Genomic DNA, 56328 nt, shown 5'->3' with positions numbered 1-56328 from the left:
GTGCCACTTCCTCTGCCACGATCTGCCGGCGCACCTGCTGTCACTGCTGCGGCCCCATCACCATCATCCCCTTGGCACGCTCGATGACGCTGGTGCCCTGCCTCGCCTGCAGCCCGATTGGCTGGTGTTCGATCACTACCAGATTGACCAGCGGCTCGAAACCCAGCTGGCCGCCCACTGCCGCCGTGTGCTGGTGATCGATGATCTGGCCGATCGACCGCACCACTGCCAGCTGCTGCTGGATCAGGGCCCCTTGCGCCGCGCCGCCGATTACCAGCCGCTCACCCCTGCCGATTGCCGGCTGCTGCTGGGCACCGACTATGCCCTGCTGCGCCCCGCCTATCGCCAGCTGGCACGTCAACATACAGACCGGTGGCAAAGGGGGCTTATCTGCTTTGGCGGCGCCGACCCGGCCGGCGCCTGCCTCATCACCCTCAACAGCCTGGCTAGGCTGCCCTGGGCCCGCACCATCCGCTGGACCCTGGTGGCGGGCGGCGCCAATCCCTTCTGGCCCGAGCTGGAGCAGAGAGTGGCCGAGCTGGCCGACCTTGACCTGGTGCTGCTGCGCCAGAGCGACCAGATGGCCGACCTGATGAGCCGGCACGACTTGGCCATCGGCGCCGCCGGCGGCATGACCTGGGAGCGGGCCTGTCTCGGCCTGCCGACCCTGGCGGTGCCCATCGTCGACAACCAGCAGTTCAACGACCAGGTGATCGCCCGCTTTCAGCTGGCCGAGCGGCTGACCCTGAGCGAACTGGCCGAGCCTGAGCGGCTGCTGCAGGCTCTGCAACGGCTTGAACAACAGTCAGACGACTACCGCCACCGTGGCCAGCAGCTGGTGGACGGGTTGGGGCTGGATCGGCTCACCGCCCGGTTGCTGCAACAATCGGATTATCAGCTGTTACCAGATGGCCGGCAGTGGCGCTTCCTTTGCGATAACCAGCCGCTGCTCACCCTGACGCTGAACGGCCGGCGGCTGACATGGCAGGCCACCCGGCCACTTCAGCCCACGGAGTGGCAAGAGCTGGCACATCGATTGCAGACAATTTTCTCCCAATTTCCCCTCTATCTTGCCGAGCCACCGCAGATAGCGCCCCCTGCCCCCTGGCAGCCGGCGCCGCAAGGCTGGCAACTTGGCACAGGAGTCTGAACACAGATGCAGATCGCCCATCAATCCATCGGCCCGGCGCAGGCTCCCTACGTGATCGCCGAGCTGTCGGCCAACCACAACGGCAACCTGGATCGCGCACTGGCCATCATGACCGCCGCCAAGGAGGCCGGGGCCAGTGCGGTCAAGCTACAAACCTACCGGCCCGACACCATCACCCTCAACAGCGACCGGCCCGAGTTCCAGATCCATGGCGGCTTGTGGGATGGCCACAACCTGTACGATCTCTACCAGTGGGCGCACACCCCCTGGGAGTGGCATCAGGCCCTGTTTGCCAAGGGGCGCGAGCTGGGGCTGACGGTCTTCAGCAGCCCGTTCGACTTCAGCGCGGTGGATCTGCTGGAATCCCTCGACTGCCCGGCCTACAAGATCGCCTCCTTCGAGCTGGTGGATCTTCCCCTCATCCGCTACGCCGCCCAGACCGGCAAGCCGCTCATCATGTCCACCGGCATGGCGAACGAGGCCGAGATCGCCGCCGCGGTCGAGATGGCGCTCAAGCACGGCAACGGCCAGCTGGCCCTGCTGCACTGCGTCAGCGGCTATCCGGCGCCGGCAGCCGAATACAACCTGCGCACCATCCCCATGTTGCGCCAGCGCTTCGGGGTCGAGGTGGGGCTCTCCGATCACACCCTGGGATCGGCCACGGCCATCGCCGCCACCGCGCTCGGGGCCACCCTCATCGAGAAGCACTTCACCCTGGCCCGCGCCGATGGCGGGCCGGATTGCGCCTTCTCCATGGAACCAGCCGAACTCACCGAGCTGGTAGCCTCGGTCAATACCGCCCATGCCGCCCTCGGGGTAGCCGATTACCAGCTAACCGCCAGTGAACAGGGCAACCGCGCGTTTCGCCGCTCCCTCTATCTGGTCAAGGAGATGGCCGCTGGCGAGGAGCTCACCGCAGCGCACATCAAATCGGTGCGCCCCGCCCTCGGCCTGCCCCCCGCCGATTACGATCGGCTCATCGGCAAGCGGGTCAACCGCAACCTGAGTGCCAATCAACCGCTGAGCTGGGAGTGGATAGACAACGATGAGTGATGATCTCTTCAACCAGCACGGCAGGCTCATCAGCCAGCGCTGGCCCGCCCTCTGGCCCCGCCTGTTGGCACAGGACGTGGAAAGCCTGCCGGCCGAGCTGACCGAGGGGCTCGGCTCCACCCTCAGTCTCCACGGCATCCAGCTCACCAGCCGGCACGATCGAGTGAAGGAAGCCGAGCTGCAGGCCGCCAGCCTGCCCGAGCAGCCGGTGCTGCACCTCTACGGCACCGGGCTCGGCGATCTGCCGCGCGCCCTGCTGGGGCGCAACAGCCTCAAGCGGCTGGAAGTGAAGATCATGAATGGCGCCCTGTTTGCCCTGGTGCTGCGGCTGCTGGACCAGCAGGACTGGCTGACTGACCCTAGGGTCGAGCTGATGATGGCCGGCGACGAGGGGGAGGTGCGACTGCCCTTCTTCGCCCTGCCGCCCGAACTGTTGCTAGTGGAAGATGCCGCCGCCCGCATCCGCGACCGGCTGGTGAGTGAAATAGACTTGCCGTTCGCCCGGGCCAGGTTCGATGCCGAGCACCCCGACGTCACTAGGCGGCTGGCCGAAAACCGCGATCTGCTGGCCGGCGACGGCGATGTGGCGTCCCTGTTTGGTCTGGCTCAGGGCAAGCAGGCCCTGATCGTGGCGAGCGGCCCGACCCTGCAGCACAACCTGGCCACCTTGCAGGCCCAGTTGCAGCGCCGTCGGCAGGACTACCTGCTGATCAGTGTCGATACCGCGCTGGCGTTTTTGCTTGGCCACGGCATCCGGCCCGACATCGTCGTCACCATAGATGACGCCATCGACGGCAACCGGCTGCCCGCCGCCCAGTCGGCCCAGACCACCCTGGTCTACTACCCCACGGTTCCCACGGCAGCCCTGCTGGCCTGGCAGGGGCCGCGCAAGACCGCCTACTCCCGCAGCCCCATGTATCAGCAGCTGCGGCAGACGCTCCCCAAGGGCGTGCTGCACTCGGGCGGCAGCGTCATTCATCCCGCCGTGGATCTCGCCGTGCAGATGGGTTGCCGCCAGGTCATCCTGCTGGGCACCGACTTCGCCTTTCCCGGCGAGCTCACCCACTCGGGCTGGGCCGACGGTGCCCTCGGCCCCAGCGCCGCGCTGGCACTCAGCTGGGCCCTCGACGGCCATGGCCGGCGGGTCAAGACCAATCCGAACTTTTCCGCCTACCGCACCGAGCTAGAGCGCTACATAGCGCGCCACCCCGAGGTGCAGTTCTGGAACTGCAGCCGGGAAGGGGCGGAGATCGCCGGCTGCCGCTATCACCCGGAGTACGTGCAATGAAAAACGGCCAGATCACCCGCATTACCGCCCTGGCGCACCAGTTTCGGCTGGGGCAGTCGGTCGCCGCGAGTCAGGCATTGCCGGAACTGCTGCAAGAGGTGCTTACCGAGCAGGGCAACCTGCCGCCCGGGCTGGTAGCCGCCCTGCTGCAGTGCCAGGAGCGCCAGGACTGGCTGGGACTGGCCGACTACCTCGAATATGAAGTGGTGCACTGCCTGTCGACCCCGGCCGGCGACACCACCACAGGAAACCATTGATGATCAAGGCCATTTCCAACGCCTCCGAGCAGTAGCTGTCACGCCGTCAGACCTTCAGCGAGTTGCTGCACGCCAGTCCGCTGCCCGCGGCCGAGCTGGTGATTACCCAGAGCCAGCCTATCTAGTGATCGAGTAGTCTGGTTGCGGGCTGAGACGACGCAGCAGCCCGGCATCCAGCAACATCCGCGCCAGCGGCTCCACCCGCCAGAACGGCGCCCCAATGGTCTCGGCGATCTCGAACAGGGTCAGCTTGCCGTCGCTGTAGGCCAGCAGATTCATCATCTCCCGCACCTGCCAGCCCGAATAGCGGGTCGACAAATCCGGATAGAGCCCCCGCTTGCCGAGCTGGGGTTCGCCCAGCACGGTGATCTCGCAGCGCTCGTCCCGCTCCAGACACTCGATGGCCCGGCGCAGCGCCATGAAGCCGCCAGTCAGACCGGCCGGCGTCACCAGTGAGAGGTCATCGAGCGAGGTGTGGTACTCGGCATAACAGCCGTATCGGCTGCGCATCACCGAGGTGACCGGCAGATCGATGCCGGGCGCACACAGCTGCCGCTCGTTGGAGCCCCGCTCCAGGAAGCTGTAGGCTTTGTAGCCCGGCGCAAGATGACCGAGCACATGGCGACCAATGCGATCCGCCAGCGTGTTGCCTTGGCGTGAGGGCAGGAAGGAGTAGCCACGATCATCGCCAAGGCAGGTCAGATTGAAGCCGGCCAGAGTGCGCTGCTTGAGCTGGTCCAGATGGCGGGAGAGATAGACGATGGCCCCCAGGGTTTCAGGCACCAGCATCAGCCGGTAGCTGTAGCGGCGTGTGGGCAGTGACGCCAGCCAGGCCATCAGAAAGACGCCGACACAGGGGCCGGAGAGCTCGTTGTTGGCCATGGAGGGGTGGCAGGTGTAGCTCGACAGCAGGATCTCCTGCTTGCTCTCCCCCGGCAGCACCCAGTCGCCATAGGTGAGCGAGCCCGGTGCCAGGGTGGCATCGATCACCACCTGATATTCCCCCTCCGGCAGCGCCTCACGCAGCCGATGGGGCAGACAGAAGCCCCAGCGGCGCTTGTAGTAGGAGGTCACATAGGGAATGGCGTCTGGCTGCTCGGGCAGAGAGTGAAGATGGGGCTGCAACTCGGCCAGCGAGAGGGTGCAGCGCACCGGCTCCGAGTAACCAACCAGATGCAGGTTGTGATCCTGGAAGTCCACCACCCTGCGTCCATCCGGCCCCACTATGTAGGCCTCCCGCACGTTCCACTCGTCAGGCACGGTCCAGTCGAAGCACTCGGTACCGCTGGCTACTTCATGAATCTGCAGCTCGGGCAGGCAGTGCTCGCGCCACAGGGCCAGCGACTGCCGTACCCCGTCCCCGGTCAGGCTGCGGTTGAGTGGAAATTGCAGGGTAAGCAGCCGATGCAGCTGTTCACCGATCTGTGCTTGGTCGTCCCAGTCGGTGGGCAGATAGCCGCTCTTGGGTGAAAAACTCATGGGGTGGGTGCCTCGATCAATTCGACAATGTGGCCAAGCGGGCTCAGGAAAAACTGGACGTGGGCGCCGCCAAACGCGATGGCCGGCTGGCTGGGCCCGAGGGGCAGGTGGCGCCGTGCGCGCAGCCGTTCAGCGCTCTCCTGCAGGCTGCTCACCCGATAGGCAAGGTGGTTGATGACGTTGCGCCGGGTCTTGAGCACCTGGGCGACCGGGCTCTCCTCGCCGGCCGGGGCGACCAGCTCGTAGCAGAGGCCATGGTCGTCATGCACGAACTGCACCCAGACCCGTTGCAGCGGATCTTCCACCGCCGCCGAGAAGCGGCTCAGCCCCAGCACGTCGCGGCAATAGGCCACACCGCTCGCCAGGTCCGGCACCACCAGTCCGATATGATCAAACTGCATGGGGTTCTCCTCCCGCCCGGATCAGGGCGTATGGGGCCGCCGCCAGCAATTCGCCGGCAGCCAAGATAAAGTCGCGGCACGACACCGCCCAGACCGGCACCCGCTGGCACAGCGTCTGGCGCCAGGCGCCCCGCTGCTGCAACAGGGCCACCAGCCGGGAGAGGTCGATTTCGCTGGCCAGCGACAGGTCGCGCACATAGTAATCCGCCAGCCACTCCCGCACGCGGCCATCGACGCGCACCCGGCCAGCAAACATCTTGTGATAGCGATAAGAGACAGCCAGCCGCTGCTCCACGTAGTGGGTGAAGGTGATGCGGTCGGGGTGGCAACCCAGCCCCAGCAGCCAGCCGTCCTGCTCCGCCAGCCAGCCGAACGGGCTCTCCTGACCGAAACAGTCGTGACACTCCCGCGCCACCAGTGCAGGCCCCTGCGGGCCGCTGATCGCCATGCTGAAGACGGGATCCCGCGTGCGCACTACCCCTTCACGCTGGCGGAACAGCTCCGTCATCAAGCCCACCTTGCTCGGAGTCTGCGCAGGGTCGAAGCACTCGTCCGCCATCGGGCTGTAACTGAAGGTCGGCACCAGCAGGTGCCCGCCCAGCCACTGCTCCAGGCATGTCCAGAAAGCCGCGATGCCTGCGGCGTTGCCCATGCCGGCAAACTGGGCCACCACCATGGCATCCGAGTGCACCATCAGGGCGCCGCCTCTGGGGATCCCCAGCTCGGTCAGCGCCTGCTCGAGCGCCTGTTTCACACGGCAACCCCTTTGCTCTGCAGGGCTTGCTGGATGTCGGCCAGGCTCTTCAACTCGGCCAGCTCCTGCGGCTCGAACCGCACGGCATAGTGCTGCTCGACCAGCAGCAGCAGGTTGAAGTGACCCAGAGAGTCCCACTCGGGAAAGCTGCCGAGGGCAGACTGTGCGTTGATACTGGCCTGGGGGAACTGCTGGTGTGCCAGCGCGATAAGGTCATTCATTGGCGTAGAACTCCAAAAACGGGAGAGAAAGAGAGCAGAGATCCAGACTGAGGAACAGCTCGTCCGCCAGCGGCAGCAACCCCGCTGGAGTGGTTATCGGCCGGGTGGGCAGGCTCGCCAGAAAATCCCGCGCCGGCTGGTTGCGGGTGGTGGCAATCAGGCTGATGACCAGCTCTGTCACGCCTTGCGCCCGCAGATGGTTTGCCAGTTGCGCCAGCAGCCAGTATTCAAAGCCGCGCCCCAGCACCCGGCAGCTGATGGCCAGGGTATCCAGCAGCGCCCTGCCCTCGTCGAGCGGGCGCACCACCAGCAGCGCCGTCATGCCGTGATCGGCGAATCGGTCTCGCAGGCTGGCCAGCCAGACGTCGCCCCCCTCACTGACCAGCCGGACCAGCTCCGCCGCCTGATAGCGGCGGCCGGAGAGGTTGAACTGATTGGTCTTCTGGCTGAGCTGTTCGGCTCGCAACTGGTGACCCGGGGAGAGCGGCTGCCAGTCGGCCTGCAGCGCCAATTGCCGCAGGAAGGCATGCTCGTCGCCCAGTTGCCGGCGCACCACTTCGGCCTCGGCCTGGGCCTGATAAGAGAGCTGCCGCAGGCCGTCATCCCGGCTCTGGTGGCGACTGCACAGGGCCGGCAGCGTCAGCAGGGCATCCGGCCAGCTCCAGAGATCGGCCGGCGGGGTCATCACCATCACCTCGGGGCAGTTGGCCTGCACCTCGGCCCGCTCCAGCTCGCTGTCATCCCAGAATACCAGGCTGTCCAGCCCGACATTGAGGCGCATGGCCAGCCGCCGCAGCCCCTGGGATTTTGGCTCCCAGCCAATTTCGGCAGCGGCGATCTGCGCCCGTGTCAGCACCATGCCCGGATGCTCGTCAAACAGCCGCCACACATCGTCCGCCAGATTCTTGGAGCAGAGCGCCAGCACTATGCCCTGCCCGTGCCAGTGGCTGGCTGCCTGCTGAAAGGCCTGGTAGAGCCGGCCCATGCCGTCCTGCCCCAGCAGAACGCCGCCGACACCGTCTTCGCCGACCACGCCGCCCCACAGGGTATTGTCGCAGTCGAGCACCAGCACCTTGTGGGCGGGTTGCTGCAACCGCTGCAGCAAGGGGAGAATCCACTGCGCCAGGCTGGCCAGACCGGCCATGGAGAAGGGGCAGGACATCAGATAGAGGTTGCGCCGATCGAAGCAGTGCTGGCGGCCATGCTGTTGCAGCCAGAGCGGCAGGTGCAAGTCATCCAAACCGGGTTGCTGCAGGCGCAGGCGAACCATCTGCTGCTCGAACGCACTGGCCAGCGCGGCGAGCACGGCAGGGGCCGGGCCATAGACACAGAGCGGGGCATGGCTGCAGGCCCCCACCAGCAGATGATCCTGCGGGCGGCGCTGCAGATGCTGCAACAGAGGCTGGCAGAGCGCGTCGACAAAGGCGGCGACCGCCAGCTGCTGCTCATCCTGCGCCAGACGGCCCCACTCCTGCAGGGTCCTGGCTGGCACCAGATCTTCCCACAGCCAGATGATGATGTGGGTCCCGGCCGCAGCCTCGGCGCTCTGGTGCATCAGGGTCTGCAACCACTGGCCGTGGGGGGCCACCTGCACTTCGCCGTATTCAGCCAGGGGTCGCCAGGCGAGATTGCCCGGCATCAAGAACGAACTGCCACTGAGATGAAGCATGGTCATGACCTTCCCCACTGCGCTACCGGAACCATCCCGGTGACCGACAAATGGGATGATCGTGTTTGATCTTCATGAAAAACAAAAGCTTTTTTGGCCGTATTCAGTAGTTGATGCTGACGTAGGGCACCTCGTCCACCTGCCACAGCTGCTTGAGGTAGACGGTCAGCACGAAGAAGAAGTTGGCCAGCAGGTTGGCGAACCGATAGAGAATGAGGTCGAAGCGCACCCCGCTCTCCTCCAGCCGCACCAGCAGCCGTACCACCTTCTTGCTGCCGCAGCGGCACAGATGCAGGGTCGGGATCGGCTGCGGCCCTTGCGGCAGCACGAAACCGGTGACCCGGCCGCGGCTCGCCTCGTTGTAGTGATCGTAACGCCCCTTCAGCCACGCCAGATCCTCCTCGAAGATGCCGAGCCTCCCGCGCACCGAGCCGTTGAGGTTGTAGATAAGCCGCTGCAGCGCCGCGAGATCCGCCTGCATGGGCGCAATCTCGGCCTCCTGAGCCAGGTGTGACAACACGGCGCCCACCTGGCAGCAGAGCTCGTCGGTGGCGATCTCGTAGTCACACTGGAACTGGGTTTCGAAGATGAAGGGGTAGCAAAGCTCGCGCTTGTCTCTGGGCTTTTTCGGGTTCATGGGCTGGCCGGATCGGGAAAAAGGCCAGTTTGCCAGCCCCCGCAGGAGCTGGCAAACGGCCGGTCATGGTCCTCGATTCGAAACGGTTCAGACGCTCTTGCTGCTGGCATCCGTCGCCGGCTGGAACTGGCCGATCATCCGCAGCGCATCCAGCATCCGCTGGTTGAAGCTGGTGAAGCTGCCCACCTGGGCCGGATCGCTCTGGCCACGAGCTGCCAGCACCGCCGGTGTCAGCGCCTGCTGCTGGGATGCCGGCAGCAGGGTATCCGCCTGCTGCTGCACCTGATCCAGCTTGGGCAGGTAGTCGGCCAGCGGCTTGAGCATCTCCTGCAGGGAGTGCGCCCCCTGATAGGTCTGGCTCAGCTTGAGGCTCTGCTTGAGTTTGAGCGAATAGGAGGCCAGCTGGCTGTCATCCAGCTTCAGCTCGCCCGCCTTCTTCAACAGGTCGTCGAAATTGCCGGAGAAGAAGTTGCCGGCCAGATCGTCGATCCCCTTGACCAGCTTGCCGATGGAGTCCATCTCCTCGCTGCTCAGGTTGCCCTCCAGCGAGAAGCTGAAGCTCTGACTCGACTTGAGGCTGAACTGGCTGCCGCTGTCATCCTTCTGGGACTTGGTCTGCCAGCTGTCGTTGAAGCGCAGCACCACCTTGTCGCCATCCTTGGTCTGGATCTCCAGCGAGCCCTGCTGGCGGCTGGCCATCTCGGCCTGGCCCATGTCGGTAGTGGAGACCTTGCCGAAGAACTCCTTCTCGAACTGATCGAGCCCCTCCTGGATCAGCTTGTAGCTCTGATCCATGCCAGTCTTGATGTCGGAATTGTCCGCCCAGTCGCCGAGCTGCTTCCTGGCGTCGCCAAAGCCCTTGTCCACCCCCTTGCGGGCCTGCTCCATCATGCCGGTCAGGCTGTCGTCCGACTTGCCGTCGGCCCGGGCAGCCCCCAGCCGCCCGGTGACAAACTGCAGTACGTTGTCGGCCACCGACTGGAAGTCGAACAGGGTATCCGGGGTCACCGCCTCCGGCTGATCCTGCGCCTTGGGCGCCTTGTAACCCTGGCCATTGATCTCCAGCGCGAACTGCAGCGCCTGCTGCACCAGCACCTGCGCCCATTTCGGCGCCTTGTGCAACGAGACTTCGTCCTCGTTGTTTACCGGCTTCGAGTCCGCCTGCTGGGGCGATTTGGGAGCAACACCCACTCCCTTGGGTTGGGCCGCGCCCACTCCGTCGATCTGCATAATGTGTCCTCCCACCATGCCTGTAGATCAGCTATCGGCCTGACTGCACACTTCTTGACCACAAAATACTGGACAATCTGCGGCGGCCTTTTAAAATCGGGCCCCTTTGGGTGGCTGCAGGCTTCCCCCGATTTCGACCCGGCCAGACCGGTGTGCATGTGAGGTAAATCATGACCCAATCCCAGCAGGTTTCCGCCGATCCGGCGCCCCTTCGAACCCCGGCCGACTATCAGGCCCAGCTCGACGAGAAGCGCGAGCGCCTCTGCGGGTTGTTTGCCGACTTCACCCTGCCTGCGCTGGAAGTGCACGCCTCCCCCGCCGAACACTACCGGATGCGCGCCGAGTTTCGCATCTGGCACGACGGTGACGACCTGTACCACTGCATGTATGCACCGGCCATCAAGGAGATCATCCGGGTCGACCAGTTCCCCACCGCCAGCCGCCTCATCAACCAGCTGATGCCGATGCTGCTGGAGGGGCTGCGCCCGCACCCCGTGCTGCGCCGCAAGCTGTTCCAGATCGACTACCTCTCGACCCAGTCAGGCCAGATCTGCATCAGCCTGCTCTACCATCGCAAGCTGGAGAGCGAGTGGCAGCAGGCCGCCGAAGCGCTGCAGGCCGACCTGCGGGCCAAGGGATTCGAGCTGCAGCTGATTGGCCGGGCCCACAAGCAGAAGATCTGCCTGGGGGAGGAGTTCGTCATCGAACGGTTGAATGTGCAGGGCCGCGAGCTGGTCTACAAGCAGGTGGAAAACAGCTTCACCCAGCCCAACGCCGCCATCAACGAACAGATGCTGGGCTGGGCGCTGGACGTGACCAAGGGGAGCGAGGGCGACCTGCTGGAGCTCTACTGCGGCAACGGCAACTTCTCCATCGCCCTGGCGCAGAACTTCCGCAAGGTGCTGGCCACCGAGATCGCCAAGCCGAGCGTGGACTCCGCCCAGTTCAACATCGCCGCCAACGGCGTCGACAACCTGATCATCCTGCGCATGTCAGCCGAGGAGTTCACCATGGCGATGCGCGGTGAGCGGGAGTTCAACCGCCTCAAGGGGGTGGATCTGGGCGCCTACCAGTGCAACACCATCTTCGTCGACCCGCCCCGGGCCGGCCTCGACGACGCCACCGTCAAGCTGGTGCAGGATTACGACAACATCCTCTACATCTCCTGCAACCCAGAGACCCTGCAGGCCAACATGGCGGTGCTCGGCGAAACCCACGAAATCGCCCGCTTCGCCCTGTTCGATCAGTTCCCCTGGACTCACCATATGGAAGCCGGCGTCTATCTCAAACGTAAGGCGAGCTGATGTCACAGGGGAGGCAGCTCCCACTCGACCAGCAAAACAAGACAGGGCCCGCGGGCCCTGTTTGATTATTTAACCCTGTGCATGGGGCGGCCGGAGCCGCTATGCTGGCGGCACGCGCATCCGCGCCACAGTCTGGGTGTCATGCCACCATGCAACGCATTCTTTTTGTTGAAGATGATCCCGAGATAGGCCAGCTCATCAGCAGCTGGCTGGCCCGCCACGACATGGAAGTGCTGCTGGAGCCGAGGGGCGATCGGGCGCTGGCCAGGGTCGAGGCCGAGCAGCCGGACCTGGTGCTGCTCGACATCATGCTGCCGGGTCAGGATGGTCTCTCCCTGTGCCGGGATCTGCGCCCGCGCTTTGCCGGCCCCATCGTCATGCTCACTTCGCTGGACAGCGACATGAACCAGATCCTGAGCCTGGAGCTGGGCGCCAACGACTACATCCTCAAGACCACGCCGCCCCCTGTGCTGCTGGCCCGGCTGCGGGTCCAGTTCCGCCAGCAGGGGCAACAGGCCCCGCAACCCGTGGTCGCCAGCACGCCTCCCCAGCGCCTGCAGTTTGGCCGGCTGCAGATCGACGGGCCGGGCCGGGACGTGCGCCTCGACGGCGACAGCATTCCGCTCTCCACCGCCGATTTCGATCTCCTGTGGGAGCTGGCCTGCCACGCCGGCCAGATCCTGGGACGGGAGGCGCTGTTTCGCAGCCTGCGCGGTCGCGACTACGACGGCCAGGATCGCAGCATGGACGTGGCCATCTCCCGCCTGCGCCGCAAGCTGGGGGACGACACCAGCAACCCGACCCGCATCAAGACGGTACGCCAGAAAGGCTACCTGCTGGTGCCCCAGGCCTGGGAATAAGCCCCGCCGAATGACCTTGATGCTCTCTGCTCCCTTCTCCCCTTGCGGGAGAAGGGTTGGGGATGAGGGGGCAGCAAGGCAATGCCCAGACGCAATCCAGGCAAGAGGAGAGCCCCCATGCGCCGCCTGTTCATCCAGTTCTATCTGCTGCTGATCGGCTGTTTCACCCTGGCCATCCTGCTGGTCGGCATGGTCTATCAGGTCACCGCCGAGCGGGCGGGAGATCGCTATCTGGAGCGGATGATGCAGGGCTCCCTCGGCCTGCTCACCGGCGAGCTGGCCCGCTTGCCGCCGGAGCACTGGCCCGCCCGCATGGCCGAGCAGAGCCGCCAGCTCACCCTGCCGCTGCAGATCGGCGCCCTCGCCAACCAGCCGCTGGCCAACGAGGATCAGGCCTTTCTGGAGGCCGGCAACATCGTCATCGTCGAGGAGGATGACACCTTCCTGCAGCGCATCCCGGGCACAGATCAGGTGCTGATCGTCGGCCCAGTCCCCTATCTCTCCTACCTGCACGAGCTGCACTGGGTCGATGTGGGGCTGCTGCTGGTCATCGGCCTCTCGCTGGGGCTGCCGATCCTGCTCTGGCTGCGCCCGCACTGGCGCGGCCTGCAACAGCTCGAACAGACCGCCCGCCGGGTCGGTGACGGCGATCTCTCCTGTCGCACCCGTTTGCCGCCCGGCAGCAGCCTGGGCCGGGTCGGCCGCACCTTCGACCAGATGACCGAGCAGCTGCAGGCCATGCTGGCCAGCCGCAAGCAGCTGACCGACGCCATCGCCCACGAGCTGCGCACCCCGCTGGTGCGGCTGCGCTACCGGCTCGCCATGCTGGATCCGGCACCCTCGGCCGAGGAGCAGCAGGGGCTGGAGCGGGATCTCGGCGCGCTGGACGCCCTCATCGAGGAGATGCTCACCTACGCCAGGCTCGATCGCCCCGAGCTGCCGCTGCAGTGCAGCGAGCTGGAGCTCGGCAGCTGGGCCGGCAGCCGCCTCGCCGACTGGCAGGCGCTGCGGCCGGACAAGCGGCTCGACTTCGTGCGCCCGGCCATGGCCCTGCCTTGGCGCGGCGATACGCGCCTGCTGGATCGGGCGCTGGAGAACCTCATCGGCAACGCCCTGCGCCACGCCGCCGGCCGGGTGACCCTCAGCATGGCGCGTCAGCAGGATCTCTATCTGCTGGAGGTGGCCGACGACGGCGCCGGCATCGATCCCGCGCTGGCGCCGCAGATCTTCGAGCCCTTCGTACGGCTGGATCAGAGCCGCGACCGACGCACCGGCGGTGCCGGGCTGGGGCTGGCCATCGTGCGCAGCATCGCCCGCCACCACGGCGGTGAGGTGCAACTGCTGCCAAGCAGCAGCGGTGCCCGTTTCTGCCTGATGCTGCCTGTACATTTGGATACAAACCGTCACCAGTCACTCACTGAACCGCAGGTCGAACAGCCCTAGGATGAAGTCATGGAGAAACGCTCCATGTCATCAACCCGAATGAGGAACTGGAATATGAACAAGCTGATCCCCCTGAGCCTGGCTGCTGTCTTCGCCCTGACCTCCGGCTTCACCATGGCTGCCACCCCGACCAAGGCTGCCGCTCCCCAGGCTACCCAGACCAAGGTCGTGAAAAAACACCACAAGGCTGCCCACGCCAAGGCGCCAGCCGTCAAGGTTGCTCCCAAGACCAAGTAATCGACCAACAAGCTTCCCGTAATAAAAAGGGGCCCCGACATGGGGCCCCTTCTGTTTTCTGCGCGCTTGCCCTGGCTCAGCCCAGCATGTAGTCCGCCGGCAGGGCGATGCGGGCCACCCCGGACTCCACCGCCGCCAGTGCCACGGCACGGGCGACGCGCGGCAGCAGACGGGCATCCATCGGCTTGGGAATGACGTAGTCCTTGCCGAAGGCCAGCTCGCTGACGCCGGCGGCGGTCAGCACCTCGGCCGGTACCGGCTCTTTGGCCAGACCACGGATCGCCTCGACCGCGGCGATCTTCATGGCATCGTTGATGCGGCTGGCACGAGCGTCGAGGGCGCCGCGGAAGATGAAGGGGAAGCAGAGCACGTTGTTGATCTGGTTCGGATAGTCGGAACGACCGGTACCCATGATGAGGTCACCGCGCACTGCGTGAGCCAGTGCGGGCTTGATCTCGGGATCCGGGTTGGAGCAGGCGAAGATCACCGGGTTGGGGGCCATCAGCGCCACCGCCTCGGCGGGCAGCACATCCGGGCCGGAGACACCGACGAACACGTCCGCCCCGTCGATCACCTCCATCAGGGTGCGCAGGGGGGTGTCATTGGCGAAGCGCTGCTTGTACTGGTTCAGATCGGTGCGAGCGCTGTGGATGACGCCCTGACGATCCAGCATGAAGATGTTGTGGGGCTTGGCGCCACACTTGATCAGCAGGTCCATGCAAGCGGTAGCGGCAGCCCCGGCGCCCATGCAGACGATGCGGCTGTCGCCAATCTGCTTGCCCTGCACTTCCAGCGCGTTGAGCAGGCCGGCGGCGGTGACGATGGCGGTACCGTGCTGATCATCGTGGAACACCGGGATGTCGCAGCGCTCGATCAGCGCCTGCTCGATCTCGAAGCACTCGGGGGCCTTGATGTCTTCCAGGTTGATGCCGCCGAAGGTGTCGGCGATGGCGGCGACCGTGTCGATGAACTGCGCGCTGGTCTCGTGCTTCACTTCGATGTCGATGGCGTCGATGCCGGCAAAGCGCTTGAACAGCAGGGCCTTGCCCTCCATCACCGGCTTGGAGGCCAGTGGACCCAGATTGCCCAGCCCCAGAATGGCGGTGCCGTTGGAGATGACGGCCACCAGGTTGCCCTTGCCGGTGTAGCGGTAGGCATCGGCCGGGTTGGCGGCGATCTCGCGCACCGGCTCGGCGACGCCCGGGCTGTAGGCCAGCGCCAGATCGCGGGCGGTCTCGGCGGGCTTGGTGAGGGCGATGGCGATTTTGCCCGGCACGGGCTGGGCGTGGTAATCGAGTGCTTGTTGACGAAGATCGTGACGCTGATCGGACATGGGGGACCCCGATACGGTAGTGAATTGAGTGGTGCATTGGCTCGCCCACGGGCGAGGGCTGGGGATCATAAAGAAAACCATCGGGCTTTCACAGAGGAAAGTATCGTCACCCAGCCACTGACAAGCCAGTAATTAGCATGTCATGCCAACCGCGAATACCCATTTAGTTATAGATATGGTTTCACCCCATCACAGGAATGCCGGCTTTCGCCTCCGCCTGTCTGGCGATCGCCTCCGTCATGCCCTGGAAGATGAAGAGGTGGAACGGCAGCATGGCGAGCCAGTAGGCCAGTCCCCAGGCCCCCTGTGGATGCCAGTGGGCCGTCACCTTGAGCCGGGTCAGCCCCGACTCCTCCGGCAGTATGTTGAACTCCAGCCGGCCCACGCCGGGGGCCCGCATGTTGAACAGCAGATCCAGCCTGCGCCCCTCGTCCACTCCGAGGATCTGCCAGGAGTCCAGCATGTCCCCCTTCACGAAGCGATCCGGGTTGGTGCGACCGCGGGTCAGCGCCGGGCCGCCGATCAGGTGATCCATCCATTCGCGCACCACCCACAGCTGATTCATGTAGAAGTAGCGCTGCTCGCCCCCCAGCTGCTGCAGTACCTGCCACACCACCTCGGGCGAGGCGAGGCAGATGGCATCGCCGCTGGCGGTGCGGTCATAGAAACCGTACTCGGGATGGCGCCAGCGCAGGCCGAGCGGGGTCTCCTCCCCCTGCTGCTCGGCGCCCAGCTGCTGCTCCAGGGAGAGGCTCTCGGCCAGCGCCTCGTCGAAGCTGAGCAGGGTTTGTGGCAGCAGGGCCCGCAGCGGGCCGTCGTCGGCCGGGATGTCGTGCTTGAGGCCACCCACCAGCGCCTTGGCCACCGGCTGTGGCACCGAGGTGACAAACTGCAGCCACCAGGCGGAGAGGCGCGGGCTGAGAAACGGCAGCGGGATGATGGGGCAGCGCTTGCCGATATGGGCGGCGAACTTCTGCAACTGCTGCTGATAGCTGAGCAGCTCGGGACCGGCGGCATTGAAGATCTGGCCGTCCACCCCATCGGCCTCCACCAGTCCGCCCAGATAGTGCAGCAGGTTGGAAAGCCCAATGGGCGGCGTACGCGAGCGCACCCACTTGGGCGTCACCATCATCGGCAGGTTGAACACCAGATCCCGCATCACCTCGAAGGCCGCGGAGCCGGGCCCCACTATGATGCCGGCGCGCAGCTCCACCGTCGGCACGCCGGCGCCCCGAAACAGCTCGCCGCAATAACGGCGGGAGTTGAGGTGGCGGCTGTTGCACTGCTCAGGCTGGATCGCGCCCAGATAGATGATGCGACGCACCCCGGCGGCGCGGGCGGCGGCGGCGAAGTTCTTCACCCCCTGCTGCTCCAGCCGGTGGAAGTCGGCCCCCGCCCCCATGGCGTGCACCAGATAGAAGACGGTGTCGATGCCGGCCAGGGCGGGCAGCAATGTGATCGGCTTGAGGCTGTCGGCAAGGCGAAACTCCACCCCGGGCGGCAGACGGCAGGGGCGCCGCGCCCCGGCAATCACCCGATAACCCAGTTCTTGCAGATGGGGCACCAGGTAAGAACCTATGTAGCCCGCCGCCCCCATCACCAGACAATCACGCATCTGCACACTCCCTGTCTTGCCCATGTTACCGCCCCTCATCTTCGCCTCTGCTCCCGCAAAGGGAGAGAGGAGAGTCCCACCATAGGGCAAAGCGGGCCGTTACAGAACGCCGACCAATAAAAAAGGCGCCCATTGGGCGCCTTTTTCAGAATTCTTCAGAAGTAGAATTACTTCTTGGTGGTCATCGCACCGAAACGCTTGTTGAACTTGTCTACGCGGCCGCCGCTAGAAACTTCTTTCTGCTTGCCGGTATAGAACGGGTGGCACTCGGAGCACACGTCCAGGTTCAGATCTTTACCCAGGGTAGAGAAGGTGTTGATGACGTTACCGCAAGAGCACTTGGCGGTGATGGCTACGTAGTCAGGATGGATACCAGCTTTCATGGACAACCTCAATTATCAGGCCGTGTCGCTATCCGATCTTCTGTCGGACACCACACGATTGTTGAACACAGTTTCAAAGGCTGCGAATAATATAGGAAATGCCTGAGTTCAGGCAAGTGGCTTCGCAGAAAAAATAGGCAATCTCTGGTGAATTCTTCCCAAACGCTGGATCTGGTTCGTGTGGCTGTGCCGGTGCCGTTACGCCGTCACTTTGACTATCTCTCCCCCCTGCCTTTGCCTGCTCCCGGCTGCCGGGTCGAGATCCCGTTCGGCCCGCAAACCCTGGTCGGGCTGGTGGTGGATCACCCGGCCGACAGCCAGGTGCCGCGCAACAAGCTCAAGCCGATCAAACGCGTGCTTGATGGCGCTCCCGTGCTGGGGCCCGACATTCTGGCGCTGATGAACTGGAGCGCCAGCTACTACCAGCACCCGCTGGGGGAGGTGCTGCCCCACGCCCTGCCGGTGCTGGTGCGCAAGGGGGAGCCCGCCGCCTATCGAGAGCTGGAGTTCTGGTTCGCCACCGAGGCCGGCATGGCGGTCGATCTCAACGAGCTCAAGCGAGCGGCCAAGCAGCAGCAGGCGCTCGCCCTGCTGCGCAAGGGGCCGCAGACCCCCTCCGCCCTCAAGCAGGAGGAGATCCAGAGCGCCGCACTCACCGCGCTGGAGAAGAAGGGGCTGCTGGAGAAGCGTTCGCTGGAACCGAGCCATGACGGCGACTGGGTTGCCCGCTTCGAGCCGGGTGAGGGGCTGCGCCTCAACGGCGAACAGGCGCTGGCGGTCTCCGCCGTCACCAGCCAGAGCGACCAGTTTGGCGCCTTCCTGCTGGACGGCATCACCGGCTCCGGCAAGACCGAGGTTTACCTGAGCATCCTCGAGCCCCTGCTCAAGGCAGGCAAGCAGGCACTGGTGATGGTACCCGAGATCGGCCTCACTCCGCAGACCATCAACCGCTTCCGGCGCCGCTTCAACGTGCCGGTGGTGGCGATGAACTCCGCCATGAACGATCGGGAGCGGCTCGACGCCTGGCTCGCCTGCCGCGACGGCGGTGCCGCCATCCTGATCGGCACCCGCTCCGCGGTGTTCACCCCGTTTCACAACCTCGGCATCATCATCATCGACGAGGAGCACGACGGCTCCTTCAAGCAGCAGGACGGTTTTCGCTACCACGCGCGGGATCTGGCGGTGATGCGGGCCCATCGTGCCGGCATTCCCATCCTGCTCGGCTCGGCCACCCCGTCGCTGGAGACATTGCACAACGCCCGCAGCGGCAAGTATCACCACCTCACGCTCACTCGCCGCGCCGGTAACGCCCAGACTGCTCGTCAGGTGATCCTGGACATCAAGAACGTGCGGCTGCAGGCCGGTCTCTCCCCTCAGCTGGAGCAGCTGATGGCGGAACATCTGGCGGCGGGCAACCAGGTGATGCTGTTTCTCAACCGTCGTGGCTATGCCCCGGCTCTGATTTGCCACCAATGCGGCTGGAGCGCCGCCTGCGAGCGTTGTGACGCCTGGTACACCTGGCACCAGGCCGGGCGGCGGCTGCACTGCCACCACTGCGACAGCGTCCGACCCCTTCCCCACCACTGCCCCGAGTGCGGCAGCAACGAACTAATCGGCTCCGGCGTTGGCACCGAACAGCTGGAGCAGCTGCTTAGCACCGTGTTCCCGCAATATCCGGTGGTGCGCATCGATCGGGACAACACCCGTCGCAAGGGGGAGTTGGAAACCCACCTCGGCGACATCAAGGCGGGCAAGTACAAGATCCTGATCGGTACCCAGATGCTGGCCAAGGGCCACCACTTCCCGGATGTGACGTTGGTGGGGCTGCTGGATGTGGATGGCGCCCTGTTCAGCGCCGATTTTCGCGCCGCCGAGAAGCTGGCCCAGCTCTACACCCAGGTGGCGGGCCGCGCCGGCCGCGCCAGCAAGCCGGGGTTGGTGGTGCTGCAGAGCCACCATCCGGAGCACGCCCTGCTGCAGGATCTGACCCAGAACGGCTATGGCCACTTCGCCGACACGGCGCTGAAAGAGCGCCGCCTGCTGGGGCTGCCACCGTTCAGCTATCAGGGGCTGTTTCGGGCCGAGGCCAACGGCCGCGACGAGGTGCAGCTGTTCCTCAGCCGTCTCGCCGATACCCTGCGCAGCGCCCGCTATCCCCATGTTCAGGTGCTGGGGCCCATCAGCGGCTTCATGGAGCGCAAGGCGGGCAAGTTCCGCATGCAGTTGCTGGTGCAGGGGCCAAACCGGGCGCCACTGGCCCAGTTGCTGGATTGGGCGGTGAAGGAGCTGGAGGGGTGGCCCGAGACCAAGCGGGTGCGCTGGAGCCTCGACATCGACCCCACCGAGCTGAACTGAGTCGGATTCTGGTCGCTGATGGTGAAGCGCCCGCTGGCGCGCGGCGTCAGCGACCGGGTTTGCCATGCGGGTGCAGGGGTCAGACCCGCAGGTCGACCTGCTGCACCCAGCCTCCCTTGCCCTGCTCGGTCACATAGAGACCGGACTGGCGCAACACCCCCTGATTGCAGCTTTCCCCCAGATGGTTGAAGGGGGTATCGAGAGGATGCAGCAGGATGGCGCCGATCCCCAGCTCCACCAGGGCGATGGGGGACTGTTCCGGCTGCCAGAACTGCAGCGCCGAGAACTGGCTGTCCCGCTCGTCCAGCACCCCGTTGCCATCCTCATCCAGGGTCGCCAGCTCACCAAAACCGTTGCCAGAGCGGGCCCCAAACAGCTCGCCACCGTCATCTATGGTGCCGTTGCCGTTGCGATCCAGCGCCACGAAGCCGCTCCCTTCACTCAGGCCGGGCAGGCTGTCCGCCTTGCCATCCTGATCGATGTCGAAATTGACCCGGGCGTCGGTCAGGCCGGCTATCTTGCCGTCCAGGCTGAGCACCAGCGGATCCTTGAGGGCATTGAGGGTGGTGCGGCGCTGACTGATGTCGAGCTGGCGCCAGTCCAGCACAAAACCGAGATCCAGCTGCAGGGTCTGACCATCCTGGGTCTGCAAGTTCGCCGCCGCCACCACGTTGAGCTGCTCTTTTTGCAGCAGACTGTCGGTCACCTCCACCAGCTGATCCGGCTCGGTGGCGGACGGGGTCCCCTCACCCGTCGGCACGGGGACTCCCTCCGCGCTCTGGTCGGCCGGTTTGATCGGGTCCGGCAGCTCTATCTCGTGGCCCAGCATCGCCTCGATCATCAGCTTGATGAGCCGCTGGCGGTTGTCGAGCCCGTCGTTGGGAATGCCATCCTGTTCGCCCTTGCCGGTCTCGGCAGGCTTGGCGGGGGCCGGTGCGGGGGCCGCTGGCACCGGGCCGGCAGCAGTGCGGCTGGCCATCTGCAGCGTCAGCAGGCTGCTGCGGGTGAAGGTGAGCTGGCTGCCGCCGGCAGCGGGCGTCGAGTCCGCCGGCGCCGTGGCAGGGGACTGCGCCTGGCTGGCAGCCGGTACGGGGCCGAGCCGGCGCACCTTGCGGGACTGCGCCTGTTGCTGCAGGTATTGCACCTCCCCCTGGAGGTCGTAGTGATCGATGCGCATATCTTCGCCCTCGGCGCCATACATCTGGTCAGTTATCGACCAGTTGCCGAGGGGGGCTTAACACCGATTGGCTATATCAGGGGGCTGCTGCATCGGCATCCGCACATAACCGCCCCCGCTGGCGGCAATGAAAAGGGAGGCCTGAGCCTCCCTTGTCGTTCATGTTGTCACCGTGGTCATTGCGCCGGTTGGGAGACACCTTCCAGCCGCACTTCCACCCGCCGATCCGGTGCCAGACAGGCGATCAGCGCCGGTTTGGAGCCGCTGCTGCAGTTGTTGCCGGTGATCGGAGAGGACTTGCCGCGCCCCTCGACCCGCACCTTGTCGGCAAACAGTCCCTTGGCGATCAGGTAATCGGCGACGCTGCGGGCGCGCTGCTCGGAGAGCGCCTGGTTGTAGGCGTCGGAGCCTATGCGATCGGTGTGGCCGATCACGGTTGCCACCCCGTCTTTCGGATTGGCCGCCACTATCTGGCTGAACAGGTTGTCGAGCGCCTGGCTGGCAGCCGGCTTGAGGGTCGCCTTGTTGAACTCGAACAACACGTCCGAGCTCAGGCTGAAGGTCTTGGGCACCACCACCACGGCGGGAGCAGGCGCCGCAGCGGGGGCCGGTGCGGGCGCCGCCACTTCGCCGCCCTGCTGGCCGAAACGATAGAGCATGGCGAAGGCCAGCATGCCGTTGTCCATCTCGATGCCGGAACGATCGAGGGAGGTATCCCCGAGCGGGGTGGTGTACTGGTATTCGAGGCGGGCGGCCCAGTCACGGTCAATGGCGTATTCGGCCCCCAGCGCCCCGACGAACACGGCGCCATGCTTGTTGCCGGTATCCTTGATGAAGTCGGTGGCCGTCTGGGCCGACAGTTCGCTGTTGGTCCAGGCGTAACCGCCGCCGATCCGGCCGTAGAGATCCAGCGCATCGTTGACCGGGAACCCTATCTTCATGGTGGTCTGGATCATCTGGCTCTTGGCTTCCCCTTCCACCCTCACCCCGCTCAATTCGCCGGACGAGGTGTACTTGCCGAACCAGTCATAACCGAATTCGAAGCCCAGGTTGGGGTTGAGCTGATAGCCGGCAAAGGCGCCCAGCCCGAGCGTATCCTTGCTGGTGCTGGTGTTCTGCAGCGCCCCCAGGGTGTCGGAGACGACCTGCTTCTGATCCACGTCGAAGAACTTGGACCAGCCGGCCTTGCCGCCGGCGTACCAGGTGTTGTCCTGAGCGGCAGCCTGCACGGCCCCGCTGACGAGCAGGCCGCTGACCAGCACGGCAAGTATCGATTTGTTCATGGTGAAAGCCTCTGCAATGAGTCGTGATGGGCGCTCTTGCGCCTCTCTTCCCTGATGGGGCAAACCCGGCCCCGTCCATCAGGTTATCCCATCTGTTGCCAGCCTCAAATGACTTGGGACTCAAGAGTGTGAAGCGCCCGGCATTCCCGGCAGGAAAACGCCCCATGCAGGGGGTATCCGCGGATGTGCCGGCCAGCGCCATGAAAAAGGGAGGCCAATGGCCTCCCTCTTGCTGCTTGCAACCCACCTAGCTGGCCAGAAACAGCCGGTAGGCGGGGTCGTCGCTCACCTCTTTCCAGCCGTAGCCAATCTCGTGCAGGTAGTCGTGGAAGGCCGCCACGTCTTCATCAGGCAGCTCGAACGCACAGAGCACCCGGCCATAGTCGGCACCGTGGTTGCGGTAGTGGAACAGGCTGATGTTCCAGCGACAGCCGAGGGTCTCCAGAAAGCGCATCAGGGCGCCCGGTTGCTCCGGAAACTTGAAGCTGTAGAGGCGTTCACCGAGGGGCCGGGCCGGGCGGCCGCCAATCATGTAACGCACGTGGTTCTTGGCCAACTCGCTCTCGGTCATGTTGACCACCGGATAGCCGTTGCCGCCGAGCTGATCGATGATCTGGCCCAGCTCCTCGTCACCGCCGGTGAGGCGCACCGAGACGAACAGCGACGCCTGCTCGGCATCCGCATAGCGATAGTTGAACTCGGTCACCATGCGCGGCCCGAGCTGACGACAGAAGTCGAGGAAGGCCCCCTTGCGCTCGGGGATGGTCACCGCCAGCATGCCCTCACGCTTCTCGCCGATCTCGCAGCGCTCCGACACGTAGCGCAGGCTGTGGAAGTTGACGTTGGCGCCGGACAAAATGGCCGCCATCCGTCCCCCTTTCACTTGCTCCCGCTCGCTGTAGGCCTTGAGGCCCGCCAGCGACAGGGCCCCCGACGGCTCGGCGATGGCGCGGCAGTCGTCGAAGATGTCTTTGAGCGCGGCGCAGATCTGGTCGTTGGAGACGGTCACCACCTCGTCCAGATACTGGTTGCACAGGCGGAAGGTCTCCTCGCCGATGCGCTTGACCGCCACCCCGTCCGCAAACAACGAGACCCGCTCCAGATTGACCGGCTCGCCGGCCGCCAGCGCGGCTTTGAGGCAGGCGGAACCCTCCGCCTCCACCCCGATCACCTTCACATCCGGCAGCAGCTGCTTGATGTAGACCGCCACCCCGGCGGCCAACCCGCCACCGCCCACCGGCACAAACACGTGGGTGAGGTGGGTATCCTGCTCCAGCAGCTCCTTGCCGATGGTGCCCTGCCCGGCGATCACCTCGACGTCGTCAAACGGCGGGATCAGGGTGTAGCCCTCCAACTCGGCGAGGCGGCGGCTCTCGCCGTAGGCCTCATCGAAGCTGTTGCCAAACAGCATGACGTTGCCGCCCTGACGGCGCACCGCGTCGATCTTGATGTCCGGCGTGGTCTTGGGCATCACGATGATCGCCTTGATACCGAGCTTGGCGGCCGACAGGGCGACCCCCTGGGCGTGGTTGCCGGCGGAGGCGGCGATGACGCCGCGCGCCTTCTGCTCCTCGGTCAGGGTAGCAATCTTGTGGTAGGCACCGCGCAGCTTGAAGGAGTGGACCGGTTGCAGGTCCTCCCGCTTCAGGCTGACGTGATTGCCGAGCCGCTCGGAGAGTTTCTTCAGGGTTTGCAGGGGGGTGACCCGCGCCGCCTCATAGACGGGGGAGAGCAACACCTTGCGTAGATAATCCGCCGCAGAGACCATGGTTTATTCCCCCAGCAGAGTGCGATCGCGCACCGCACCTTTATCGGCACTGGTGGCGAACATGGCGTAGGCGCGCAGGGCAAAGGAGACCTGACGCTGACGATCGAGCGGCTTCCAGCCACGAGCCTCGACGGCGACGCGGCGGGCAGCCAGCACGCTGTCGGCTACCTCCAGCACCATGCTGCGGGCCGGGATGTCGATGTTGATGATGTCGCCGTCCTCCACCAGACCTATGGTGCCGCCGGAGGCCGCCTCCGGCGACACGTGGCCGATGGAGAGACCCGAGGTGCCGCCGGAGAAGCGGCCATCGGTGATCAGGGCGCACGCCTTGCCGAGCCCCATGGACTTGAGATAAGTGGTGGGGTAGAGCATCTCCTGCATGCCTGGGCCCCCTTTCGGGCCTTCGTAGCGGATCACCACCACTTCACCGGCCTTGACGGTGCCATCCAGAATGCCGGTGACCGCCGTGTCCTGGCTCTCGAATACCCGGGCCGGGCCACGGAAGGTGAGGTTCTCCTCATCCACCCCGGCGGTCTTGACGATGGCACCGTTCAGCGCCAGGTTGCCAGCGAGCACGGCCAGGCCCCCTTCCAGGCTGTAGGCGTTGTCCAGCGAGCGGATGCAGCCTTCTGCTCTGTCCAGATCCAGCTCCGGCCAGCGGCAATCCTGGCTGAACGCCTTGGTGGTGCGAATCCCGGCCGGCCCGGCGCGGTAGAAGTCCACCACCTCCTGACTGGGCTGGCGGCTGACGTCGTATTCGGCCAGCAGCTCCACCAGCGAGGTTCCCAGCACGTTGCGGGTATCCCCGTGCACCAGGCCTGCTTTTTCCAGCTGGCCCAAGATGGCGACCACGCCGCCGGCGCGGTGTACATCTTCCATATGGTACTTCTGGGTGGAGGGCGCCACCTTGCAGAGCTGGGGCACCTTGCGCGACATGCGGTCGATGTCGGCCATGGTGAAGTCGACACCCGCCTCCTGGGCCGCCGCCAGCAGGTGCAGCACGGTATTGGTAGAGCCGCCCATGGCGATATCCAGCGCCATGGCGTTCTCGAACGCCGCCTTGGTAGCGATGTTGCGCGGCAGTGCCGAGGCATCGTCCTGCTCATACCAACGCTTGGCCAGGGTCACGATGCGCTGGCCCGCCAGCTTGAACAGCTGCTCGCGGTCACTGTGGGTTGCCAGCAGCGAACCGTTGCCAGGCTGGGACAGACCCAGCGCCTCGGTCAGGCAGTTCATGGAGTTGGCGGTGAACATGCCGGAGCAGGAGCCGCAGGTGGGGCAGGCACTGCGCTCCACCTGTTCGCTCTGGGCATCGGAGACCTTGGGGTCGGCGCCCTGGATCATGGCGTCCACCAGATCCAGCTTGATGATCTGGTCGGAGAGTTTGGTCTTGCCCGCTTCCATCGGGCCGCCGGAGACGAAGATCACCGGGATGTTGATGCGCAGGGCGGCCATCAGCATCCCCGGGGTGATCTTGTCGCAGTTGGAGATGCAGACCATGGCGTCGGCGCAGTGGGCGTTGACCATGTACTCCACCGAATCGGCGATAAGCTCCCGCGATGGCAGGGAGTAGAGCATGCCGCCGTGGCCCATGGCGATGCCGTCATCCACGGCGATGGTGTTGAACTCCTTGGCCACCCCGCCGGCAGCTTCGATCTCGCGCGCAACCAGCTGGCCCAGATCCTTGAGGTGGACGTGGCCCGGCACGAACTGGGTGAAGGAGTTGACCACGGCGATGATGGGCTTGCCGAAATCCTGATCGGTCATTCCGGTGGCGCGCCACAGGGCGCGGGCCCCGGCCATGTTACGTCCGTGGGTGGTGGTGGCGGATCTCAACTTCGGCATTGTCTCTACTCCCTGAATGCCCAGCGGGCTCATTATCTTTGGAAATGAAAAAGTGACTCTCGGATCGGGAATCGATCCTGGTAAGGGCACAGCGCAGTGCCCTGACCGGAAGCGACTCGGGGAGGCATGACGCCTCCCCTCTCTCATCAGTCGTTGACGGGCGTCAGCCAACCCCACTTGTCTTCGGTCTGGCCGTTGAACAGGCCGAAGAAGGCGTTTTGCAGCTGCTCGGTCACCGGACCGCGGCAGCCAGCACCCACCTTCATCCGATCGACGGAACGCACCGGGGTCACTTCTGCCGCCGTACCGGTCATGAAGATCTCGTCTGCCACATAGAGCGCCTCGCGGGGCAGCGCCTGCTCGCGCACTTCGTAACCGAGATCGCGGGCCAGCGTCATGATGGTGTCACGGGTGATGCCGGGCAGGATGGCGGCAGTAGCGGGCGGGGTAAACAGCACGCCGTTCTTCACCAGGAACAGGTTCTCCCCCGCCCCTTCGCTCAGGTAGCCGTTCACGTCCAACGCCAGCCCCTCGGCGAAGCCGTTGCGCTTGGCCTCGCGACTGATCAGCTGGGAGGAGAGATAGTTGCCGCCCGCCTTGGCGCCGGTGGGAATGGTGTTGGGTGCGAGCCGGTTCCAGGAGGTGACGCACACATCCACCCCGTTTTTCAGCCCCTCTTCCCCCAGATAGGCGCCCCACGGCAGGGCGGCCACCATCAGGTCGGCCTTGGCATCCAGCGGCGGATGCAGCCCCAGCCCCACGTTGCCGACAAAGGCCAGCGGGCGCAGGTAGCCGCTCTTCAGGCCGTTCTCGCGCACCACGGTGCGGCAGGCTTCATTCACGTCGGCCTCGCTGTAGGGGACGTCCATCCAGTAGATCTTGGCGGAGTCGAACAGGCGGCGGGTGTGCTCCTGCAAGCGGAAGATGCAGGTGCCCTTGGGGGTGTCGTAGGCACGCACCCCTTCGAACACCGAGGAACCGTAGTGCAGGGCGTGGCTCATCACGTGCACCTGGGCGTCCTGCCAGGGCACCAGTTTGCCGTTGAACCAGATGTATTGGGGATGAGTGGCGGATTGGGAAGGCTGTGACATTGGCTTGGCTCCTTAAGCTCTGATCCGGGGTTGCTGTTCCAGTGCATCGACCCGGGAAACGTCCACCAGCTTCACCAGCTGGCTCCACAACTGCTGGATGGGACGCACCGACTCGACAGTAACCGTGATCCGCAGTTGTTGGCAATCCTGCTCCATGTTGAGGGCGCAGAGGTTGAAACCGCGGTGACGAACCACCCGCAGCACCCGCTCCATCACTTCGGGTCTGGGCTGGGCATGGATTTGCAAGGTATTGAACTGACTCATGGGCGTTGCTCCATCATCTGGTGGTTGGCGACTCCTGGCGGAACCAGGGGCCAGACGTTTTCTTCCTCTGAAATGGCCACATGCAGCAGGTAGGCACTCTCGCTTGCCAGCAGGCGATCGAGGGCGCCGGCTATCTGGTCCTTGCATGTGATGGTTTCGCCGGGGATGCCGAAGGCGGCAGCCAGGGCGATGAAATCGGGGTTGTCGGAGAGGATGGTCTCGCTGTAGCGGCCGTCGAAGAACAGCTCCTGCCACTGGCGCACCATACCGAGACGCTGGTTGTCCAGCAGCACCATCTTCACCTTGAGCTGGGCCCGGCGGATGGTGCCAAGCTCCTGCACGTTCATCATGAAAGAGCCGTCACCGCTCACCAGTACCACTTCATCCTCCGGGCGCGACATCTTGGCGCCGATGGCGGCCGGCAGACCGAAGCCCATGGTGCCGAGACCGGCGCTGGAGAGGTGGTTGCGCGGGCTGGTGAAGCGCATGTGCTGGGCCACCCACATCTGGTGTTGACCCACGTCGCAGGCCACCACGCTGGTCTCCGGCAATCTGGCGGAGAGCTGCTTGAGCAGCGCCGGAGCATAGATGGGCTGGCCGGGATGGTCGTAGCGAAAGGCATACTCGCGGGCCATGTTCGCGCAGTGCTCACGCCATGGGTCGATGGCAAGGGACATGGCGAGGCGCGGCAGCACCTGTTTCAGATCCTGAGTGATGCCCACCTCGGCGGCGCGGCGCTTGCCGAACTCGGCGGCGTCCACATCCAGATGGATCACCTTGGCTTCGGGGGCGAACTCCTCCAGCTTGCCGGTCACCCGATCATCGAAACGGGCACCCACCACCAGCAGCAAGTCACACTGCTGCACCGCATAGTTGGCAGCCTTGGTACCGTGCATGCCAAGCATGCCGAGATAAACGGGGCTGTCAGGGTCGAGCGCACCGATCCCTTTGAGGGTGGTGACCGCCGGCATGCCGGTGGCGGCGGCAAAGTCACGCAGCTGCTGCTCCGCATTGGCCATGCCCACTCCGCCGCCGACGTAGAGCACCGGGCGCTCGGCGGTGGCCAGCAGGGTGCGGGCGGCCGTCAGTTCGGCCTGGCTCAGATGTTCGGGCTCAGCCACCGCAAACAGCGGGCTCTGGGTTGGCACCTTGGCCAGTTGCACATCCTTGGGCAGGTCGATCAGCACCGGGCCCGGGCGCCCTTCACTGGCGATGGCGAAGGCTTCGACGATGACCTGCGGCAGATCGGCCACGTCAGTCACCATGAAGGAGTGCTTGGTGCAGGAGAGGGACATGCCGAGCACGTCGACCTCCTGAAACGCATCAGTGCCCACGGCAGCGCAGGACACCTGACCGCTGATAGCCACCAGCGGCACCGAATCGAGCAGCGCCTCCGCGAGGCCAGTCACCAGGTTGGTGGCGCCAGGGCCGGAAGTGGCGATGCAGACGCCCACCTGACCAGAAGCACGGGCATAACCCACCGCCGCCATGGCGGCACCCTGCTCGTGGCGGCAGAGCTGGTGGGCCAGGCCACCGTCATACAGGGCATCGTAGACCGGCATGATGGCCCCGCCCGGGTAACCAAACACCTGAGTCACACCCTGTTGCTTGAGAGCCTGTACCAAAAACTGCGCGCCGTTCATCTGGAAAATCCTGTCCTGTGGTCGAAAAAAAACCCCCGAGCTGTGAGGCTCGGGGGTCGCTTGTTTCGTTCTGTCCGGTGGTGGGTCTATCCCTTGTTCCGTGCAGCTAAACGAGCCCCGAGCGGTGAGATAATAATCACCACTAGGACCACAATAATGCTGACGAAACGGGAGGCCATGTTCATAGTTACAACCGGAAATCCTGTGAAATTGGGCGGTTTTTACCGCGAATGGCTATTAGAACTAGCACGGTGTTTTTTATTGGGCAAGCGTTTTTTGCCTGACAAGACTCTGATTTTGACTGAGTCCGAACGCGTCGATTGGAACAAAAAACTAATAAAAAACGGTTAACCAGCATATACATCAAACCAAGGACGGGATTTATGTCATTAGCTGTGGTTTATAGCCGTGCCAGCCTAGGTGTCGCGGCCCCGCAAGTGACGGTGGAGGTGCACCTCTCCAACGGTTTGCCCGCCTTCAACATGGTGGGCCTGCCGGAAACCTCGGTGAAGGAGTCGCGGGATCGGGTGCGCAGCGCCCTGCTCAACGGCAATTTCGAGTTCCCGAGCAAACACATCACGGTCAATCTGGCTCCCGCCGATCTGCCCAAGGAGGGGGGCCGTTTCGATCTGGCCATCGCCATCGGCATTCTCGCCGCTTCCAAGCAGATACCCGCAAAATACCTGCTCGATCACGAATTTTTAGGTGAGCTGGCCCTGACCGGCGAGATCCGTCCCGTGCTCGGGGTGCTGCCCGCCGTGCTCGCCTGCCGGGATGCTGGGCGCACTCTGCTGGTGCCGCGAGAGAACGGCCCCGAAGCCTCGCTAATCCAGGACGCCGAAGTGCGCACCGCCCATCAGCTGCTGGCCGTCACCGCCTGGCTGGCGGGCCAGTACGAGCTGCCGCTGCCGGATCCCCAGACCACGGAGGCCCTGCCCGATGTGCCGGACCTGCAGGACGTGATCGGCCAGTCTCAGGCCAAGCGGGCGCTGGAGATCGCTGCCGCCGGCAGCCACAACCTGCTGTTCATCGGCCCGCCCGGCACCGGCAAGAGCATGCTGGCCAGCCGCTTGCCCGGTATCTTGCCGCCGCTGAGCGAACAGGAAGCGCAGCAGACCGCCGCCATCCATTCCATCGGCGGCCTCACCCCACGCGCCGGTCACTGGCATCACAGGCCCTATCGCACGCCCCATCACAGCGCCTCGGCGGTGGCGCTGGTGGGTGGTGGCAGCCACCCAAGGCCCGGCGAAATTTCGTTGGCCCACAATGGGGTGCTGTTTCTGGATGAACTGCCCGAGTTCGAGCGCAAGGTGCTCGACTCCCTGCGCGAGCCGCTGGAGACCGGCCATATCACCATCAGTCGGGCCGCCCGCCAGGTGGATTTTCCCGCCCGCTTCCAGCTGGTCGGCGCCATGAATCCCAGCCCTTGCGGCCACTATGGCGATGGCCAGACCCGCTCCAGCCCGGATCAGATCCTGCGCTACCTCGGCAAGCTCTCCGGCCCCTTTCTCGACCGCTTCGACCTGACGGTGGAGGTGCCACTGCTGCCCAAGGGCAGCCTGACCGGCAAGGCGGAGCGGGGAGAGTCGAGCCAGCAGATCCGCGAACGGGTGCTGGCGGCACGGGAGCAGATGCTGAACCGCAACGGCAAGCTCAACAACCTGCTTGATAGCCGTGAAATCGAAGAAATTTGCCGCTTATCACCGCAGGATGCCGAGTTTCTGGAGAACGCCATCCAGAAGCTGGGGCTCAGCATCCGGGCCTGGCATCGCATCCTGCGGGTGTCGCGCACCATCGCCGATCTGGCAGGACGGCAGGCCATCGAGAAGGAGCACCTGATCGAGGCGCTCGGCTACCGGGCCATGGACCGGCTGCTGTCGCGGCTGCGCAGCGGCTGATACGGGGCAGGAAGCGACCGCGATGGCCCCTTGCATGGTCTCGCGGGCCATCGGCTGATATTATGGCCACAGATCTGACCACTTGATGGCCCCTTATCGACAGCAAGACGGACCCGACCCATGCCCAACAAGCTGATTGAGCGACTGCGCGGCAGCCTCTCGACCCTGCTCTATTTTCTCAACACCCTGTTCTGGTTTATCCCCATCCTCACGCTGGGCCTGCTCAAGCTGTTGCTGCCCTTCAAGGGCTGGCGCCCCCTCTGCAACGCGCTGCTGGATGGCAGTGCCGGCTGCTGGATCGGTTTCAACAACCTGATCCAGAAAACCATCATCAGAACCCCTTTCGATGTGGTCGGAGTGGACAAAGGGCGCCGGAATGAGTGGTATATGGTGATTGCCAACCATCAATCCTGGGTCGACATACTGGTACTGCAGCGGATTTTTAATCAAAAAATCCCCTTCCTGAAGTTTTTCCTCAAGAAAGAACTGATTTGGGTACCTTTTCTCGGTCTGGCCTGGTGGGCGCTGGATTTCCCCTTCATGCGGCGATATTCGCGCAAGTTGCTGGAAAAGAAGCCGCATCTGAAGGGAAAAGACATAGAGACCACGCGCCAGGCATGTGCCAAGTTCCGCCATATTCCGGTGAGTGTGATGAACTTCGTGGAGGGCACCCGCTTCACCGCCCGCAAACACGACAAACAGGCAGCACCCTATCGCCACCTGCTGCACCCGCGGGCTGGCGGCATCGCCTTCACCCTGGCGGCCATGGGTGATCAGCTGCACAAGCTGGTGGATGTGACCATCGCCTATCCGGACGGCATCCCCAGTTACTGGGACTTCATGTGCGGTCGGGTCAAGGAGATCAAGGTTCGAGTCCGCTTTTTGCCGATCGAACGCAATCTGGTGGGGGATTACTTCAATGACCCCGAGTTCCAACAAGAGTTTCAACAGTGGCTGAACGGGATCTGGCACGAGAAAGACCAGACCCTGGACCAGCTGCTGGCGGACAAGACGCCCTCAACGACGCCATGCTAACCCTGCTCCCGGGTCCGCTGGTGCTGCTCATCAGCGCCGGCCTGACCATACTGTTTACCGCCCTGTGCGCCAGCCTGATCCTGCTGGTGTCACTGGCCAAGCTGCTGCTGCCGATCCCGGCCTTTGGCCGTGCCTGCAGTCGCCTCAACAACCGTTTCATGCGCCTGTGGCTGGCCTGCAACGCCCTGGTGATCCGCCTCACCACCCGCATCGACTGGCAGGTGGAGGACGACACCCGGCTGCGCAAGGATGGCTGGTATCTGATCATCAGCAACCACATGAGCTGGACCGATATCGTGGTGCTGGGTCATCTGTTTCGCGACCGACTGCCGGTGCCTAAGTTCTTCATGAAGCACGAGCTCATCTACATCCCGCTGCTGGGGCTGGCCTGCTGGGGGCTCGACATGCCCTTTATGCGTCGCTACTCACGGGAGTTTTTGCTGAGGAACCCGCACCTGCGGGGCAAGGACATCGAAACCACCCGCAACGCCTGCGAGAAGTTTCGCCACATCCCCACCACTGTCATCAACTTCGTGGAGGGGACCCGCTTCACCGAGGCGAAGCGCGACGCCTCCCGCTCCCGTTACCAGCACCTGATGTCGCCCAAGGCGGCAGGGCTGGCCTTCACCCTGGCGGCCATGGGAGAGCAGTTCGACAGCCTGATCAACGTCACCATCAGCTACCCGGATAACCCCGAAACCCCCTTCAAGGATTTCCTGATGGGACGGATGAAGCGCATCCGGGTACGGATCGAGGAGCTGCCGGTGGATGAGCAGCTGGTGGGGGATTATTTCAACGACAAGCAGTTCAAACGCGGCTTCCAGCAGTGGCTGAACCAGCGCTGGCAGGAGAAGGACGCCGTGCTGGCGCAGTGGCAGGCAGCCGATGCGGCGGCTCAGGCCGAGCCGCAGGCAGCCAAGGCGAGTGCCGAGGCCAGCTCGGGCAGCTGATCCTCGCTGAACACCCGGATGCCGTGGCAGCGCAGCAGGGCCGTGGTCATGCCCTCGCCCGACACAGAGACACCCTCGAAGCGGCCGTTGTAGATGCGGCCGCTGCCGCAGGAGGGGCTCCCCTCCTTCAGCAGGGCGAAGCGAATGCCCTGAGCCTGGCAGAGTTGCAGCGCCAGCCGGGCGCCGTGATCGAACTCGGCCGTCACATCCAGTCCACCCTCGGTCACCACCCGCTCGCCTTGCCGTTCGGCAGGCAGGCGCGGGGTCGGCAGACCGCCCGCCACCTCGGGGCAAAACGCCAGCGCTCGCCCTTCAGCCCCCAGCTCGCGCAGCCAGTCGCTGACAATGCCCTTGCTCTGACCGTCGTAGCGCACCGGCTGACCCAGCAAGCAGGCGCTGACCAGCACCTTGTGCACGCTGGTCTCACTCATGCTTTGCTCCCCCGCTGGCTAGAACCTGGGCCATCGTAGCGCAACGAACATGGGCCCAGCAGGCAGGCACTCACCAATACCTTGTGCACGCCTGCGCCACTCATGCTTCCGCTCCGTTCATCACCTGATCGAACATCACGCAGCAGGGGCTCTCCATCCGGTAGAGGATGGCGGGGCGCTGCTTGCCGGTACGCTTGCGGCCGGTATCCACCAGGATGCCGGCGCGGTGGATCCGCTTGCGAAAGGCCGCCGTGTTCATCGGCGTCTGCAGGATGATCTCGAAGGCCCGTTGCACCTCGGAGAGGGTGAACTCGGCCCCCAGCAGTTGCAGCGGCAAGGTGCTGTAGCGGCTCTTGATCCGCAGCCGCTCCAGCCCCCGGGCGATCAGCTGGGTGTGGTCGAAGGCGAGGCTGAGCCCCGGCAGGTCACAGAGCGGGTGCCAGCAGCCGTGCACGGCCTCGACCTCGGAGTCCACCAGACAGAGATAGACCAGGGTGGTGGACCAGCCACGGGGATCCCGCTCCAGGTTGCCGAGGGTGCAGACCTGCTCGCTGTAGCAGTGACCCAGCCCCCACTCGGTCAGCAGGCGATGGCGAGCCGCGTCCAGATCCCGATCCCGGGTCTCGTCGATGCGCAGCGCCGGCAGTTGCCAGCAGTGGGCAAAGGGCGGGCGATCACGGGTCTCAAGCAGCAGCTCGAGCCCCTCCTCGTTCAACCGCAGCACCACCATATCCAGACTCATTCTCAACATGCCGATCGCCCTGCTCGCCTTCGATTAATGTTTGGTAGATAATATCACACGAATAGTATGTGCAGGAGCCACTCCATGGGAACCGTCGCCAGCCTGGATATTGATGCGCAGAAGGGCTTTACCCCCCTCTGCCCGAACGAACTGCCCGTCACGGGCGGGGATGATATTGTGGCTGCGCTCAACGCTCAGGCCACCCTCGCCAGCCTGCGGATCGGCAGCAAGGATTCGCATCCCGCCAACGCCGCCTGGGCTGTCAGCGATCCCGCCGGCATGTTGCTGCCGCTGGACTTGCCCAATGCCGACCTCACCTGGCCGGTGCACTGCGTGCCGGGTACCCGCGGTTTCGAACTGCTCGACGGCCTGCCAGCCCCGGTCGATTACGACTTCTTCGTCTGGAAGGGGGTCGAGCCGGATCTGCACCCCTACGGCACCTGCTTCCACGATCTGGCCGAGCGCCGCAGCACCGGACTCATCGAGTTTCTGCACGCCCGCGGCGTCACTACCGTGCTGGCCGGCGGCCTTGCCACCGACTACTGCGTCAAGACCAGCGTGCTACAGCTGCGCCGCGCCGGCTTCCGGGTGATCGTCCATCTCGATGCCTGTCGTGGTATCGCCCCCGAGACAGTTGCCAGCGCCCACACCCAGATGATCGAGGCCGGCGCCGAACTCGCCCAGAGCCTGATCGATGTACAACGCCTGCTGGACGCCTGATATGCCCCTCATTCTCATCAGCCTGCCCGATACCGGCGTCTGCAATCTACAAAAGCGGCAGGGGAGCGCTCTTGCGTTCACCCGCCTGCGGGGAGTCTGATATGCCACCCATACTCAACAGCCTGCTCGATACAGATGCTTACAAGCTGCACATGCAGCAGGCGGTGTTCCATCGCTATCCGGATGCCGAGGTGGTGGCCGAGTTCCACAGCCGCAACGAAGAGGATCTGCTGCCCATGATGGGCCAGATCGAGGAGCAGCTGCACCTCGCCGGCTCGCTGCGGCTGACCAGGCCCGAGCTCAACTTCCTGGCCGAGCGCCCCTTCTTTACCGCCGATTACCTCGACCACCTGCGCCGCAAGCCGCTGGATGCCTCCCTGCTCAAGGTGTTCGAGCAGGACGGCCGCATCAACGTGCGGGTCGAGGGCCCCTGGCAGGACGTGATCCTGTGGGAGATCCCGGTGCTCGCCATCATCAGCGAGATGCGCAACCGCTTCCGCTATCCCCAGTTCGGTGTCACTCAGGCGCTGGAGCGGCTCGATCAGAAGATCGACAAGCTGGAGCGGGAGCTGAGCCGGGAAGAGATGAACGAATTCAACCTCATCGACTTCGGTACCCGGCGCCGTTTCTCCCTCGCGGTGCAGGATGCGGTGGTGGGTCGTCTCAAGGAGCGGCTGCCGGCGTTTCGCGGCACCAGCAACTACCTGCTGGCCCAGAAATACGGCCTGCCGGCAGTGGGCACCCAGGCCCACGAGTGGTTCCAGGCCCACCAGCAGCTCGGCTTCCCGCTCGAGCACAGCCAGCGGGCCGCCCTCACCAGCTGGCTGGATGAGTTCACCAATCACCTCGGCATCGCGCTCACCGACTGCATCACCATGGATGCCTTCCTGCGCGACTTCGACTTCGAGCTGGCCAGCCGCTACCAGGGCTTGCGCCACGACTCCGGCGATCCCGTGGTGTGGGGCGAGAAGGCCATCAGCCACTATCAGCGGCTCGGCATCGATCCCACCGAGAAGACGCTGGTGTTCTCCGATGGCCTCAACCTCGACAAGGCGGTCGAGTTGTTCCGCCACTTCCGTGGTCGCATCAACACCAGCTTCGGCATCGGCACCAAGCTCACCTGCGATCTGCCCGGCGTCAGCCCGATGAACATCGTCTTCAAGCTGATGGAGTGCAACGGCGGCCCGGTCGCCAAGATCTCCGACAGCCCCGGCAAGACCCTGTGCCGGGATGCGGACTTCATCCGCAACCTCAAGCAGGCGTTCCACGTCGGGGTCTGACTTCGGCCAATCTGAGGCAAACAAAAAGCCCGCCGGTTTGCACCGGCGGGCTTTTTTCATCGGGTCTGGCGGGATCAGTCTTTCTTGGCCAGCAGGAATTTCACCAGCTGGTTGAACTGTTCCTGGGAAGTAATGGATTCGATCTTCACCATGTACTTGCCGTTGACCAGGAAGGCCGGCACACCGCGGATATTGTAGCTCTCGGTGTTACGGTCAAACTGGGAGACCATGCCGGAGACGGCGAAGCTGTCGACGGCACCGTCGAACTCCTCGGCCGGCACGCCGTTGTCCACGAAGATCTGCTTCACGTCGGTACGGCTCTGCGGGTACTGACGCTGGGTGTGGATCTTGTCAAAGATGGCCGGGGTCAGCTTGCCTTCAACGTTCAGCAGGCTGGCAACGGCGTAGGCACGCTGCATCTCCGGACCCATCTCGCGGCCCAGGAAGGCCACCGGGTTTTTCTTCATCGGCACGCCTTCCGGCAGGTTCTTCTTCAGATCCTCGGCAATCGGCTCGAACTTGGCGCAGTGGGGGCAGTAGTAGGAGAAGAACTCCAGCACTTCCGGTTGGGCGCTACCGGTCTGTTTGACCACATCGTAGTTGACGCCTTCCTTGAATTCGGGGGCGGCGTGAACCATGGGGATCATCAGCATGGCAGCAAGGAAAAATAGTACTTTTTTCATGACGTTTCCTGTTAAGGGATCACTGTGAGGCACGCCCGGCGAACCGAAGCAGTGCCAAGCCTATTGCGTCACCACTGCGCAGTCAATGGTCAAGCTGGGTGCGCGAGTCCCGTCTGCCGCCCGCTCTCTTTCCCTCATCACCAGCCAGGCGTCAGCGTCAGGGGCGGTGCCTTGAGCGCTTCCAGCTGGTCGTGCAGGGTCGCGATCTGCTGGCGCCAGTAGTGATCGGTGTTGAACCAGGGGAAGTGGCGCGGGAAGGCGGGGTCTTCCCAGCGCCGGGCCAGCCAGGCCATGTAGTGAACGATGCGCATGGCCCGCAGCGGCTCGATCAGCGCCAGTTCGCGCGGGTCGAACTCCATGAATTCTTCATAGCCCGCCAACAGGGTATCGAGCTGGATCAGCTGCTCGTGCCGCTCGCCGCTCAGCATCATCCAGAGATCCTGGATGGCGGGGCCGCTGCGACAGTCATCGAGATCGACGAACATGGGGCCGTCGCGCCAGAGGATGTTGCCCGGGTGGCAGTCGCCATGCAGGGAGATCTGGGCCACGTCCAGGGTCATGGCGTCACTGACATGCTTGATCAGCTCGTCCAGTACCCCGAAGAAGGACTTGGCCAGCCCGCTCGGCAGCCACTCGCCGGACGCCAGCAGCTGACGCGGTTCGTGCAGCATGCTCTCCACATCGAGCCGGACTCTGTGGTGGAAGGGACGGCTGGCACCTATCTGGTGGATGCGGCCAAGGTAGCGCCCCACCCACTCCAGCTGGTCGAGGTTGTCCACCTCGAACTGGCGGCCCCCCACGCTCTGCCAGATGGCGAAGGGGTAGCCCTGATGCTCCAGCAGGGTCTCACCGGCAAAGGCGATGGGAGCGGCAACCGGGATCTCCGCCTCATTGAGGCGGGCGGCGAAGTCGTGCTCTTCGAGGATCTGTGCCCGGCTCCAGCGACCGGGACGGTAGAACTTCACCACGTAGCGGCGACGATCTTCATCCTGAAACTGGTAGACCCGGTTTTCGTAGCTGTTGAGTTCGATGAGACCGGAGTCGATACGCAGGCCGCTGAGGTCCAGCGCATCCATGATGAGATCGGGATTGAGGTCGGAATAGTTGAAACGCATGTCATCCACCATGAGAAAGGGGCGCCGTTGCGCCCCATTCTATCACTACTGCTTATCATTGCCGCGCCCGATGACCGGCTAAAACCGGCCATGGTGGCGACGGTCACAGCCGGCTGATGAACTTGCTGGGCTGGCGCAGGATCCCCTTGCTGTCGTCTGCGGCCGCCCCTTCGCGTTTCAGCACGAAGCGGATGTCCAGGGTCGGCTTCTTCAGATTGAAGGGGTCGACCGCTACGCTCACCGGCAGGGTGAAGATCTCGCCCGCCTTCAAGGTCACCTCGCGCGGGCCGAACCATTCGTGCTCCGGCAGCCCCTCCACATCCAGCTGATAGGTCTGGGGATGCAGGGTCTTGTTGAGGATCTTGAGGGTGTAGGTGTTCTCGATGAGCCCCTCGCTGTTCTCGCGGAACAGCTGGTTGCGATCCCGCAGGATATCGAGCCCCATCGGCATGATGGACATGGCGTTGTAGACGAACACCCCCAGCATCACCGCCATCACCAGGCCATAGCCAATCAGCTTGGGCCGCGCCACGTGGGTGGAGTCGTTGGCCAGCTTGTGCTCGGTAGTGTAGCTGATGAGCCCCTTCGGATAGCCCATCCGCTCCATGGTCTGATCGCAGGCATCGACGCAGGCACCGCAGTTGATGCACTCGTATTGCAGGCCGTCGCGGATGTCGATGCCGGTCGGGCAGACCTGCACGCAGAGGTCGCAGTCGATGCAGTCCCCCAGCCCCAGCGCCTTGGGATCGGCCTTGCGGGCACGGGCACCACGGGTCTCACCGCGCTTGGCGTCATAGCCGACGATGAAGGTGTCCTTGTCGAACATGGCGGACTGGAAGCGAGCATACGGGCACATGTGAATGCACATGATGGCGCGCATCCAGCCGGCGTTGCCGTAGGTACAGGCGGCGAACAGCACCACCCAGAAGATGACCCAGCCACTGGCCTGCAGGGTGAAGAAGTCCGGCACCAGCTGGAACACATCCTGGAAGTAGGCGACGAAGGTGAGGCCGGTACCCAGCGACAGCAGGATCCAGGCCAGATGCTTGGCCCCCTTGCGGGCCAGCTTCTCGGCGTTCCAGGGCGAGGCGTCCAGCTTGCGGCGCTTGTTGGCCGCCCCTTCCAGCTTCTCTTCGAACCAGATGAACATGAAGGTCCACACCGTCTGCGGGCAGAGATAGCCACACCAGACCCGACCGAGGAAGGTGGTCACGAAGAAGAGCCCGAAGGCGGCAATCATGAAGATCCAGGCCAGCAGGGTCAGGTCCTGCGGCCAGATGGTGGCACCGAAGATGTGGAACTGCTGGTGACCGATATCGAACAGCACGGCCTGGCGACCGTCATAGCGCAACCAGGGAATGGCGACGAAGAGCACCACGAAGAACCAGCCCATGGCCTTGCGCACCCGCTGCCAGTAGCCGGTCTGGGCCCTCACGTAGATGCGGTTGCCGGGATTGAACCTGTCATCGCTCGCTTTGAAGGTATTGGGGTTGTATGTCCCCGTTACATCGCCGGTGACATCCTTGATATCGATCTTGTCCTGGTCGGCCATTGCAACACTTCGCTCCACTCATTAATTGTTATGGAGCGGATTATATCTTAAACAGCCTGCTAATTGTGTGGGTAAAATGTATCTAATGTTCGAGTGGCGTCGCAATTTCAAGCAACAAAAAAGACGTATCGCCAGTTGACGAAACGCCTTTTTGAGAGATTCTTTTGAACACCAATAAAGGCTCCAGCTGGAGCAATCTTTACTTGATACCGCGGGCCTTGAGCAGGGCTTCCTTGAAGTCGGGCACGTGGTCCTTGGCCAGGCCGGGGATCATCGCCTGCTTGTCGGATTCCCGCATCTTGAGGTGATAGATCAGCATGTCGTCGGTCAGCTCGGACAGAGGACCTTCAAATCCCGCTTCCTTGGCCAGTTTGGCAACAAACTGCACCAGGCTGAGATCCTGTTCCTTGATCCAGGCAGGCTGCAACAACTCCAGCAGCTCTTCGATACGATGACATTGCATAGACGACCTCTTTAATCTGTCTTGTGAAACTCAGGCAACCTTACCCATCAAGGCTACTTCGATACGATCCCGCCCATTATGCTTGGCCTGGTAGAGGGCCGCATCCGCTTTTTGAATCAGTTCGCTGATGGAGAGGCTCTGATCCGGCACCAGGGTCGCCACCCCGAAGCTGCAACTGACCCGGCCGGAGACCAGGGATTTCTGATGGGGAATGCTCAAATCCTTCAGCGCCACCCGCACGTTCTCGGCGATCTGCAGCGCCCCCTGCATGCTGGTACAGGGCAGCAGCAGGGCGAACTCCTCCCCGCCGTAACGGGCGGCGAGATCGTCCTCGCGCCGCTGCACCTCGGCCAGCAGACCCGCCACCTGCTGCAGACACTCGTCCCCCAGCTGATGGCCATAGAGGTCGTTGAATTGCTTGAAGTAGTCCACATCCACCAGCACCAGCGACAGCGGCGCCCGGGCCCGGTGACAGCGACGCCAGGCGCGCTCGAGGCAGTAGTCGAGGTGGGCCCGGTTGGCGATGCCGGTCAGCCCGTCCAAGCGGGAGGTAAGCTTGAGGTGCTCGGAGACCGCCTTCAGCTCGGCCACCAGATCGGCGTTGGAGAAACGGTGATAAAGCGAGGCCACCTTATCCCGCCGCAGGCGGCGCAGCAGGGTCGGCAGGAAGACGAACAGGTAGCCCGCCAGCATGCAGGAGACGATCCGCTCCTGCTCGTTGCCCGCCCCCAGCTCGAACAGCATGGCCAGCCCGAGCGGCAAGACGGCGCCGTAAAGCGAGCGGCGGCTGCCGAACAGCATGATGGCGCTGCCGGTGAGGATGAGGCTGGAGAGCATCATCATGGCGGCACGATAGGTGTCGGGCAGCTTGTCCATGTAGAGCAGCACACCCAGCGCCCAAATGATGGAGGTGATGGTCACCCCGATGAAGAGCTCACGCTCCAGCACCGGCAGCGGGATCTGCGCCAGCCTGGGCTGACGCCAGCGCAGGTGCCAGCCTCGGCAGATCAGCAGCAGCAACACCCCGGCCAGCCAGCCGAGCGCCTCGGCGGCGGGCAGGTAGTCGTGGAACAGCAGGCTCCAGCCAAGCGCCAGCAGACCCAGGCAAGGCAGGCTGAATGAGGCGTGGGTATAGAGCTGGGCCATGATGGCCTGCTTCACCTGACGTGTCACACTCTGGGTCAACTGCGTACTCCCTGTACAAGAGCCGCACAGTCTACCACTACCCCTTCGGAGCCAACAATAAACCGTCCGTTATTAAGCGGTTAGTCAGTCGATGATGCCAGGCCTCAGCCTGCCGGCAGAGGCGGCTCAGCCGCGCTCCAGCTCGTCGAGGATCGGGCACTCGGGGTTTTCATCCCCGTGGCAGCAGCCGACCAGCCCCTCGAGGGAGCTGAGCATGGCCTGCAAGCCGGCGATGCGGGCGCGCAGATCGACGATCTTCTCCTGTGCCAGCTTCTTTACCTGAGCGCTGGTTCTGTGCTCGTCCCGATAGAGCGCCAGCAGCTCCTGGCACTCCTCCAGATTGAAGCCGGTCTCCCGCGCCCGCTTGACGAAGCGCAGCTCGCGCAGCGCCCCCTCGGTGTAACTGCGGTAGCCGTTGTCGCTGCGGACCGGCGCCGAGATGAGGCCGATGCTCTCGTAGTAGCGAATGGTCTTGGCGGTCAGTCCCGTCGCCTTGGCTACCTTGCTGATGTTCATGGATGACTCCTTAACGGTTCGATTCTGTGCTGACATTGTGGCTGACCTGGGCAAGTGCCCGCGGCTGCCAGCGTTTCAATAACAGGGAATTGCTCAAAACGGTGATGCTGCTCAGGGCCATGGCCGCCCCCGCCAACTCGGGGCTGAGATAACCCAGCGCCGCCAGCGGAATGCCGATGATGTTGAACACGAAGGCCCAGAACAGGTTCTGCTGGATGGTGCGCCAGGTGGCTGCCGAGATGTCGATGGCATCGGCCACCAGCCGCGGGTCAGACCGCATCAGGGTGATGGAGGCGGTCTCCATCGCCACGTCCGAGCCGGAGCCCATGGCGATGCCGACATCCGCCGCCGCCAGCGCCGGGGCATCGTTCACCCCGTCCCCCACCATGGCCACCAGCCCGCGAGTTTGCGCCCGCAGCGCCTCCACTTTCTCCACCTTGCCGGCCGGCAGCACCGAGTCGAAGGCCCCGTCCAGCCCCAGCTTGGCGGCAATATGGGCCACCGGCGCCGGCGCATCACCGCTCACCAGCCAGCTGGCGATGCCGCGCTGGCGCAGGGTGGCGATGGCATCCGGGCTCTCGGGGCGCAGGGTATCGGCCAGTGCGGCTATGCCGGCCACCACCCCGTCGATGGCCACCCAGACCCGGGTCGCGCCGTCGGCGGCTTGTTCATCCTGTTGTGGTACCTCAATGCCGAGCTGAACCAGCAAAGAGCCATTGCCGATGGCGACCATGTGACCGGCGACCTGACCGACAATACCGGCCCCGACCCGCACCTCCACCGCCTCCGGCTGGGGCAGCGTAGCCTCCTTGCCGACTGCCTCGCGCATGGCCAGCGCCAGCGGGTGTTCGCTCGCCTGCTGCAGAGCGGCGGCGAGACGCAGTTGCTCGTCGTTGCCGCTCCAGCTGGCCAGTACCGGCCGGCCCTGGGTCAGGGTGCCGGTCTTGTCGAAGATCAGCGCCTTGATGGCATGGGCCTTTTGCAGGGTATCGACATCCTTGATCAGAATGCCGTGGCGCGCCGCCACCCCGGTACCGGTGACGATGGCCGCCGGCGTCGCCAGCCCCAGCGCACAGGGACAGGCAATCACCAGCACGGCCACCGCCGCCAGCAGCGCCTGACCGAAGTCGTTGCTGATGGCGTACCACACCAGCAGGGTGAACAGGGCAATGGCCATCACCACCGGCACGAACACAGCGGAGACCTTGTCCACCAGCTGTTGCAGCGGCGCCTTGCCCATCTGGGCGTTCTCCACCAGTGCGATGATCTTGCTGAGGCTGGAATCCTCTCCCACCGTAGTAGCTTCGATCTCCAGCACGCCGGAGCGGTTGATGGCACCGCCCAGCACCTTGTCACCCTCGCCACGGGGCACCGGCAGGCTCTCGCCGGTGAGGATCGACTCATCCAGCTCGCTGGCGCCGCTCACGATTCTGCCATCCACCGGCACCCGCTCACCCACCAGCACCCGCAGCCGATCGCCGCGCAGCACCTCGTCGATGGCGACGCTCTGCCAGCTCTCGCCACGCCAGACGGTGGCCGTTTCCGGCCGCAGCGCCATCAGTTCGCGAATGGCGGACTGGGTACTGCGTCTGGCCCTGGCTTCCAGCAACTTGCCGAGGGAAATCAGGGTAATGATGATGGCGCTTGCCTCGAAATAGAGCTGGCCGCTGGCGGCCATCCCCAGGTTGAGCAGCAGATAGAGGCTGTAGAAGTAGGCCGCACTGGTACCGGTCACCACCAGCACATCCATGTTGGCGGAGCGGTTCTTGATGGCGAGCCAGGCACCGCGATAGAAACGGGCGCCGATCCAGAACTGCACCGGGGTGGCGAGCACCAGCTCCAGCCAGGCGGGCAGATGCCAGGGCAGCAGACCGGCCATGGCCAGCATGCCCGCCAGCAGCGGCAGGGTCAGCAGGGCCGAGACGATGACCCGGGTTTGCGCCTGACGGGCGCTGGCGGCCTCCTGCGCTTCCCGCTCCAGCAACTGCTGGCGGCGGCCGCTGGCTGAGCCCTGCGCCAGTTGGGCGCCAAAGCCGAGCGCTTCGATCTGCTCGCGCAGGCCAGCGGGCGTCTGCATCCCGGGTACCAGCACGATACGGGCCTGCTCGATGGAGAAGTTGACGTCGGCAGAGATGACGCCGGGCAGCGCCGCCAGCATCTTGTTCAGGCGGGCCGAGCAACCGGCACAGGTCATGCCGGTGATCTGAAACAGTATGGTCTCACTGCCGTAGTCGTAACCCTGCGCCTTGATGCTCTCCAGCACCGCCGGCAAATGATCTGGGCTGGCAAGGTCGATGGTGGCTTGCTCCAGTGCGAAGTTGACGGTCGCCTCGACCCCTTCCAGCTTGTTGAGGGCGGTCGTGATGCGGCCGGCGCAGTTGGCGCAGCTCATGCCGCTGAGCGGCAACTGCAGATGAATGGGTGATTGAAGATGAGTGGTCATGTTGTTCCTCCCCGGAACCAGTCGGCCAGAATGAGCGCCGACCAACAAACCCTAACCTTTACTGTAAGGGTAAGCTCAAGCCACATGATCCACTTTTTGCGGATGAAAAAAACGGCGCCCGTTTGCTACCAGAGAGCCAACGGGCGCCGCCTTCAACTATTGCGCGGTGTGAACTGCGACTCAGATACCGTACTGGGCGCGGTAAGCCTTCATGGCGGCCAGTTGCGCTGCCAGCTCCGGCTGCTCGGCCTGCTTCTCTTCCAGATAGGCAATCAGGTCGCTCATCTGAATGATGGCGATGATGTGGGCGCCGTAGTCACGCTCCACTTCCTGAATAGCGGAGAGCTCGCCCTTGCCCTTCTCCTGACGGTCCAGCGCGATCAGTACGCCAGCCAGGGAGGCACCGTTGGCCTGGATCAGATCCATGGATTCGCGGATGGCGGTACCGGCAGTGATGACGTCGTCCACCAGCATGATGCGCCCCTTGAGCGGGCTGCCCACCAGATTGCCGCCCTCGCCGTGATCCTTGGCCTCCTTCCGGTTGAAGCACCAGGGCACGTCCACGTCGTACTGCTCCACCAGCTGCACCGCGGTGGCGGAAGCGATGGGGATCCCCTTGTAGGCCGGGCCAAACAACACGTCGAACGCGATGCCGGCATCCATCAGGGCGGCGGCATAGAAGCGGCCGAGACGGGCCAGATCGCGGCCGCTGTTGAACAGGCCGGCGTTGAAGAAGTAGGGGCTTTTACGACCGGATTTCAGGGTAAATTCACCGAATTTGAGGACCTGCTTCTCCAGGGCGAACTCGATAAATTGACGCTGGTAGGCTTTCATTCTGGCTCCTTGCTTGGCTTGTCGTTTACTTTCGTGGGGTATAAAAAAACGCGGTCAATGCCGCGTTTTTAAAATTATGAAAGCGACTGCTTCTGCAGCGCAATGATGTCGGCGATGCCGCCCTTGGCGAGCGCCAGCATCTCCAGCAGCTCTTCATGGGTGAAGGGCTCGGCCTCCGCGGTGCCCTGCACCTCGATGATGCGACCATCCTCGGTCATCACCACGTTCATGTCGGTCTCGGCGGCGGAGTCTTCGATGTACTCCAGATCGCAGATGGCTTCCCCTTCATACATACCGACGGAGACGGCGGCGATCATCTGTTTGAGCGGGCTCTGCTTGAGCATGCCCTTCTCGACCATCCAGTTCAGCGCATCCACCAGCGCCACGCAGGCACCTGTGATGGCGGCGGTACGGGTGCCGCCATCGGCCTGCAGCACGTCGCAGTCAACTGTGATGGAGTGCTCGCCCAGCGCGGTCAGGTCTACCGCCGCGCGCAGGGAGCGGGCGATCAGCCGGGAGATCTCCAGGGTGCGGCCACTCTGCTTGCCGGAGGCCGCTTCGCGGTTCATCCGGGAGTGGGTGGAGCGCGGCAGCATGCCGTATTCGGCAGTGACCCAGCCCTGATTCTTCCCTTTCAGGAAGCGCGGCACGCTGGTGTCGACGCTGGCGGTGCAGAGCACGCGGGTGTTGCCGAATTCCACCAGCACGGACCCTTCAGCATGCTTGGTGAAGTGGCGGGTAATGGTGACCGGACGAAGCTGCGCGGCAGTGCGATCGCTGGGACGTGACATGGGACGGACCTCTGGGCTGGCTGAATTGGCGCAGGAGTATAAGTGATCCCAGCCCAAATATCAGCCGCTAAAACCACGCTGTCGGCTGACGGAGCAGGGCTGGCTGAGTATACTGGCCCCACACTTCATCAAGCCCGGAACAATCAATGATTCACAGCATGACCGCCTACGCCCGCAAGGAACTCAAGGGCGACTGGGGCACAGCCGTTTGGGAAATTCGTTCGGTCAACCAGCGCTATCTGGAGACCTACATTCGCCTGCCGGAACAACTGCGCAGCCTGGAGCCGGTTCTGCGTGAGCGCTTCCGCGCCAAGCTGCAGCGCGGCAAGGTGGAGTGCAACCTGCGCTTTGAGGCCGCCCAAGCCGCTGCCAGCCAGCTACACATCAATGAAGAGCTGGCCAAGCTGATCATCGACAGCGCCAACTGGGTGATGAAAGAGGCGGGCCAGGGCCAACTCAACCCGGTCGACGTGCTGCGCTGGCCGGGCGTGATGGCTGCCGCCGAGCAGGACATGGATGCGGTCGCCACCGAGCTGCTCGGCGGGTTTGACCTGACCATGGAAGATTTCCTCGCTTCCCGCGCCAGCGAAGGGGCCAACCTCAAGGCCCTGATCGAACAGCGTCTGGCGGGCATTCAGGTAGAAGTGAAGAAGGTGCGCGTGCACCTGCCGCAGATTATCGAGTGGCAGCGCCAGAAGCTCACCGACCGGCTGGCCGAAGCCAAGGTGGAGCTGGATCCGGCCCGCATCGAGCAGGAGATCGTGCTGCTGGCCCAGAAGATCGACGTAGCCGAAGAGCTGGATCGTCTGGAGATGCACATCAGCGAAACCAACAAGATCATGAAGAAGGGTGGCGCCTGTGGCCGTCGTCTCGACTTCATGATGCAGGAGTTCAACCGCGAGTCGAACACCCTCGGTTCCAAGTCGATCAACGCCGAAGTGACCCAGTCCGCCGTCGAGTTGAAGGTGCTCATCGAGCAGATGCGCGAGCAAATTCAGAACATCGAGTAATCGATACAAGAAGCCCGTCAACGACGGGCTTCTTTCATTTGACGACGCGCCCGGTTGGCGGCCTGCGCCAGATCGGATTTTCACGTTGCACCGACAGCATCTGACTCACTTGTGCGGTATGCTGTCACGCTGACGATCAACCATGACCTCTGTTGAGGCCTGCCTTATGAAATACCTTGTAGTTCAAACCAAACAGATAGGGGATGTGCTGATCTCCACCGCGCTGTGCAACAACCTCAAGCAGAATGACCCAAGCGGCGAGGTTCACTATCTGGTCATGGATTATTGCGCGGGTATGGCGCAGGGCAATCCCAATATCGATCGGCTCATCATCATCGAGAAGGCCAGGCGCAACCAGTGGCGCTACATGAAGGATCTGCTGCTGGCCATTCGCCGCGAGCGCTACGATGTGGTGGTCAACAGCCAGGGCCAGATGATCGGCCTGCTCAGCTGCCTCTTCTCCGGCGCCCGCCTGCGCATCGGGTTTGACTCCTTCCCCTGGCGGCTCGGCCACAACCGCATCGTGCGTTTTCGCAAGGACACCGAATTCCAGGGCAACAGCACCCTGGTTGACGATCGCTTCTCGCTGCTCAAGCCGCTCAAGCTGGCCAGCGAGGATCGCAACTACTACCTCTGGCTCAGTGAAGAAGAGAAACAACAAGGAAAGGATGCCCTGCTGGCCGCCGGCGTCGACCTGAGCCGCCCGCTGATCGCCATGGGCGTCAACTCGCTCGGGCACTACAAGCGCTGGCCCATCGACTGCTTTGCCAAGGTCGCCCAGTGGCTGATCGAGCAGCACGACGCCCAGATCCTGATCTACTGCGGGCCGGGGGAAGAGGAGTACAACCGCGGCCTGAAACCGCTGCTGCCCGCCGCCCTGCAAGCCAGCGTCTTCGACCACATCAAGACCCGCTCGGTACGGGAATTGGTGGGGCTATTCGCCCACTGCCGGCTGTTTGTCGGCAATGACACCGGCCCCCGCCACATGGCGCAGGCCATCGACCTGCCCCTGCTGACCATAGTGGCCCCGGGTGGCGACAAGATCATCGCCAACCCGGTCAACCATCCCCGTTATCAGGCCATCGATGTGTTCGATGCCAAGGGACCCGATTTCCAGCTGCCGCAAAACGCGGAAAAGGACTTCATCGACGAAGCCCTGCTGCGCGCCATCACGCCCGAGCTGGTGATTGAACGGCTGACAGCGCTGCCTGGTTGGCAAGCAGCCACGCCCTGAAGGTACGCTCGAACTCGGCCAGGTCGAGGGAGTTGATATCCTGCTCCCGGGTATTGGTCGAGAACAGCACGGTGGCTGACGGGGAGTTGGGGTGCCACTCCAGGAAGTTCTCGTTGCCGCCCCCTATGTCCGGGTTGTAGAGGCCAAGAATGGGCTTGTGCAGCCCGGCGGCGATGTGCACCGTCGCCGTGTCCACCGAGATCAGCCCCTGACACTGGCGCAGCTGGGCGAACAGCCCGGCCAGCGAGGGCGCATCCGGTGACAGCAGCAGGCGCTCCGGTCGGCTCAAGCCGGCCCGGATCCCGGTCACCTCCTCCTCCATACCCGGCGGATAGAGCAGGCAGATGGCGCAAGAGCCCGCCGCCAGCATCTGCTCAAGCATCTGGCTGATAAGCTCGGGCCGCAGGCGGCGAGAGCTGCCGCTGCCGTACGGGTTGAAACAGAGGACCGGCTCTGCCGGCCACCAGCTGGCCAGCGCATCGGGCGGGCTCATGGTCGGGACTATGTATTGCTGGTCCGGATTACTCACGCCGAGCCGCTGCAACAGCAGGGCGAACTTGTCGGAGAAGTGCATGCCGCTGGAAGCCTTGCCCAGCTTGAGGTTGACCGCCTGCAGGGCGTCGTCCATGCCGGCAACCCAATCCGCCCTCACCTGACTGATGAAGTAGATGTCCTTCATTTTTAGCATCTTGCCAAAGTGCACCAGACACTCCACCTCCCCCAGCGAGTGTGCCAGCCGCTTGAGCTGGCCATAACCCGGCCGCTTGGGCACCTCTATCACCTTGTCCATGCCGAAATGATCGCGAAACAGGGGAGCCATGGCAGCAGTCGTGACGATCCACACTTCCCGCTCCGGGCTGGCGCGCTTGATTTCGCGGGCCACCCAGGACGAGACGATCGCATCGCCAAGCTTGGCATCCCAGCGCAGCAACACTATTTTCCCCTTGCGCTCATGCAGCGGGGCCGGCCGCTTGCGATCGAACAGCAGCTGCCCCAGCTTGCGGCGAAGAATGTCACGCTGGAGTTGCAGATCGTTGATTAATGACATGAATCCACCAGAAGGGCCGTTGAGTTGGAAAAAGGATGATAACAGGCTGACGCGACTAGAGCGCCATCAGGGCATCGACCTGGCGGCTGATCTCCGCCGGTGACAGGGCCGCCAGATTGTCCGTGGTCGAGCGCAGGATGATATTGCGACCCGCCAGCGGAATGAACGCATCGCGCCAGCGCTCGTTGTTCATCAACACCAGGGTGGGCACCCCGAAGGAAGAGGAGATATGGATGATGGAGGTATCGGTCGAGATGACCCCTTGCGCATCCTTGATAATCTTGGCGGCATCGAGAATGGTGTCGGGAAACAGCACTCTCATGTCCTGCCTCGGGCACGCCACGGGCTGCCTGGAGAATACCAGGTAGGAGATCCCCTGATAGGTCGGCAACTGGGCCAGGATCTCGTCGATCTGCGCCTCCGTCATCGAGTTGCCAACCTGGCTGCCCGTCAGGTTGACCAGCAGATAGCGGCCATACGCGCTGGTATCGAGCTGCTCATTGCAGGGTGACGGTACTGTGGCCGGCACGCCAGCCGCATCACCTGCCACGCTGAGCATGCGATAGACGAAGTGATCCCGGACTGGGCGTGATGACACTATGGTCGCCTTCTGGTTGAACAGCGGCAGCAACTTCTGCTGCCCGTCGCTCTTGAAGCGCAGGGGCAGCGACTGCAAGCGCCCGTTGGCCAGCAACAGCAACTTGGCCATGGCGATATCGTCGGGCTCGTCAAACAGATTGATCACCAGGTCATACTGCCGTTGCCTGAGTTCACGCAGCTTGCACCACATGCTCGCCGGCCACAGGGTGTCGTTCAGGGTGATCACGTGACACTCATCGATCCCGACGACCGACGCCGCCAGCAGCTGGTTGCGCTGGCTGCACACCAGCTCGAGGCGCGCGGCGGGGTAGATCTCCCTGAGCCGGGCCATGGCGGGCAGGGTGAGAATGAAATCACCGATGGCGTCATAACCGACCACCAGTACCCGCTTCACCTTCGCCCCGGCGGGGCATGGGGCGGCGTCAGGCGCTCTGCCGATCAGCCATCTGGCAATGGAGTGGGTAAGCAACGTCTTGAGATTCATGGGTTATCCAGCATGTATGACCGGCAGCGTCGGCAAGGCTGACAGGGCTGCCAACCAACAGCCGCTGCCGGCACGCCCAGTGCTATTTCAGATAGTGGCCGTAGGCTCTGTCATCGATGGTGGTGGTGAACAGATCTACATCCAGACAGCAGGGTTCCACCCCGGAGGCAGACAGGCCATTGAGCTGCAAGCGGCCGGTCAGATAGTCGGAGGGCATCCGCAGCGGATAGGCGCACTGCAATAATTTTTTCGCCCCGGCCAGGGTCAGCACATACCCAGCGGTAGAGAGTACCCCTCGCTTGGAGGAGCGGCTGGGCGTCAGGTATCTGGCAAGCCGGTAGCCACCGGGCAGGGATGACAGGAATGGCCAGCGCTTGGCTTTGCCATGATGCAGGAAGACGATCTCGGACTGGCAGGAGTGTACTATCGTCTCGATGATCGCCTTGCTGTGCATGTGCAGGTAGATGTCATCCTCAAGCACCACGCAGCGCTCAATACCCTCGGCGACGATGCGCTCATAAACTCGGATATGGCTCATGGCGCAGCCAATCTCGCCAAAACTCAGTTCATGGCCACATACTTCTTTGGCCAGCTCCAGATCCACCTTGGCCAGCTCGGCACTGCTCAGCGCCTTCCCGTCGGTAGCATCAACAAACTCGAAATCTATGCCCAGATGCGCCATCTGCTGAACAACCATCGCCCGTCGCTCAACGCTGCGAGCCAAACTGATGACCAAAACCGGAATCATGACGTACAGGTATCCTTTTTAGACTCATGGGCAAACCAGATGAAAACCAGGCTGAGCGTGTACAGATAGAGCACCCCTTGATGCTCAAACGGCACATCGCTTAGGGAGTTAATGGCAAATGCGAGGGGAACCAGCACACCCGCCGAAATCCTGCTTATATTGTTCGCCGCCAGATAGAGCGGCAGACCAAGAAAGATCACCAGTGCAATAAATCCTATGCTGCCGCGGATCACCAGATTCTGCATATATTGGTTATGGGCATGGGCCAGCTCTGGGCTAAGAATCGATGGAGATAGCACCCCGCTCTCAGCCTGGCTTCGCTTCAGTGCATCAAACCCATTTGTCCCCACCCCGGCCAAGGGTGCATCCAAAAATCCTAGCCAAGCGCTCTGCCATGCCACAACGCGCAAGCCCCAAGATGAATCATATGAGCCTTCCTCTACCAACTTGAGATCCGACACGGCAGAGTGAACCCTGCTCTGTACCAGCTGATTGGTATGATAAATAACTCCAATTGAAGCCACGCAAAGCATGGCTACCGCAACATATTTCCACGGCTTGAAGTAGGCTTTGTAGCAGATGACGTAGGCAAGAATGACCCCGAAGGCGAGCCAGACCCCCCGGCTCTGGGAGAGATAAAGTGCAAACAGGGCTGCCATCAAACCAACCAGCCCCCACCCCCTCAACCATCCAGGCAGCCGTTCCTGCTGAAAGACGAACCAGTTGAGAATGACTAAGGTCAGCGCGGCCTGCGAAAAGAGAATGGCATTGGTAAAACCTTCCACCCTGGCAATGCCGTGTTGGTATTGCCAGATGCTGAGGATACCCAATCCCATCCCGCCCAGCACGATGGCCAGATAACCCAGCATCAACAGAATCGGCTTGCGCGGCATCATCAGCGCAAAGATGAGGACATAGAACAGCCCGCGCATGACTCCGTATTGATCACCGTGGATCAACCGGTTGACGAAGATCATGGCAGCATAGACCAGCAGCCCCCAGAGAATGCGACGATCTTTGAGCCCCACATCCCGTTGTTTGCCAACAAAGTAATTCAACAAACCGAATATACCGGTCACGGCCAGCAGATTGGATTGAATACTCTGGCCGAAAGGGGCCAGAAACAGGCCACAAAAAGAAAAGATGATGGTCAGCCCAAACAGGGCAGCGGTAATTCTATCTAACAATTCAATGCTTCTTTTACTGGGCATCAATCAAGATTTCCTGAACACATAGTTACCCCGGATTTTGCGCCACAGGCCAAAAACATCGGTACGCGGGAAAATGGCAATGCGGCGGATCCGAAAAGGGTCCTGGTGCATGGCTCTGGGCCCGCTGTTGGTGGCAACCGCAAAACGGTAGCCCGCCACCATCGCCTGCGCCTTGGCACTCTCATCCATATCGCCATAAGGGTAGGCGAACGACAGCAGAGAGTGGCCGAGCAGGGCTTCGAGTTGTCGTTTGTTCTCTTGGATTTCATGAGCTTGCTGCTCGGGTGCAAGCTTGCTCAACCTGGGGTGGGTCAGGGTATGCCCGCCGATCTCCACATGACCGGAGGCCGTCAGCGCCTTGAGCTGCTCGCCATTCATCAAGTCCACCCGGGTGTCCGGGTTGCTCGCATGCTCCACATCCCAGCGGTTATACCCTTCCCCCGTGACCACGTATACCACGGCTTTGTAACCATATTTTTCCAGCAGCGGCAGCATGCGAGTCAGGTTGTCCTGATAGCCGTCGTCGGCGGTGATCATCAGGTATTTCTTGCCGTACTGCAGCCGGTGAATGAAGCCCTTGTCCGCCAGATCGCGGAACGTCAGGGTCTCATAGCCGAGCCACTTCAGCAGGCGCAGGTGCTTCTCGAACATGGCGATCGGCATCCAGGTGCCGTGTACCCCCTTCTCGCTATCATGCTCGATGAAGCGGTGGTACATGATGACCGGCATCTCGCGGCGCAGGGTTTCGACCATCGCATCCTGATAGATGGATTCCAGGTCGGAGACCACTCCCGCCAAGCCATATTCGGCCTGAATGCGCTGACGAATTGTGTCTGAAACGGTGCAACTGGCCAGGGCCGGGGTAATCTGCGCTTTCAGTGCGGCAAAATCGATCGCCAGGTCCTGGGGGCCGATATCGCCGAAGTTGCTGGCCAGCGCTTCATCCAGATTGCGCTCGGTCACCAGCCCGATGGCCTTGGCCTCACCGATGGCAAAGGCGGGACGGCCGCACAGCAGGGCCTCCATCGCCACCCGACCGGCCCCGATCACCAGATCGCATTGCGCTATCAGCGCAGGGACATCCTCCACGTAGCCAACGAAATCGACCCGCTCCTGAAAACGCTGGAAACGCGCCGGCAGCTGGCTGCCGCTCACCACCTTCACCTGGCAGGCGTCCAGATCCAGCACCTCATCCAGCAACCTATAGCAGAGCTCACCTTTGGGGCCGCTCAGCCGGCCTACGATGGCGATCACCGGCCTGGCATTGGTCGGGGCAGGCACAGGCTGGAACTTGTCGGTTTCGATGCCATTGCGCAGCACCTGCACGATGGCCGGATCCACCCCCAGATTGTCGATGATCTGGTGGGCGATATCCTCACACACTGCCACCGCTCGAAAGCCGAGAGCATGGAAGGCCTTGCGGGAGGCATGCACCGGTTGGCGGCCGTGCACCGTGGTGATCATGGGGGTGCCGGTCAGCTTGCAGGCCACATAGCTGCTCCAACCGGAGGCGCGGGAGTGGGCATGCACCAGCTGGATATGATGCTTCTTGATCAGATAGATGAGGTAGAAGACGTGCCAGAAGCGGCGCAGAATGCTGCGCTTGTTGAATCGCAGCTTGAACACCTCACCCAGAGTGGGCTTGGTCAAGGTGTCCGATACGTAGAAAACCTGGTGGCCACGCCGGGTCAGTTCGTTACCGACCGTGGTGGCATAGACCTCAGCGCCCGTCACTTCGAGCTGGGAGAGTGCCATCAATATGTTCATTGCGTGGTTACCCGGTAGAAACTGAGAAAAACCGTGACAAACAACAGCGCCGGAAGCAGGTATGGCCTGCTTCCGGCTTGTCTGCACATGGCTGTGTAAAACTCACCCGTTAACGGTTGAGCCACGCCATATAATCCGCGACCCCTTCGGCCACGGTTTTGAACTCGGCGTCATAACCGACGCCGCGCAGCTTGGTCATGTCTGCCTGGGTGAAGCTCTGATAGTGGCCCTTGAGGTGATCCGGGAAGGGAATGTACTCGATGGCACCCTTCTGATGATGCTTGATCACCGCTTCGGCCACGTTCTGGAACGGTTCGGCCCGGCCGGTACCGCAGTTGAAGATGCCGGAGTGCTGCGGATTCTGCCAGAACCAGAGGTTCACCTTGCAGACGTCATCCACATAGATGAAATCGCGCATCTGGCCGCCGTTGGGGAAGCCGTCGCAGCCTTCGAACAGCTTGGGATTCTCGCCCTTCTTCACCTGAGTATTGAGGTGGAAGGCAACCGAGGCCATGGAGCCCTTGTGCTGCTCGCGCGGGCCATAGACGTTGAAGTACTTGAGACCGACTACCTGGGAGTTGATCTCCGGCATCCAGCGACGCACGTACTGGTCGAACAGCTGCTTGGAGTAGCCGTAGACGTTGAGCGGCTGCTCGAACTTCGGATCTTCGATGAAGTTGTCGTTGCGCCCGCCATAGGTGGCGGCAGAGGAGGCGTAGATAAACGGAATTTCCCGCTCGATGCAGTAGTGGAACAGATCCTTGGAGTACTCGTAGTTGACCTCCATGATGAACTTGCCGTTCCACTCTGTGGTGGCGGAGCAGGCGCCTTCGTGGAAGATCACCTCGATGCCGCCATCCCACTCTTCAAATTCGTCGCCGGAGACGATCCGCGCCTGGAACTCATCCTTATCCATGTAATCGGCAATGGTCAGATCGACCAGATTGACGAACTTGGTGCCGTCGGTCAGGTCATCGATGACCACCACATCGGTCCGTCCTTGAGCGTTCAGCTGCTTGACCAGATTGCTGCCGATAAAGCCAGCACCGCCAGTTACTACGATCATGGAGTTTGCCTCGCGTACGTTGATGGCCACGTGTGACTGCCTGTTAAAGCTGTGTATAGTGAGCCAATTTGAAATTGCCGAAAAGTTTATCACGGGCCGCAAGGGGATTCGACCTTGACGATTTCACCGGCCAGGGGCCCGGCAGAGGGAACAGCGATGAAAACCAGAGACAGGATCATTCACAGCGCCACCGAGCTGTTCAACGATCAGGGTGAGCGCAACATCACCACCAACCACATTGCCGCTCATCTGGGCATCAGCCCGGGCAACCTCTATTACCACTTCCGCAATAAAGAAGACATCATCCACTCCATCTTCGACCAGTACGCCCGCCACCTGAGCGAGAGCTTCACGCCGGCGCGCAGCGACGAGATCAAGCTGGAAAACCTGATGGGCTATCTGGATGCCATCTTCTATCTGATGTGGCAGTTCCGCTTCTTCTACGCCAATCTGCCGGACATCCTCAGCCGCGATGAGCCACTGCAGCAAAAATACCTCAAGGCCCAGGAGCAGTTGCGCGCCGCCGTGGTGGCCCTGCTCAGAAGCCTGCGCGAGGGCGGCATCATAAATGTCAGCGACGAGGATCTGCCGGATCTGGGCCAGACCATCAAGATGGTGGTCACCTGCTGGATCCCGTTCCAGATTGCCCAGGCCCCCAACACCCGCATCACCAAGCCGTTGCTCTATCAGGGCGTCTTGCGGGTACTGTTCCTGCTGCGCCCCTATGTGCAGCCCCAGGTGGCCGACCAGATCCGCCAGCTGGAACAGCACTATCGTCAACTGGCCCAACCAGCCGGGTGAGATCTGTTTCACAATTGTTGAATGTCAGCACAATCATTTGAATTCACCGCAACAGATTGCAGTAAAATACTGCCCATTGTTGATAATCAGCTGAAATAGCCAATAAGGATCGAGGATGTCTAACGGATTCTATCGTCACCTGACCGAGCAGCTTGAGCAGGTGCAGGCTGAAGGGTTGTACAAGCAGGAGCGCGTCATCACCTCGGCCCAGCAGGCCCGGATTGCGGTGGGCGGCGAGCAGGTGCTGAACTTCTGTGCCAACAACTATCTGGGGCTGGCCAACCACCCTGACCTGATCGCAGCGGCTCATCAGGGGCTGGACAGCCACGGCTTCGGCATGGCCTCGGTCCGTTTCATCTGCGGCACCCAGGATCAGCACAAGGAGCTGGAGCAGAAGATGTCTGCCTTCCTGGGCACCGAAGACACCATCCTTTACTCCTCCTGCTTCGATGCCAATGGCGGTCTGTTCGAAACCCTGTTCGGTGCCGAAGACGCCATCATCTCCGATGCCCTCAACCACGCCTCCATCATCGACGGGGTCCGGCTGTGCAAGGCCAAGCGCTATCGCTACGCCAACAACGACATGGCCGAGCTGGAAGCCCAGCTCAAGCAGGCTGACGCCGACGGCGCCCGCTTCAAGCTGATCGCCACCGACGGCGTCTTCTCTATGGATGGCGTCATTGCCGACCTCAAATCCATCTGCGATCTGGCCGACAAGTACGACGCCCTGGTGATGGTGGACGACTCCCACGCCGTCGGCTTCATCGGCGAGAACGGCCGCGGCACCCACGAATACTGTGGCGTGATGGACAGGGTCGACATCATCACCGGCACCTTGGGCAAGGCGCTTGGCGGCGCCTCCGGTGGCTACACCTCCGGCAAGAAGGAGGTGATCGACTGGTTGCGCCAGCGCTCCCGCCCCTATCTCTTCTCCAACTCGCTGGCCCCCTCCATCGTCGCCGCCACCATCAAGGTGATCGA

Annotated in this window: 52 protein-coding genes (2 of these 52 only partly in view); 18 read left to right on the top strand and 34 right to left on the bottom strand. The window is 63.3% G+C overall.

Translation table 11 applies throughout. The annotated features are described in order from the left end of the window. The 4 genes in view from pseG to ACPW75_RS21795 are tightly spaced (at most 6 nt apart) and all read left to right on the top strand, a layout consistent with a single transcriptional unit that may run on beyond the window. Positions 1-1150 carry the 3' portion of a UDP-2,4-diacetamido-2,4,6-trideoxy-beta-L-altropyranose hydrolase gene (gene pseG, locus ACPW75_RS21810; protein ID WP_077096299.1) on the top strand. The gene continues 107 nt to the left of window position 1, outside the view, so 1150 of the gene's 1257 nt are visible here — the last part of the coding sequence; its start codon lies beyond the left edge, outside the window; the stop codon is at positions 1148-1150. A gap of 6 nt (positions 1151-1156) precedes the next feature. Continuing rightward, positions 1157-2203: a pseudaminic acid synthase gene (gene pseI / locus ACPW75_RS21805; RefSeq protein WP_077096298.1), complete on the top strand. Its 1047-nt coding sequence runs from the start codon at positions 1157-1159 to the stop codon at positions 2201-2203. Beyond that, complete coding sequence (locus ACPW75_RS21800; RefSeq protein ID WP_077096297.1) at positions 2196-3491, top strand: motility associated factor glycosyltransferase family protein; 1296 nt, start codon at positions 2196-2198, stop codon at positions 3489-3491. Before pseI ends, ACPW75_RS21800 begins: the two co-directional genes overlap by 8 nt. Next, positions 3488-3748, top strand: a complete 261-nt coding sequence (locus tag ACPW75_RS21795) for a hypothetical protein (protein ID WP_077096296.1) — start codon at positions 3488-3490, stop codon at positions 3746-3748. Before ACPW75_RS21800 ends, ACPW75_RS21795 begins: the two co-directional genes overlap by 4 nt. Positions 3749-3865: 117 nt before the next feature. Here the strand turns inward: ACPW75_RS21795 and ACPW75_RS21790 are convergent, their stop codons facing one another. From ACPW75_RS21790 to ACPW75_RS21760, 7 genes are all read right to left on the bottom strand, one after another. Then, positions 3866-5227 (bottom strand): DUF4910 domain-containing protein, encoded by a 1362-nt coding sequence (locus ACPW75_RS21790; RefSeq protein WP_077096295.1) that lies wholly within the window; start codon positions 5225-5227, stop codon positions 3866-3868. Next, on the bottom strand, positions 5224-5628 hold the full coding sequence (locus ACPW75_RS21785; protein ID WP_077096294.1) for a VOC family protein: 405 nt from the start codon (positions 5626-5628) through the stop codon (positions 5224-5226). Before ACPW75_RS21785 ends, ACPW75_RS21790 begins: the two co-directional genes overlap by 4 nt. Next, positions 5618-6382: an AAC(3) family N-acetyltransferase gene (locus ACPW75_RS21780; protein WP_042879827.1), complete on the bottom strand. Its 765-nt coding sequence runs from the start codon at positions 6380-6382 to the stop codon at positions 5618-5620. The genes ACPW75_RS21785 and ACPW75_RS21780 overlap by 11 nt, the downstream gene beginning before the upstream one ends. Further along, positions 6379-6603 carry an acyl carrier protein gene (locus tag ACPW75_RS21775; protein ID WP_005306755.1) on the bottom strand — a complete coding sequence of 75 codons (225 nt, stop codon included), beginning with the start codon at positions 6601-6603 and terminating at the stop codon, positions 6379-6381. The genes ACPW75_RS21780 and ACPW75_RS21775 overlap by 4 nt, the downstream gene beginning before the upstream one ends. Continuing rightward, a complete protein-coding gene (locus tag ACPW75_RS21770; RefSeq protein WP_179101423.1) occupies positions 6596-8278 on the bottom strand; it encodes an HAD-IIIC family phosphatase in 1683 nt (560 codons plus the stop codon). The genes ACPW75_RS21775 and ACPW75_RS21770 overlap by 8 nt, the downstream gene beginning before the upstream one ends. A 97-nt stretch (positions 8279-8375) precedes the next feature. Then, positions 8376-8909 (bottom strand): ATP--cob(I)alamin adenosyltransferase, encoded by a 534-nt coding sequence (locus tag ACPW75_RS21765; protein WP_077096293.1) that lies wholly within the window; start codon positions 8907-8909, stop codon positions 8376-8378. Between the two features lie 87 nt (positions 8910-8996). Then, entirely contained in the window at positions 8997-10139 is a 1143-nt protein-coding gene (locus tag ACPW75_RS21760) for a DUF5610 domain-containing protein (RefSeq protein WP_077096292.1), read from the bottom strand. Between the two features lie 170 nt (positions 10140-10309). On the opposite strand from ACPW75_RS21760, the gene trmA reads away from it, so the two are divergent. The 4 genes from trmA to ACPW75_RS21740 all read left to right on the top strand — a co-directional run bounded on the left by trmA (position 10310) and on the right by ACPW75_RS21740 (position 13983). Then, a complete protein-coding gene (trmA, locus tag ACPW75_RS21755; protein ID WP_425904363.1) occupies positions 10310-11443 on the top strand; it encodes a tRNA (uridine(54)-C5)-methyltransferase TrmA in 1134 nt (377 codons plus the stop codon). A 149-nt stretch (positions 11444-11592) separates the two neighbouring features. Further along, entirely contained in the window at positions 11593-12303 is a 711-nt protein-coding gene (gene rstA / locus ACPW75_RS21750; protein WP_026140869.1) for a two-component system response regulator RstA, read from the top strand. A gap of 117 nt (positions 12304-12420) precedes the next feature. Next, the gene (rstB, locus tag ACPW75_RS21745; protein WP_017409702.1) at positions 12421-13746 is read left to right on the top strand and encodes a two-component system sensor histidine kinase RstB; all 1326 of its coding nucleotides are present in this window, start codon (positions 12421-12423) and stop codon (positions 13744-13746) included. A 54-nt stretch (positions 13747-13800) separates the two neighbouring features. After that, positions 13801-13983 (top strand): hypothetical protein, encoded by a 183-nt coding sequence (locus ACPW75_RS21740; RefSeq protein WP_010635722.1) that lies wholly within the window; start codon positions 13801-13803, stop codon positions 13981-13983. A gap of 76 nt (positions 13984-14059) precedes the next feature. Here the strand turns inward: ACPW75_RS21740 and ACPW75_RS21735 are convergent, their stop codons facing one another. From ACPW75_RS21735 to rpmE, 3 genes are all read right to left on the bottom strand, one after another. Continuing rightward, positions 14060-15316, bottom strand: coding sequence for a malic enzyme-like NAD(P)-binding protein (locus ACPW75_RS21735; protein ID WP_077096289.1), 1257 nt, complete (start codon positions 15314-15316; stop codon positions 14060-14062). A gap of 181 nt (positions 15317-15497) precedes the next feature. Continuing rightward, complete coding sequence (locus ACPW75_RS21730) at positions 15498-16931, bottom strand: DUF2867 domain-containing protein (protein ID WP_179101422.1); 1434 nt, start codon at positions 16929-16931, stop codon at positions 15498-15500. A gap of 167 nt (positions 16932-17098) precedes the next feature. After that, positions 17099-17314 (bottom strand): 50S ribosomal protein L31, encoded by a 216-nt coding sequence (gene rpmE, locus ACPW75_RS21725; RefSeq protein ID WP_016352348.1) that lies wholly within the window; start codon positions 17312-17314, stop codon positions 17099-17101. Positions 17315-17461: 147 nt separating this feature from the next. On the opposite strand from rpmE, the gene priA reads away from it, so the two are divergent. Further along, a complete protein-coding gene (gene priA / locus ACPW75_RS21720; protein WP_076362181.1) occupies positions 17462-19669 on the top strand; it encodes a primosomal protein N' in 2208 nt (735 codons plus the stop codon). Positions 19670-19748: 79 nt separating this feature from the next. Here priA and ACPW75_RS21715 read toward each other — a convergent pair whose 3' ends face one another. The 7 genes from ACPW75_RS21715 to ilvG form a co-directional block, all read right to left on the bottom strand. Then, positions 19749-20870: a hypothetical protein gene (locus ACPW75_RS21715; protein WP_179101421.1), complete on the bottom strand. Its 1122-nt coding sequence runs from the start codon at positions 20868-20870 to the stop codon at positions 19749-19751. Positions 20871-21022: 152 nt separating this feature from the next. After that, positions 21023-22129 carry a porin OmpA gene (ompA, locus tag ACPW75_RS21710; RefSeq protein WP_043164013.1) on the bottom strand — a complete coding sequence of 369 codons (1107 nt, stop codon included), beginning with the start codon at positions 22127-22129 and terminating at the stop codon, positions 21023-21025. Between the two features lie 247 nt (positions 22130-22376). Continuing rightward, entirely contained in the window at positions 22377-23897 is a 1521-nt protein-coding gene (gene ilvA, locus ACPW75_RS21705; protein ID WP_011707857.1) for a threonine ammonia-lyase, biosynthetic, read from the bottom strand. 3 nt (positions 23898-23900) lie between these two features. Next, a complete protein-coding gene (gene ilvD / locus ACPW75_RS21700; RefSeq protein WP_077096287.1) occupies positions 23901-25742 on the bottom strand; it encodes a dihydroxy-acid dehydratase in 1842 nt (613 codons plus the stop codon). A 146-nt stretch (positions 25743-25888) separates the two neighbouring features. After that, positions 25889-26833 carry a branched-chain amino acid transaminase gene (locus ACPW75_RS21695; RefSeq protein ID WP_024945526.1) on the bottom strand — a complete coding sequence of 315 codons (945 nt, stop codon included), beginning with the start codon at positions 26831-26833 and terminating at the stop codon, positions 25889-25891. A 12-nt stretch (positions 26834-26845) separates the two neighbouring features. Beyond that, positions 26846-27097, bottom strand: coding sequence for an acetolactate synthase 2 small subunit (gene ilvM / locus ACPW75_RS21690; RefSeq protein ID WP_005306810.1), 252 nt, complete (start codon positions 27095-27097; stop codon positions 26846-26848). Beyond that, on the bottom strand, positions 27094-28740 hold the full coding sequence (ilvG, locus tag ACPW75_RS21685) for an acetolactate synthase 2 catalytic subunit (RefSeq protein WP_425904360.1): 1647 nt from the start codon (positions 28738-28740) through the stop codon (positions 27094-27096). The genes ilvM and ilvG overlap by 4 nt, the downstream gene beginning before the upstream one ends. Before the next feature lie 383 nt (positions 28741-29123). Between ilvG and ACPW75_RS21680 the strand changes: the two genes are divergently transcribed. From ACPW75_RS21680 to ACPW75_RS21670, 3 genes are all read left to right on the top strand, one after another. Beyond that, entirely contained in the window at positions 29124-30638 is a 1515-nt protein-coding gene (locus ACPW75_RS21680) for a YifB family Mg chelatase-like AAA ATPase (RefSeq protein ID WP_045525911.1), read from the top strand. A 120-nt stretch (positions 30639-30758) separates the two neighbouring features. Continuing rightward, entirely contained in the window at positions 30759-31673 is a 915-nt protein-coding gene (locus tag ACPW75_RS21675; protein ID WP_077096285.1) for an acyltransferase, read from the top strand. After that, on the top strand, positions 31667-32623 hold the full coding sequence (locus ACPW75_RS21670; protein WP_024945523.1) for an acyltransferase: 957 nt from the start codon (positions 31667-31669) through the stop codon (positions 32621-32623). Before ACPW75_RS21675 ends, ACPW75_RS21670 begins: the two co-directional genes overlap by 7 nt. Here the strand turns inward: ACPW75_RS21670 and ACPW75_RS21665 are convergent. Then, positions 32569-33054 (bottom strand): DUF523 domain-containing protein, encoded by a 486-nt coding sequence (locus tag ACPW75_RS21665; RefSeq protein ID WP_077096283.1) that lies wholly within the window; start codon positions 33052-33054, stop codon positions 32569-32571. The genes ACPW75_RS21670 and ACPW75_RS21665 overlap by 55 nt on opposite strands. A 100-nt stretch (positions 33055-33154) precedes the next feature. Further along, positions 33155-33805, bottom strand: a complete 651-nt coding sequence (locus ACPW75_RS21660) for an NUDIX hydrolase (RefSeq protein WP_077096282.1) — start codon at positions 33803-33805, stop codon at positions 33155-33157. 75 nt (positions 33806-33880) lie between these two features. On the opposite strand from ACPW75_RS21660, the gene ACPW75_RS21655 reads away from it, so the two are divergent. Together ACPW75_RS21655 and pncB are read left to right on the top strand one after the other, a co-directional pair. After that, on the top strand, positions 33881-34516 hold the full coding sequence (locus tag ACPW75_RS21655; protein ID WP_077096281.1) for a nicotinamidase: 636 nt from the start codon (positions 33881-33883) through the stop codon (positions 34514-34516). A gap of 101 nt (positions 34517-34617) precedes the next feature. Further along, positions 34618-35796, top strand: coding sequence for a nicotinate phosphoribosyltransferase (gene pncB / locus ACPW75_RS21650; RefSeq protein WP_011707868.1), 1179 nt, complete (start codon positions 34618-34620; stop codon positions 35794-35796). Between the two features lie 74 nt (positions 35797-35870). On the opposite strand, the gene ACPW75_RS21645 is transcribed toward pncB, so the two are convergent. The 9 genes from ACPW75_RS21645 to rph all read right to left on the bottom strand — a co-directional run bounded on the left by ACPW75_RS21645 (position 35871) and on the right by rph (position 45378). Further along, positions 35871-36479, bottom strand: coding sequence for a thiol:disulfide interchange protein DsbA/DsbL (locus ACPW75_RS21645; RefSeq protein WP_043126077.1), 609 nt, complete (start codon positions 36477-36479; stop codon positions 35871-35873). A 137-nt stretch (positions 36480-36616) separates the two neighbouring features. Then, positions 36617-37606, bottom strand: coding sequence for a serine/threonine protein kinase (locus tag ACPW75_RS21640; RefSeq protein ID WP_017409685.1), 990 nt, complete (start codon positions 37604-37606; stop codon positions 36617-36619). 91 nt (positions 37607-37697) lie between these two features. After that, on the bottom strand, positions 37698-39146 hold the full coding sequence (gene ccoG, locus ACPW75_RS21635) for a cytochrome c oxidase accessory protein CcoG (protein WP_016352365.1): 1449 nt from the start codon (positions 39144-39146) through the stop codon (positions 37698-37700). 199 nt (positions 39147-39345) lie between these two features. Beyond that, positions 39346-39609 (bottom strand): YihD family protein, encoded by a 264-nt coding sequence (locus ACPW75_RS21630; protein WP_026457260.1) that lies wholly within the window; start codon positions 39607-39609, stop codon positions 39346-39348. Positions 39610-39639: 30 nt separating this feature from the next. Next, positions 39640-40794 (bottom strand): GGDEF domain-containing protein, encoded by a 1155-nt coding sequence (locus ACPW75_RS21625; RefSeq protein WP_179101420.1) that lies wholly within the window; start codon positions 40792-40794, stop codon positions 39640-39642. 126 nt (positions 40795-40920) lie between these two features. Continuing rightward, the gene (gene cueR / locus ACPW75_RS21620) at positions 40921-41310 is read right to left on the bottom strand and encodes a Cu(I)-responsive transcriptional regulator (protein ID WP_010635698.1); all 390 of its coding nucleotides are present in this window, start codon (positions 41308-41310) and stop codon (positions 40921-40923) included. 10 nt (positions 41311-41320) lie between these two features. Next, the gene (locus ACPW75_RS21615) at positions 41321-43753 is read right to left on the bottom strand and encodes a heavy metal translocating P-type ATPase (RefSeq protein ID WP_077096280.1); all 2433 of its coding nucleotides are present in this window, start codon (positions 43751-43753) and stop codon (positions 41321-41323) included. Positions 43754-43933: 180 nt separating this feature from the next. After that, entirely contained in the window at positions 43934-44587 is a 654-nt protein-coding gene (gene pyrE / locus ACPW75_RS21610) for an orotate phosphoribosyltransferase (RefSeq protein WP_077096279.1), read from the bottom strand. Between the two features lie 74 nt (positions 44588-44661). Continuing rightward, a complete protein-coding gene (rph, locus tag ACPW75_RS21605) occupies positions 44662-45378 on the bottom strand; it encodes a ribonuclease PH (protein ID WP_024945517.1) in 717 nt (238 codons plus the stop codon). Positions 45379-45524: 146 nt separating this feature from the next. Here rph and ACPW75_RS21600 point away from each other — a divergent pair, with 146 nt between their 5' ends. After that, on the top strand, positions 45525-46388 hold the full coding sequence (locus ACPW75_RS21600) for a YicC/YloC family endoribonuclease (protein WP_011707879.1): 864 nt from the start codon (positions 45525-45527) through the stop codon (positions 46386-46388). A gap of 166 nt (positions 46389-46554) precedes the next feature. Beyond that, entirely contained in the window at positions 46555-47622 is a 1068-nt protein-coding gene (locus tag ACPW75_RS21595) for a glycosyltransferase family 9 protein (protein ID WP_077096278.1), read from the top strand. On the opposite strand, the gene ACPW75_RS21590 is transcribed toward ACPW75_RS21595, so the two are convergent. From ACPW75_RS21590 to rfaD, 6 genes are all read right to left on the bottom strand, one after another. Then, complete coding sequence (locus ACPW75_RS21590; protein ID WP_077096277.1) at positions 47558-48670, bottom strand: glycosyltransferase family 9 protein; 1113 nt, start codon at positions 48668-48670, stop codon at positions 47558-47560. The genes ACPW75_RS21595 and ACPW75_RS21590 overlap by 65 nt on opposite strands. Positions 48671-48725: 55 nt before the next feature. Beyond that, entirely contained in the window at positions 48726-49754 is a 1029-nt protein-coding gene (locus tag ACPW75_RS21585) for a glycosyltransferase family 9 protein (RefSeq protein WP_179101419.1), read from the bottom strand. 82 nt (positions 49755-49836) lie between these two features. Beyond that, positions 49837-50502 (bottom strand): glycosyltransferase family 25 protein, encoded by a 666-nt coding sequence (locus ACPW75_RS21580; RefSeq protein ID WP_077096276.1) that lies wholly within the window; start codon positions 50500-50502, stop codon positions 49837-49839. Continuing rightward, positions 50499-51713: an O-antigen ligase family protein gene (locus tag ACPW75_RS21575; protein ID WP_077096309.1), complete on the bottom strand. Its 1215-nt coding sequence runs from the start codon at positions 51711-51713 to the stop codon at positions 50499-50501. Before ACPW75_RS21575 ends, ACPW75_RS21580 begins: the two co-directional genes overlap by 4 nt. 3 nt (positions 51714-51716) lie before the next feature. Then, positions 51717-53480 (bottom strand): polysaccharide deacetylase family protein, encoded by a 1764-nt coding sequence (locus tag ACPW75_RS21570; RefSeq protein ID WP_179101418.1) that lies wholly within the window; start codon positions 53478-53480, stop codon positions 51717-51719. 109 nt (positions 53481-53589) lie between these two features. After that, positions 53590-54546: an ADP-glyceromanno-heptose 6-epimerase gene (gene rfaD, locus ACPW75_RS21565; RefSeq protein ID WP_029302357.1), complete on the bottom strand. Its 957-nt coding sequence runs from the start codon at positions 54544-54546 to the stop codon at positions 53590-53592. Between the two features lie 156 nt (positions 54547-54702). Here rfaD and ACPW75_RS21560 point away from each other — a divergent pair, with 156 nt between their 5' ends. Next, complete coding sequence (locus ACPW75_RS21560; RefSeq protein WP_011707886.1) at positions 54703-55347, top strand: TetR/AcrR family transcriptional regulator; 645 nt, start codon at positions 54703-54705, stop codon at positions 55345-55347. Positions 55348-55462: 115 nt separating this feature from the next. Next, positions 55463-56328, top strand: the 5' portion of a protein-coding gene (locus tag ACPW75_RS21555; RefSeq protein WP_029302358.1) for a glycine C-acetyltransferase. 325 nt of this gene lie beyond the right edge of the window; 866 of the gene's 1191 nt are visible here — the first part of the coding sequence; its start codon is at positions 55463-55465; the stop codon falls past the right edge of the window.

It is taken from the genome of Aeromonas sp. FL131, assembly GCF_049860615.1.
In the GTDB taxonomy this organism is placed as follows: domain Bacteria; phylum Pseudomonadota; class Gammaproteobacteria; order Enterobacterales; family Aeromonadaceae; genus Aeromonas; species Aeromonas hydrophila.
This window is presented reverse-complemented; position numbering and strand designations above follow the sequence as displayed.

Bases quoted from the DNA above. Each gene is read 5' to 3' on its own strand.
- ACPW75_RS21770 (WP_179101423.1), bottom strand. From the start codon at position 8,278: ATGACCATGCTTCATCTCAGTGGCAGTTCGTTCTTGATGCCGGGCAAT.
- ACPW75_RS21590 (WP_077096277.1), bottom strand. From the start codon at position 48,670: ATGTCATTAATCAACGATCTGCAACTCCAGCGTGACATTCTTCGCCGC.
- ACPW75_RS21735 (WP_077096289.1), bottom strand. From the start codon at position 15,316: ATGTCCGATCAGCGTCACGATCTTCGTCAACAAGCACTCGATTACCAC.
- cueR (WP_010635698.1), bottom strand. From the start codon at position 41,310: ATGAACATCAGCAAGGTAGCCAAGGCGACGGGACTGACCGCCAAGACC.
- ACPW75_RS21775 (WP_005306755.1), bottom strand. From the start codon at position 6,603: ATGAATGACCTTATCGCGCTGGCACACCAGCAGTTCCCCCAGGCCAGT.
- ACPW75_RS21785 (WP_077096294.1), bottom strand. From the start codon at position 5,628: ATGCAGTTTGATCATATCGGACTGGTGGTGCCGGACCTGGCGAGCGGT.
- rpmE (WP_016352348.1), bottom strand. From the start codon at position 17,314: ATGAAAGCTGGTATCCATCCTGACTACGTAGCCATCACCGCCAAGTGC.
- ilvA (WP_011707857.1), bottom strand. From the start codon at position 23,897: ATGGTCTCTGCGGCGGATTATCTACGCAAGGTGTTGCTCTCCCCCGTC.
- ACPW75_RS21660 (WP_077096282.1), bottom strand. From the start codon at position 33,805: ATGTTGAGAATGAGTCTGGATATGGTGGTGCTGCGGTTGAACGAGGAG.
- ACPW75_RS21580 (WP_077096276.1), bottom strand. From the start codon at position 50,502: ATGATTCCGGTTTTGGTCATCAGTTTGGCTCGCAGCGTTGAGCGACGG.
- ccoG (WP_016352365.1), bottom strand. From the start codon at position 39,146: ATGGCCGACCAGGACAAGATCGATATCAAGGATGTCACCGGCGATGTA.
- ACPW75_RS21655 (WP_077096281.1), top strand. From the start codon at position 33,881: ATGGGAACCGTCGCCAGCCTGGATATTGATGCGCAGAAGGGCTTTACC.
- rstB (WP_017409702.1), top strand. From the start codon at position 12,421: ATGCGCCGCCTGTTCATCCAGTTCTATCTGCTGCTGATCGGCTGTTTC.
- ACPW75_RS21575 (WP_077096309.1), bottom strand. From the start codon at position 51,713: ATGCCCAGTAAAAGAAGCATTGAATTGTTAGATAGAATTACCGCTGCC.
- ACPW75_RS21670 (WP_024945523.1), top strand. From the start codon at position 31,667: ATGCTAACCCTGCTCCCGGGTCCGCTGGTGCTGCTCATCAGCGCCGGC.
- trmA (WP_425904363.1), top strand. From the start codon at position 10,310: ATGACCCAATCCCAGCAGGTTTCCGCCGATCCGGCGCCCCTTCGAACC.
- ACPW75_RS21675 (WP_077096285.1), top strand. From the start codon at position 30,759: ATGCCCAACAAGCTGATTGAGCGACTGCGCGGCAGCCTCTCGACCCTG.
- ACPW75_RS21715 (WP_179101421.1), bottom strand. From the start codon at position 20,870: ATGTATGGCGCCGAGGGCGAAGATATGCGCATCGATCACTACGACCTC.
- ACPW75_RS21560 (WP_011707886.1), top strand. From the start codon at position 54,703: ATGAAAACCAGAGACAGGATCATTCACAGCGCCACCGAGCTGTTCAAC.
- ACPW75_RS21695 (WP_024945526.1), bottom strand. From the start codon at position 26,833: ATGTCACAGCCTTCCCAATCCGCCACTCATCCCCAATACATCTGGTTC.
- ACPW75_RS21765 (WP_077096293.1), bottom strand. From the start codon at position 8,909: ATGAACCCGAAAAAGCCCAGAGACAAGCGCGAGCTTTGCTACCCCTTC.
- ACPW75_RS21800 (WP_077096297.1), top strand. From the start codon at position 2,196: ATGAGTGATGATCTCTTCAACCAGCACGGCAGGCTCATCAGCCAGCGC.
- ACPW75_RS21790 (WP_077096295.1), bottom strand. From the start codon at position 5,227: ATGAGTTTTTCACCCAAGAGCGGCTATCTGCCCACCGACTGGGACGAC.
- rstA (WP_026140869.1), top strand. From the start codon at position 11,593: ATGCAACGCATTCTTTTTGTTGAAGATGATCCCGAGATAGGCCAGCTC.
- pseI (WP_077096298.1), top strand. From the start codon at position 1,157: ATGCAGATCGCCCATCAATCCATCGGCCCGGCGCAGGCTCCCTACGTG.
- ilvG (WP_425904360.1), bottom strand. From the start codon at position 28,740: ATGAACGGCGCGCAGTTTTTGGTACAGGCTCTCAAGCAACAGGGTGTG.
- ACPW75_RS21680 (WP_045525911.1), top strand. From the start codon at position 29,124: ATGTCATTAGCTGTGGTTTATAGCCGTGCCAGCCTAGGTGTCGCGGCC.
- rph (WP_024945517.1), bottom strand. From the start codon at position 45,378: ATGTCACGTCCCAGCGATCGCACTGCCGCGCAGCTTCGTCCGGTCACC.
- ACPW75_RS21645 (WP_043126077.1), bottom strand. From the start codon at position 36,479: ATGAAAAAAGTACTATTTTTCCTTGCTGCCATGCTGATGATCCCCATG.
- ACPW75_RS21730 (WP_179101422.1), bottom strand. From the start codon at position 16,931: ATGCGTGATTGTCTGGTGATGGGGGCGGCGGGCTACATAGGTTCTTAC.
- ACPW75_RS21740 (WP_010635722.1), top strand. From the start codon at position 13,801: ATGAACAAGCTGATCCCCCTGAGCCTGGCTGCTGTCTTCGCCCTGACC.
- pyrE (WP_077096279.1), bottom strand. From the start codon at position 44,587: ATGAAAGCCTACCAGCGTCAATTTATCGAGTTCGCCCTGGAGAAGCAG.
- ACPW75_RS21570 (WP_179101418.1), bottom strand. From the start codon at position 53,480: ATGAACATATTGATGGCACTCTCCCAGCTCGAAGTGACGGGCGCTGAG.
- ilvD (WP_077096287.1), bottom strand. From the start codon at position 25,742: ATGCCGAAGTTGAGATCCGCCACCACCACCCACGGACGTAACATGGCC.
- ilvM (WP_005306810.1), bottom strand. From the start codon at position 27,097: ATGAGTCAGTTCAATACCTTGCAAATCCATGCCCAGCCCAGACCCGAA.
- ACPW75_RS21585 (WP_179101419.1), bottom strand. From the start codon at position 49,754: ATGAATCTCAAGACGTTGCTTACCCACTCCATTGCCAGATGGCTGATC.
- ACPW75_RS21630 (WP_026457260.1), bottom strand. From the start codon at position 39,609: ATGCAATGTCATCGTATCGAAGAGCTGCTGGAGTTGTTGCAGCCTGCC.
- ACPW75_RS21760 (WP_077096292.1), bottom strand. From the start codon at position 10,139: ATGCAGATCGACGGAGTGGGCGCGGCCCAACCCAAGGGAGTGGGTGTT.
- ompA (WP_043164013.1), bottom strand. From the start codon at position 22,129: ATGAACAAATCGATACTTGCCGTGCTGGTCAGCGGCCTGCTCGTCAGC.
- ACPW75_RS21665 (WP_077096283.1), bottom strand. From the start codon at position 33,054: ATGAGTGAGACCAGCGTGCACAAGGTGCTGGTCAGCGCCTGCTTGCTG.
- ACPW75_RS21640 (WP_017409685.1), bottom strand. From the start codon at position 37,606: ATGGTGGATGACATGCGTTTCAACTATTCCGACCTCAATCCCGATCTC.
- ACPW75_RS21595 (WP_077096278.1), top strand. From the start codon at position 46,555: ATGAAATACCTTGTAGTTCAAACCAAACAGATAGGGGATGTGCTGATC.
- rfaD (WP_029302357.1), bottom strand. From the start codon at position 54,546: ATGATCGTAGTAACTGGCGGTGCTGGCTTTATCGGCAGCAATCTGGTC.
- ACPW75_RS21600 (WP_011707879.1), top strand. From the start codon at position 45,525: ATGATTCACAGCATGACCGCCTACGCCCGCAAGGAACTCAAGGGCGAC.
- pncB (WP_011707868.1), top strand. From the start codon at position 34,618: ATGCCACCCATACTCAACAGCCTGCTCGATACAGATGCTTACAAGCTG.
- ACPW75_RS21795 (WP_077096296.1), top strand. From the start codon at position 3,488: ATGAAAAACGGCCAGATCACCCGCATTACCGCCCTGGCGCACCAGTTT.
- ACPW75_RS21615 (WP_077096280.1), bottom strand. From the start codon at position 43,753: ATGACCACTCATCTTCAATCACCCATTCATCTGCAGTTGCCGCTCAGC.